The sequence below is a fragment of the Pectobacterium sp. IFB5596 genome (assembly GCF_021432585.1).
Classification (GTDB): Bacteria; Pseudomonadota; Gammaproteobacteria; order Enterobacterales; family Enterobacteriaceae; genus Pectobacterium; species Pectobacterium punjabense.
This window is the reverse complement of record NZ_LXFY01000029.1, coordinates 115343-173013: the sequence shown is the minus strand read 5'-3', so window position 1 is coordinate 173013 and position 57671 is coordinate 115343. Positions and strand designations below refer to the sequence as shown.

Here is a 57671-nt window from a genome sequence, read left to right as displayed (position 1 = left end):
CTACGCAAGCCGTGTCTGAACACGTGATTGCCATGATGTTCGCGCTGAAACATAGCCTTATGGCCTGGTATCGCGATCAACTGAGCGATCGCTGGGCCAGCCAGTCGCAATTTGCTTATTTTGATCATCCGGTCAAGGACATTGCGGGTTCCACGTTGGGCATCATTGGTGCAGGTACGATTGGGCAGGAAGTGGCTCGTCTGGCGCAGGCGCTGGGAATGAAGGTGATTTTTGCCGAACATAGAGGCGTCTCGCAGTGTCGAGCCGGGTATTTACCGTTTGAGGATGTCCTGCGTCTGGCGGATGTCATTTCACTCAACTGTCCGCTAAATGCGAGCACGCAGCATCTGATCAATTCGGAGACGCTTGCGCTGTGTAAGCCAACTGCGTTTATTATTAATACCGCCAGAGGTGGGCTGATTGATGAGAACGCATTAGCTGCTGCATTGCTCGAGCGCAGCATTGCCGGTGCCGCGTTGGACTGCCTGACACAAGAGCCGCCGGAAAAAGATAATCCCCTGATGGTGGCGGCCAAAACCCTGCCTAATCTTCTGATTACACCACATATTTCCTGGACGTCAGCCTCATCGCTGCAACTGTTGATGGAAAAGACGATTGAAAATATAGATGAGTATGTTCAGCAGAATGGGTACAAATAAGCGATAACTTGATTCAGCCGGGTATGAGGGAATATTGCCCGGCAGCGGGAATATGATATTCATCAACTTTAACTGTTTATCAAAATTTAATGTTTCATAGAGTGTCTCATTCGCGCTATACCCATAAAGAATGAAACTGTTACGTACAGGACGTAAAGTAAAACGTTATTATTCTCGTTCCACTGCAAGTGAGCTGCTCATTGGCGGCGTTCACTACCCGAATCACTTACTTACCTCGGTGGTTCGGGATTAAATGAAAAAGACTCAATCGCCTATCTCCGCTTTTCATCTTCCTTAAAATAGAATTATTCAGGCTATTTCTGTGATTATTCTTATTTTTAATGGGGATAGTTAATTATTAATAATAATGACCGTACATAACGTAATAGCATGAGTACGGTGATATGTTCTGTGGAAAAACTGAGTAGATCAAGGGCGGAGTGGATTGTGCATCCGCCCACATTCGGGTGAAAGGGGCGGATGCGAGCAGTATCAGCGTTTCTGGATATACGTCATTGCCAGAGCAAGCGCCAGAACCAGACCTTTGATGATATCCATGGCGTAATAAGGAACGGAGAGCATCACCAGTCCATTCTGTAAGACGCCAAGGATGACGGCTCCGAGTAGCGTACCCAGCGCATTCGGTTTGCCGGAACCGGCTAGCGAGAACCCGATGTAGGCTGCGGCAACCGCATCCATTAAATAGCCGCCGCCAGCATTGACCTGTGAAGAGCCGATGCGTGATGCGAGTAGAATACCGCCCAGCGCCGCGAGTAGTGAGGAGAACACATATGCCTGTGCTCGATAACGCGCAGTACGAATGCCCGCTAGTCGAGCGGCTTCCGGGTTGCCGCCAATCGCGTACATCCTGCGACCGTGCTTGGTAAGGGACAGATAGAGCTGCACCAGCACCGTCACTGCCAGCATGATGACAACAATGACTGGCACTTGGCCCAGTGTGGCAAAGAATTCGGGAATGATGCCTTCCGCCATTTCGCCGCTGGGCAACACCATGTTCTGCGTGATGGAGCCGCCATAACTATATGTCATCGCCACGCCTTGAATGACGAACAGGCTGGCGAGTGTCGCTAGCATATCGGGAATTTTTAGCACAACGATGAGAAAGGCGTTGAATAGCCCGACCAGCGTACATAGCAGGAGCGTCAGAATAATCGCGCCAGTGGTGCCGAATCCATGCCAGACAAAGAGTGAAATAACCAGTGCATTGGCCAGTGACGCTGTCGACCCCACGGAAAGATCGAATCCACCTACGGAGAGCGAGATAGAGACGCCAATCGCAATCACCGTAACAATGGCGATAGAACGCAGAATATTGATGATGTTATACGGATCGAGAAAGTTGTCCGATGCCAGCCCGAAGAGGGCAATCAACGCGACAACCGTGATCAGCATGCCCCACTTATAGAGAAACTCGAAAACGTGGTGACGGAAGGGGAGCGCCCCGTTAGATGAAAGTGGGTGACTCACGCGGGAGTTCCTCCAGTTGAATATAAAAGTAGAGTTTCTTCGTCAATGTCAGCAGCGTTCAACTCTGCGACAATTCTGCCATCCCATAGTACGCAGATGCGATCGCAGAGTCCGACAAGTTCGGAGAACTCGCCTGACGCATAAATAATGCCTTTGCCCTGACGGGCGAGGTTGTCAATCAGCGTGAACAGATCCTGTTTGGCCTTGATATCCACGCCTTTGGTGGGTTCATCAAAAATCAGAACCTGTGCTTCGCTCCGTAGCCATTTGCCGATGGCCACTTTTTGCTGGTTGCCACCCGATAGACGCGCCAGCTTTTGCGCCGGGCCTGTGGTGCGAACGGCAAGCTGTTCAACGATCTGTTTCGCCCAGCGCAACGCTTTGCCTCGGCTGAATAGACCCCAGCGAGAAAAGCTGTCGGTGGCGGTGATGCTGATATTCATGGTGACGGATTCGTCAATAAAAATGCCTTCTTTACGCCGTTCTTCCGGAACCAGCGCCAGACCTTGCTCGACGGACTGATGGGGAGAATGCGGCTTCCAGGGTTTACCGCGATATTCTCCCTGTACGATCTGGCAGGGTTCTGCGCCGAACAGCGCTTTACACAACTCGGTTTTACCCGCACCCGCCAGCCCGGCAATCCCCAGAATTTCCCCTTTGCGCAGCGTGAGTGAAATATTGTGCAGCCGTGTTTCGTCGTGCAAACCGGTGACCTGAAGCAGCGCGTCGCCTGAAGGTGTGGCGCGGCGCGGTGGGAAGATATCGTCAAGTCGATGCCCCAGCATTCTTTCTACAATTTCCTCACCGCTCAGCCCCTGCATCGTGCCGCTGCTGACAAACTCACCGTCCCGCAGAACGGTCAACGTATCGCAGATTTCACTCAACTCATGGATACGGTGGGAAATAAACACGATACCCATTCCCTCTGCCTGTAACCGGCGAACCACCTGAAAGAGGCGCGCGCTTTCAGCCTGATCCAATGGGGCGGTGGGTTCATCTAAAATCAGGAAGCGGCATTCGTGGGATAACGCACGGGCGAGCAGGATTTGCTGTTTTTCAGCCAGCGAGCAGGCATCCAGCCGTTGACGCACATTAAGGTGAACGCCAAGCTGATCGAGCAGCGCCTGTGCCTGACGGTATATCTGCGACCAGCTCAGCAGATGCCCGTCCTGCGCTAGCGTATCCAGCATAATGTTTTCCGCTACGGACAGCGTGGGAACCAGCGCGACATCGACTTCTTGCTGCACCAGATGAATACCGTACCGCTTGGCATCACGTGGCGAATGGACATCGACGGGTTTGCCGTTAATCAGAATATCGCCTTGATAGTGATTGTAAGCACCCGACAAAATCGTCATGAGCGTGGATTTACCCGCACCATTTGCACCAGTCAGGGCATGAATCGACCCCCCTTCCAGAGTGAAATTAACCTGTTTGAGGGCGTGGAAACCAGAAAAGGAGATGGAAATGTTGCGCATTTCCAGCCGGCTTTGGGGGGTAGGCATCATGGTCGGTAACGCTCTTGGCGATCAAGGTCATGAAATAACGGAAAAGAAAGGTAGCATATATCCCGGAGAATTTAATACAGCTTCATGTCTTTGAAAGACGTTGGCTATGAACGAAAAGGCATAAATTAAGCAAAAAAGTTCTTAATCTGCCTTAATTAAGTGAATAAGATGGCGTTATCAACAGGGTAGCGCAGAAGATTCATCTGCCAGACAAACATAAAATAGAGCCGTGCTCAAAAGAGAGCGCGGCGAGGAATAGTCAAACATGCACACAACAACCGTTCGCGTTCAGGTGGGGCCCGCCAACTACTTCTCTTTCTCTGGCGCGATCGATAAATTGCTGGAGTTTTATCCGCCAGAGGTATTGAAAAACGCACTGTGGATCTACGGTGAGCGGGCTATCGCCGCGGCGCGACCTTATTTACCCGCTGAGTTCGATGCGCCTTCGGCCCGACGCGTTCAGTTTGGTGCGCATTGCAGCGAGGGGGAAGTGGCAAAACTGGTCGCACAGGCAGGCGAGGCATGTCAGGTCGTCATTGGCGTCGGCGGCGGGGCGGTGCTGGATACCGCGAAGGTTGCTGCGCGCCATATCGGCGTACCGCTGGTGGCGATTCCTACCATTGCGGCAACCTGTGCGGCCTGGACGCCGCTGTCCGTTTGGTATAATGATGCCGGGCAGGCATTACGCTTTGAAATTTTCACCGATGCCAACCATCTGGTGCTGGTTGAACCGCGGATTATGCTAGCCGCTCCGGTAGAGTATCTTCTGGCTGGGGTCGGAGATACGCTGGCGAAGTGGTATGAGGCTGTCGTTCTCAGCCCCCAGCCTGAAACGCTACCGCTTTCTGTCCGTCTTGGTTTACAGACTGCGCTGGATATTCGCAATGTATTGTTGCAACAAAGTGCAGCGGCATTAGAAGCCGTCAAGCGTGGCGAGTTGACGCAGGATTTTCTGGATGTGGTGGATGCGATCATTGCCGGGGGCGGGATGGTTGGCGGATTGGGTGAGCGATATACCCGCGTAGCGGCGGCGCATGCGGTTCATAACGGCCTGACAGTGTTGCCGCAAACTGAACGTTTCCTGCATGGTACCAAAGTAGCCTATGGCATTCTGGTGCAGACTGCCTTGTTGGGCGATAGCGAAACGTTGCGCCAGTTGAAGGCGGCATTCCACGTTTTTGGTTTGCCGACATCGCTGGCTGAACTGGATGTAGATATTCACGACCGCGCTGCGCTTCAGGCCGTGATTGCCCGTACTTTGCAAACGGGGGAGTCTATCCACTATCTGCCATTGACGCTAAATGAAGAGGTCTTGCTGGCGGCGTTTACTACCGTTGATGCTACCGAAGCATAACCTAATGGGAAGAGAAGAGGCGGAGAGTCATCTCCGCTCTTAAAGACTATTCTGTATCTTTAAAAACTACTGTGTTTTCTCGTAGGCGAATGAATTTTTGATATAGCTGACGTAGTAGCGGTACTTCGTTTTGCTTGCCATTAACTCTTCATAAATCATGCGTGCTACGCCGCTGTAGAGATAGATGCTCCCATTGAGTAATTCGACTTCTAACTGACTTTTTTCTGCATCGTATCCGACTGAAAACAACTCTGTTGATGAAACTCGTTTTCTCTGCAAAATTAATCACTCCCAACGTATCAATACCGCGTCCTGACGATATACCATCTTTAGAACTTTATAACCACATTGTGTTATAGCTTGGAATATATCGGGGTTAAACAGCAGCATATCGTTATTAGATCATCAATAATCAGTAAACGCTCACAGAATTCTTGCTTCGCCGCTCATCGCGCGGTTTGTCATTCATCGCCAGTGAGACGATGTCTCGATCGCATCGTTAATCTTGAGCGAGTGCCTGCTGAAAACTTGGCTGGTTTTCTATTCGCTCAATGTACTGCTTGATATGTGGGTAACGGCTGAAATCCAAACGCGTCTTCGCCAAAACCAGCGGTACTGCCATTTGTATATCAGCACCGCTGAACGACTCACCGGCAAACCAGTCTTGTTTACTCAAATGTTGTTCGATGAACTGAAGTTGCGTGGTGAGACGTGGAACAATAAAGGCCTGCTCAATACTTTGTACAATTTTGCGTGCTATGGGCCGAATGAAGAACGGCATCGGTGCGGACTCTGTCTTCGCCAACACCAAACGCATCACCAGCAGTGGCATAAGCGAACCTTCAGCAAAATGCAGCCAGAAGTGATAATCCAGCAACGCTTGCCCGCTCTGTGGACGGAGCTTACCGTTGCCGTAAGTCTCAATCAGGTATTCCACAATGGCTCCAGATTCGGCAACCGTCAGTTCGCCATCGGTAATCACTGGCGATTTCCCTAGCGGGTGAACCTGTTTGAGAGCGGCCGGAGCGCTAAACGTTTTTGGGTCGCGCGTGTAGCGAACAATTTCATAGTCAACACCCAGCTCTTCTAGCAGCCAGGTGACACGAGTCGAACGGGATTTTTCGAGGTGATGAACGCGTATCATCCATTTCTCCTTTTTGTTTATCTTGGTTCCGTCATTCAGCACGGGGCAGGTGTGTGATCGTATTTTTTTGCGATTGCGTTCTAACAGAGAAGAGAAACCGCGCTCAGAGTGTACCTGAGCGCGGTTCTCAACGAGATAAGCATAGCACCATTATTCGCACAGCTATCGTGCGAACAACTATTCTTCAAACAGATACTGAGCGTGGAAGCGCAGGTGATCTTCGATGAAACTGGCGATGAAGAAATAGCTGTGATCATAGCCGGACTGTGTCCGCAGCGTGAGCGGCCATGCGTACTGGTTTGCCAATTCTTCCAGTTTCGCTGGTTGTAATTGGTCGGGCAGGAACTGATCGCAATCGCCCTGATCGACCAGTATTGGCAGCGTCTTCTGGCTATTTGCCAGCAAATGACAGCTGTCATACTGCAACCACTGCGTTTCATCCTCGCCGAGGTATGCGGTAAGCGCCTTGCGCCCCCAGGGAACCTGGCTTGGGTTAACGATCGGCGCGAACGCCGATGCCGAGCAAAATTGCTCAGGGTTGCGCAACGCCAGCATCAGTGCGCCGTGCCCGCCCATCGAATGTCCACTGATGGACTGGCGATTATTGACGTTAAAATGTTGCTGAACCAGCGCTGGCAATTCCGTACTGATGTAGTCATACATCCGATAATGGGCCGCCCAAGGTGCTTGCGTGGCATTCACATAGAATCCCGCACCTTGACCCAGATCGTACCCAGCATCGTCTGCTACGCCATCGCCGCGCGGGCTGGTGTCCGGCATCACCAGCACCAGACCCAGTTCGGCGGCAACGCGCTGCGCGCCAGCTTTCGTCGTAAAGTTCTCGTCGTTGCAGGTTAACCCAGACAGCCAGTAAAGTACGGGCGGCGGGGTGTCATCCTGTGTCGGTGGCAGATAAATGCTGAACGTCATTGCGGTGTTCAGCGTCTCTGACACATGGCGGTAGCGCTGTTGCCAGCCGCCAAACATACGGTGTTCTTCCAGCAGTTCCAGTGATGCGTTCATCGCTGTACAGCCTCCTTTTTATTCCTGACAGTGGCGCGATTAATCGAAATGAATCACGGTGCGAATCGATTTGCCTTCATGCATTAAATCGAATGCGGTGTTGATGTCGTCCAGCCCCATGGTGTGGGTGATGAAGTCATTCAGCGGGAATTCGCCTTTCAGGTAACGATCGACAATGCCCGGCAGTTGGCTGCGTCCTTTCACCCCACCAAAAGCAGAACCGCGCCATACACGACCCGTTACCAGTTGGAATGGACGGGTTGCGATCTCTTCGCCTGCGCCAGCGACACCGATGATGATGGATTCACCCCAGCCTTTATGACAGCACTCTAACGCGGAACGCATGACGTTAACGTTACCAATACATTCGAAGGAGAAGTCCACGCCGCCATCAGTCAGCTCAACAATGACATCCTGAATGGGCTTATCGTAATCTTTCGGGTTGATCAGGTCGGTAGCACCCAGTTTGCGTGCCAGATCGAATTTGCTGGTGTTGAGATCGATACCGATGATGCGTCCGGCACCCGCCATTTGCGCGCCGATAATGGCTGACAAACCAATGCCGCCGAGACCGAAAATCGCAACCGTATCGCCAGGTTTAACTTTGGCGGTATTCAGCACGGCACCCATACCGGTGGTTACGCCGCAGCCCAGTAGGCAAACTTCTTCCAACGGGGCTTCTTTATTCACTTTCGCCAGTGAAATTTCAGGCACGACGGTGTGCTCTGCGAAGGTGGAGGTTCCCATGTAGTGGAAGATCGGTTGGCCATTTTTGGAAAAACGCGTGGTGCCGTCTGGCATCAGGCCTTTACCCTGCGTAGAGCGGATAGCCTGACACAGGTTGGTTTTCCCTGAACGACAGAATTTACATTCGCCACATTCCGGGGTGTAAAGCGGAATAACGTGATCGCCAACGGCAACGCTGGTTACACCTTCACCAATGGCTTCTACAATCCCGCCGCCTTCATGGCCCAGGATGGCCGGGAATACGCCTTCAGGATCTTTGCCGGATAGCGTATAGGCATCAGTGTGGCATACGCCGGTTGCAACGATGCGCACCAACACTTCACCTTTCTGCGGCGGCATCAGATCCACTTCTTCAACCGACAGTGGTTGGTTTGGCCCCCAGGCGATGGCAGCGCGGGTTTTAATCATTTGCATGGTGATGACTCCTAATAGCATACGGTTATGGGTTGTAAGTTGCATGAGAGGACGCATGGGTTCATCGCTGCGTTGTTCTCTCGTGAAATGTGCTCTCGTGAAAAGGGTTGCTCAGGGAAAATAAGGCGTTATTCCTGCTGAGCGGGTGGTTCAATCATGCTGCACTGTTCAATGATAAGCTTTTTAAGCGCTTCAACATTGGGGCCGAAAGCGTCACGCCGCCATACCAGCCAGGTGGAAACAGCCGCGATGTCGGGTGGTAATTCATGTATCTGAACGCGTGCGACGGCGGGCAGTGATTCAAGGACGGCATAGGGGAGTATGGCCAATCCGGCTCCGCTGGCCACACAGGCAAGCATGGCATGGTATGAGTGAATTTCTATGATCGTACCGGGCACAACGCCATCTTGTTTGAACCAGTTTTCGAGGACCTTTCTGTAAGAACAGCTAGGACGAAAGGCAAACAGCGTATCCTGGCTGGCATCCCGTGCATGGGCAATCGGTGAGTGCGCAGGGTCGGATATCAGCACTAATCGCTCCGTAAAGCATGAACAGCCATTCAGCTCATCATAGACAACAGGGCCATCGACTAGCGCTGCTGCCAATGTTCCCGCCCGTACACGCTCGATAATCTCCCCTGATGTTCCAGTATTCAGAGATAAAGAGACATTGGGGTAACGTTGGTGGTAAGCCGCTAATAGTGTGGGTAAGCGGGTCGCCGCAGTGCTTTCTGTCGATCCTAACGCGAAATTACCCGCGGGCTCGCCAGTGCGCGTCATGCTAATCGCTTCCTCGCTGAGCGCGAGAATGCGTTGTGCATAACATAAAAAATTGTGACCAATCGGCGACAGACGCAAACGCTGTTTCTCACGGATAAACAGATCGGTGCCCAACTCCAGCTCTAACTGGCGTAGTCGCGTAGTCAGATTTGAAGGCACCCGATGAAGTTGCTCTGCGGCACGCGCGACGGAACCTGTTTCGGCAACAAGACAGAACATACGGAGCTGGGTCAAATCCATTTCTTTCTCTTTTTGTAATGAACTATTGTCTGATTATTCATTTTTTGTGAAGTGTAGCGGTAAGCTATGCATTTCGCAACTGGCTTACACCATGCTGATGTAAAACAACGCAGACCCTGCGGAAGGAAATGTGTCCTGAATGATGAAAATGACGGCCGTAATTATCATCAGGATTAATATCTGAGGGGAGAAAGGAAGAAAGCGATAAAATGATCGCGGCCTAAATTAATAGCACCGCAAGCAATGATTGCCGCGAAGAAGGACATATTTTCTAAGAAAGAGAGCAGAATGAGAAAATAAGAATAATCACAGAAAAATAAAATCATATTTCCCACTGATAAAACAGTTAGGGAGGGGAAATAAATAGATAATTAAAATAAACAGTTAAATGTATAAGTAAATGATTGTAACCAAGCAATAGCCAAAAACTATCATCATTCTTTTTTTTGATCGCATTTGTTGATGCGAAAGCGTAAAGTGCCCGCCCAAAGTGCCGATAATGATGATGAATGGTAGGAACATCTTATCGTTATTGTAAGGAAGAGTATCTTTTTGTCATTAAAGGAAAATAACTCTAACTAATGAGAGCCTCTGCTCTTCATTAAATGACGTAACACCCGGCGTATTTCCAATTAAAAATGTGCAGCCATGTTGCAGAAAGCGCAGAGGAAAATCGCCAGATAATTTATAGGAGTTTTCTGTGAACTTTTTAAAAAATATCACCATCAGGGCAATGCTTTTAACAATATTGGGGCTGTTTCTGATTGTATGGGGTGGAGCTTCTTTCTTTACTTCCACTTCATTAAGCAGCATGACCAAGTTATTGGAATCCGGTGAAACTCAACGTAAGAACGTAGAGATGCTGGTAAAAGGCAATGACCAGTATTTTCGTACGGTTACTCGTTTGTTGCGTTCGATGGATTTCCAGCAAACTGGCGAAACAGCGGAAGCAGAGAAAGTATTTACGTCCGCGACTGCGGCATTTAAAAATACGTCAGATCAACTGGCTGCGTTTAAAGCGGTTGGGCATGTCGGTGTTGATAAAGAAACGGCAGACAACATGATCGCCGCGTGGACTCGCCTGCTGGATAACGGGTTGACGCCGATGCTGAACGCCGCGCGTGAGAATCGTCAGGAGGAATTCCGTCAACTTTTCCGTACAGCATACCCGCCGTTGAGCGTGGCGTTTGGCAGTAACATGGATAAATATCAGACAGCGATTATTTCATCGTCAGAGACGTCAATGAGAGAGGTCTACGGTCTGGTTGACTGGAGTAACTATATCCTGCTGGGTGCTGCGATTCTTGGGTTGTTCATCCTGTTGTTGACGGATCGCTATCTGGTTCACTATCTGGTCAAGCCGTTGAATATGATCAAAGGGTATTTTCAGGTGCTGGCTGCCGGACAGCTTGGCCACCCGATTGACGAGTTTGGTCGCAACTGTGCGGGACAGCTGATTCCTTACCTGAAAGAGATGCAGGGAAGTCTGGTTAATACCGTTTCCATTATCCGCGACAGTTCAGCATCGATTCATCAGGGCTCAAGCGAAATTAAAAGCGGCAACAACGACCTGTCCGCTCGTACCGAACAGCAGGCGGCCGCTCTGGAGCAGACGGCGGCCAGTATGGAAGAATTGAGCGCGACGGTGAAACAGAATGCCGATAACGTCCATCAGGCGACGAAGCTGGCGCAGGAGGCCTCCGTTGCAGCGAAGAAGGGCGGAGACGTCACCGCAGATGTGATGGCGACGATGGCGAGTATTACAACAAGTTCGAAGAAAATAGCTGACATCACCAGCGTGATTAACGGCATCGCTTTCCAGACCAACATTCTGGCGCTGAATGCGGCGGTAGAAGCCGCCAGAGCCGGTGAACAAGGTCGTGGTTTTGCGGTGGTTGCGGGTGAAGTTCGTAATCTGGCACAGCGCAGTGCTCAGGCGGCGAAAGAAATTGAAAGCCTGATTACAGAATCAGTTCAACGCGTCAATATGGGATCAAATCAGGTCACACAAACGGGTGAAGCGATGGATTCCATCATTTCCGCAATTACTCGTGTGAACGATCTGATGGGGGAAATTGCCTCGGCGTCGGATGAACAGAGCCGCGGTATTACCCAGATTGGTCAGGCGGTTACCGAGATGGATGGCGTCACGCAGCAGAACTCCGCACTGGTACAGGAATCTGCGGCGGCCGCGGCGTCGCTGGAAGATCAGGCTCGTCAGTTGACCGAAGCCGTATCGGTGTTCCAACTGTCTGCAACAGATGGACATCGTCGTCCTCAGCAACGTTTGGCAGAGAAAGCGCCAACTGCGCAGAAGCCGATGTTACTCGCAGCCGCAGCCGCTGGCGGTAAGAAAGGCAACGCTAACGACAACTGGGAAACCTTCTGATCATGTCATGACAAACGGCGTCGGAAGCGTGACAGCCGCAAAAGTCAGGCGATTTATCGTTAAAAGCACTGAGCGTATTTTCTCAGTGCTTTTTTATTTATCGCTAAATAGTCGTTTTTCTGTACGTATTCTTTGACCCCCGTTACTGCGCACAGACACATCCGCCGTGTTTGATAACTTGAATCTATTTCAACAATCATGACATACAATCGCTGGATAATCGTTACTCTCTCAACTAGAGTGTTGACGGCACTAGGGTCTGACTAAGACCTCGATAGATAGAGTTACACCTGCAGGAGAATAATAATGTCATCACTAAGTAAAGAAGCCGTTATGGTGCACGAAGCGCTGCTGGCACGCGGTCTGGAAACGCCGCTGCGCGGGGCGTTGTTGGATCGGGATACGCGTAAGCAACGTATTGCCGAGCATATGACGGAAATTATGAATTTGTTGAGTCTCGATCTGAGCGATGACAGCCTGGCTGAAACACCGACGCGCATCGCCAAAATGTACGTTGATGAAATATTCTCCGGTTTGGATTACGCCAACTTCCCTAAAATCACCATCATTGAAAACAAAATGAAGGTCGATGAAATGGTTACCGTGCGGGATATCACGCTGACCAGCACCTGTGAACACCATTTCGTGACGATCGATGGGAAAGCGACGGTCGCCTATATTCCGAAAGAGGGCGTCATCGGGTTATCGAAGCTTAACCGCATCGTCCAATTTTTCTCGCAGCGCCCTCAGGTGCAGGAGCGTTTGACGCAGCAGATTTTGGTCGCGCTGCAAACGCTGTTGGGAACAAACAACGTTGCCGTCTCGATTGATGCTGTGCACTACTGCGTGAAGGCGCGTGGTATTCGAGATGCGACCAGTGCCACGACCACGACATCGCTCGGCGGGTTGTTTAAATCCAGTCAGAACACGCGTCAGGAATTTTTACGCGCGGTACGCCACCATAACTAAGCTCGCCCTTATTGGCGATGATGAAGCAAATAACATGCTGTCATCGCCAAATGGAGCGCTGCCAAATCAGCAAGTCTCTTCGCTTTTTCTCTATTTGTGCATACAATCGCTACTTCGATGATTTTAAAATGTAATTTGTATGCCTTCTCATTCACTATCGTCATCACATTCCGCTTCTTCACGGATCGTTACGCTGGATTTTGCACGCGGCGTCGCCATTTTAGGCATTTTACTGCTGAATATTACGGCGTTTGGTTTGCCCCATGCCGCATACCTAAATCCCGCCTGGCAGGGAAAGCCTGCGTTATCTGACGCTTTGGCATGGGCCGCGATGGATTTGCTTGCTCAGGTGAAATTTCTGACGCTGTTTTCTCTTCTTTTTGGTGCCGGGTTGCAACTGCTGTTATCTCGGGGATGCCGTTGGATACACGCACGGCTATTTTGGTTGCTAGTCATCGGTTTTATTCATGCCATTTTTCTGTGGGATGGCGATATTCTGTTTGACTATGCCCTGATCGGGCTGGTGTGTTACCACATCATTAGTCATGCGACGAGTAGTCGACAACTCATTATCATGGGCTCGCTTCTCTATATGGTGGAAATCGTCGTCCTGTTTGTGTTGAACCATATCTTGACGCTGCAACCGGGGCGATTCTGGTTGCCAAGCGTGGCGGATATCACCTATGAAACTTACTGGCGGACATTAGGTGGGCCCGAAGCATGGAAAAATCGTTTTGATCTCTTAACGGAAAGCCTTTTGTCGTTGGGGATGCAATATGCTTGGGTATTAGCGGGAACGATGTTGTTGGGGGCCGGATTGATGCGCAGCGGCTGGCTGAAAGGTGAGTTCAGTACCGCCCACTATCGCAAGGTTGCCCTATGGCTGATTCCGCTGGGCGTGGCAATTAACAGTATTGGCGTAGTGGGTCAGTGGCTGGTGGGTTGGGAATATCGCTGGAGCGGCTTGTTATTGCAGATTCCGCGTGAGCTGAGTTCACCAGTGCAGGCGGTAGGGTATCTTGCGCTGTGTTATGGTTTTTGGGCCACACTGTGTCAATGGCGAATCACGTATTGGATTACGGATATCGGGCGTATGGCGTTAACCAACTATTTGTTGCAGACGCTGATTTGCGTGGCGCTGTTTAACCAACTGGGCCTGTTTATGGCCTTTAGCCGCCTGCAACTGCTGGCACTGGTTCCTGCTATCTGGGCCGTCAATTTGGTCTTTTCCCACTACTGGTTACGTTATTTCCGTCAAGGGCCGCTTGAATGGTTATGGCGTAAACTCACCAATGCACTAGGGAAAACGGCGTAGGGAATACGTTACGGTGTGGTCTTCTCGTCCTGCTGCTTGGGGGCTGGTGCAGTTCTCATCAGTTGGTCAGGTTTAGCCTGACTCACTGGTGGAGTGAATACCTGTTCCGGCAGAACGGCAGGGTAGTCTGGCGCATCTTCTGGAATCTTATGCTCTGCTGGAATCGGTACCTGTGGTCCTAAAAAACGTGGCTCGCGTTTGAGAATATACAGATCGAACAGTGCGCCCAGACGCGCACCAAATTCACGAATTCGCACGGTCATCATATTTTTGGGGGAAGGCACGGCGTAACACTGTGCCTGAATGCCGAGGTGCAACGCGATGAATAATGCACGTTCACAGTGAAAACGCTGGGTGATGATGGTGAAATCGTTGGTATCAAATACTTTGCGCGTTCTGACGATGGAGTCCAGCGTGCGGAACCCCGCGTAGTCCAGCACAATATCTGAAGGCGGAACGCCAGCAGAGATCAAATCGCGGCGCATCGTCATCGGTTCATTATAACTTTGCAGCGCGTTATCACCACTTAATAACAGATAGCTGACCTTACCGCTGTTATAAGCGTTAATCGTTCCTTGCATGCGGAATAGGTAATACTGATTGAGCACGCCGGTACGGTAGTATTTTGCTGTTCCCAGCACCACGCCGACCTGGCGCTTCGGCAAGGTCTGAAGTTCATCATAAATAAAAGGCGCGGTTTTCCAACTGATCCAGCGATCGAGCGCAAAAGCAGAGAGCAGCAGTACGCCAATCAGGGCTAACAAACCGAATGTCAGGCGTTTCCACATGCTTATGCCTCGGGTAAGGCGAATAGACTCATCATGTCCCAAGGCTACTTTACCTGACAGGGGGACGCAAGACGCAGGCGAGAAACGGGCGGTTTATTGATTGAATTTTCAGCGTTCGGAGGGCGATGGTGTGAAAATAAAACGCCAGCCTTTCGGGCAGAAAAGCTGGCGTGATGGATAATACTGGTTACTTAGCCCGTTGTTAGGGGAAACACAGGGGGAGGTTCCCGCAGGGAGGCCTCACCCCTGTGGTCGCCCCGTGTATCTCGATCTTTAAACGATCAGTATAGGCGTAATGGACGCGTTAAACTCGGCTACCCCACAGATCGTATTCGTCTGCATGCTCGATTTTTACTTTGACGATGTCACCGACTTTCACGTCAGTTTCGCCGTTCAGGTAAACTGCGCCGTCAATTTCAGGGGCATCGGCCATGCTGCGGCCAATTGCACCTTCTTCATCGATTTCGTCGATCAGCACCAGCACTTCACGACCAATTTTGTCCTGCAAACGTTGGGTGGAGATCGCCTGCTGCAATTGCATGAAGCGGTGGAAACGTTCTTCTTTAACGTCTTCCGGCACCTGATCGGGCAATGCATTTGCCGACGCACCCTCGACTGGGCTGAATTTGAAACAGCCCACGCGGTCGAGTTTGGCTTCCTGTAGGAAATCGAGCAGCATCTGGAAATCTTCTTCCGTTTCGCCAGGGAAGCCGACAATAAAGGTCGAACGCAGCGTTAAGTCTGGGCAGATTTCACGCCAGCGCTTAATGCGTTCCAGCGTTCTTTCTACCGCTCCCGGGCGTTTCATCAGTTTTAGGATTTTCGGACTGGCGTGCTGGAGCGGGATGTCCAGATAAGGCAGGATTTTGCCTTCAGCCATTAATGGGATCACATCGTCTACGTGCGGGTAAGGGTAGACGTAGTGCAGACGCACCCACACGCCTAACGACGCCAGTTGTTCACACAGGCTGACCATGCTGGTTTTGACCGGTTGCCCGTTCCAAAAGCCAGTGCGTTGCTTCACATCTGCACCGTACGCCGACGTATCCTGAGAAATCACCAGCAGTTCTTTTACGCCGGCATCAACCAAACGTTTCGCCTCATCCAGCACCGAACCAATCGGACGGCTATCGAGATCGCCACGCATAGAAGGAATGATGCAGAACGTACAACGGTGGTTACAGCCTTCTGAAATTTTCAGGTACGCGTAATGACGCGGCGTGAGTTTTACGCCCTGCTCGGGAACTAAACTGGTAAACGGATTGTGCGTCGGTTTTGGGACATATTGATGTACGTGTGACAGCACTTGCTCATAGCTGTGCGGACCGGTAATTTCCAGAACCTTGGGGTGCACTTCGCGTATTTGATTTTCTTTGGCACCCAAACAGCCAGTTACGATGACTTTACCGTTCTCATTCAGCGCTTCGCCGATGGCTTCCAGCGACTCTTGTACGGCGCTGTCAATAAAACCACAGGTATTGACGATCACCAGTTCAGCGTCGTCATAACGTGGCACGACCTGATAACCTTCAGTACGCAGTTCGGTCAGAATCCTCTCGGAGTCGACGAGGTTTTTCGGGCAACCGAGGGAAACAAAGCCGATACGTGGTTGTTGCATATTATTCGCTCACAAAATAAACAGAAAATAAAAACCGGAGGATTCTACACCATAGTTGATTGTCCTTACAGTCAGTGGTGTAAAACTCAGCATTTTATCGCTATTAGGGTGGCGTTTTCGTGGAAGGCACTTCGCAAAGAGGCGCTAAATAACAAATGTGCGTAGAACGTTATGGTATACTTTTTCATCATTACCATGATTCAGGAGGCATGATGATGCAACGAATTAAAGTTGTGCGAAAGCACCAGCGCAAAAGCAAAATTGATGATAATCGAACCTTGATGCAGGTCGGCGTCCGTGCCTCAAAGCAGGCGATTAAAGAAGCGTTAGATTCCGGGGTATCAATCGCTTATATCAAGGATGGGCGACTGGTCAGCCAAGCCCCTGATGGCACGCTCTCGGAAATTAAACCTGTAAACGGTCAGCCGCCTCTCAAGCTTAGGGAACTACTTTGCCGAGTTTGAGATTGGTTGCAGGCCCGAATGGGTCGGGTAAAACGACACTGACAAAAGAACTGCGAGAAACGTATGCGGTTCCTCTGGGGCAATACCTTAACCCCGATGATATTGCAAAACACATTGATCTACCGGCATTACTGAGCGGAAAAATTGATAAGACGCTGTTGCCTGATGAATCTGCTGCCAGACTGGCGCAGAAGATTTCTTTAGGTCTGAGAGAGGACTGGATTCGCGATCGACTTTCTTTTACCTATGAATCAGTGATGAGTCACAAAAGTCATCTTGAGTTTGTAACGTTGGCGAGAAAAAACGGCTATAAACCCTACCTCTACTACGTTTGTACATCAGACCCAGCACTCAACGGGGAGCGAGTTACTCAGCGTGTTGCATTAGGTGGACACAGTGTGCCAGAGGAAAAAATTTTTAGTCGTTATCAGCGTAGCTTGGCAGTGCTTTCTGAGATGATTAAGCTCTGTCATCGTGCTTACTTTTTCGATAATTCAACGACGACGCTGACGTTTCTTGGTGAGGTGACGCCGGATGGCTTCCTTGATGTCGTCGAAGAGTCGTTTGATAACGTGCAGCCTATGTGGTTGTACAAGAATGTGATGTCGTCGTGGGATGAAAACAAAATCAGGATGATTCAGCCGAGATAATCTAACTTATTCATTTCCGCTGCTTTAGCGTCTGGCCCTTCTGAATTTCTTCAATAAATGTAAACCTTGCTCCGTTTTTTTGCACAAACATCGCCTGCCACCTAAATTTACAGGACTTTTGTTGGATGGAGACAACGCTATGCCCGCTTGCTTGATGCCCCGTAATTCTGCTTCACACACCGTGTTAAAACGATTTTCTGTGGCGCCGCACTGGCTGCTTAGCGCAACGCTGCTATTTTCCAGCCAGCTATTGGCAGCGGAACCAAAGGTGACGGAATTGCAGGATAAGTTGGATCACCCATGGTCATTAGCGTTTTTACCGGAAGAACAGGGGATTCTGATTACAGAACGTGCTGGGAATTTACGCTTATGGAAAGCGGGCAGCGCGCTGTCTGCACCGATAACGGGTGTACCGAAGGTTTTTGCGAAATCACAGGGTGGATTACTGGAAGTCGCGCTATCACCGGAATTTGCGCAGAATCGGCGCATCTACCTGAGTTTTGCCGAAGAAGGAAGTGATGGTAAAGCAGGCACCGCTGTCGGTTATGGCAAACTTTCCGCAGATAATAAGCGATTAGAAAATTTCACGGTCTTCTTCCGTCAGGAACCGAAGCTGTCGACGGGTAACCATTTCGGCGGCAAACTGGCCTTTGATCAACAAGGGCATCTGTTTATTGCACTGGGCGAAAACAACGAGCGCCCGACCGCACAGGATCTGGATAAGCTACAAGGCAAGATTGTTCGCCTGACGGCGGATGGCAAGGTGCCGTCCGATAACCCGTTTGTGAATACGCCTAACGCACGGCCGGAGATCTGGTCTTACGGGCACCGCAATCCACAGGGGTTAGCGATTAATCCGTGGTCTGGCGTACTGTGGGAAAATGAGCATGGTCCGAAAGGCGGCGATGAAATCAACATCCCTAAAGCGGGCGCCAATTACGGCTGGCCGATTGCGACACACGGCATTAACTATTCCGGGTTGAAAATTCCAGAAGCGAAAGGAAAAGAGATCGCAGGGATGGTTAACCCTGATTTTTACTGGGAAAAATCACCGGGCATCAGCGGAATGGCATTCTATAACAGCGATCGTTTTCCTCAATGGAAGAATTCGGTTTTCATCGGTGCTCTAGCGGAGAAGAACCTGATTCGCCTGACGCTTGATGGTAACAAGGTCGCCTCACAAGAGCGTTTGCTGGGCGATCGCGGTGAACGCATCCGCGATGTAAGGTTGGGGCCTGACGGCTATCTCTATTTGCTGACCGATCACGATAACGGCAAGTTGCTGAAAGTCGGATTGGAGTAAGCAATCAGGCACCTCACGGTGCCTGTTTCACTTAAGACAGCGGGATCATAACGTGTTTTTGATAAGCCGGGCGTTCGGTGAGTTGCTGATACCAGCGTTCCAGATGAGGATGTGCCTGCCGTTCAATTGGCATATTCAGCCAGCCGTAGACAACGCAGCCTAGCGGAATATCGCCAACGCCAAACCGATCGCCGGATAGCCACGGCTGATTAGCCAGAACGGCATCGACAATACCGAACAGCCGTTCGCACTCAACGATGCCTTTCTGTACCAACGCCATATCGCGTTTTTCTGGCGCGATGCGTACCATATTAATGAACACCGGACCGAAAGAAGACGCAAGCGAACTCGTCCAGTCCATCCATTTTTCGGCACTTGCTCGCTTGCCTGCATCGGCAAAGTACAGCGAATCTTGACCGTATTGCGCTGCTAAATAACGCACGATGGTATTAGATTCCCACAGTACTAGTTCGTCGTCCTGCAAGCAGGGGATAAGGCCATTAGGGTTCATCGCCAGATAATCAGCATCCTGGTTACGACCAAATTGTCCGCCAGCCGCAATATGTTGATAAGGCAGCGCAAGTTCTTCTGCACACCACAAGACTTTCTTTACGTTGGTCGAATTATCACGACCCCAAATCGTTACCATATCTACCTCTTTCTTCGTTAAGCCATGCACGGCTATCCGCGACCGCCGATGAGAATAATGATATGCCTTTTTAGTCTTTATGATTTAACTTGTCATTCTTAATAATGACAGCAAGTTACATTCAGACAGGAAAGTTACACAATGAAATTGACGCATTCTGTTCGTGCCGCTCTGGGGGTCACCCTGCTTGCCGCGGGCATGCAGTTGGCGATGGCTAACAGCGATCCGCAGACGATCACCTTTGGCGTGGCTCCGGGGCCGTATGGCGACATGGTGAATCTGGCGATCAAACCTGAGCTGGTGAAAAAAGGCTACAAGGTCGTGGTGCGTGAATTCAGTGATTACGTTCAGCCCAATTTGGCGTTGGCCAACGGTAGCATCGATGCCAACCTTTTCCAGCATACGCTCTATTTAGAAAAATTTGCCGCCGATAAAGGGTTAAAAATTTCGCCGCTGATCATCGTACCGACGGCCAGCATGGGCTTCTACTCGAAGAAAATCAAATCGCTGGATGAGCTGAAAAAAGGAGACGTGGTTACGCTCTCTAATGACGCCACCAATCTGGCGCGTGGTCTACGTTTCCTGCAATCGATGGGGCTGATTACGATTAAGGCTGATATCGATCCGACCAAAGCGTCTGAGAAAGATATTCTTGAGAACCCACGTGGGCTGGTTTTCAAACCGATGGAGGCGGCACAACTGCCGCGTACGCTGGATAGTGTGACGGCATCGCTGGTGAACGGTAATTTTGCGCTGGCATCCGGTATGAAACTGTCGTCGGCCATCAAGCTGGAAACGCTGGATGAGAACCTGAAAAATATTATTGCTGTGCGTACTGACGATCTCGATAAGCCATTTGTTAAAGATACCAAAGCGATTGTTGAATCACCTGCGTATGCTGCGGTGATCAACGATCCGGCATTGATGTATAGCCAGTTCCAAAAGCCTGAGTGGATGCAGGCGAAAACGCCAGCGCCTGCACAGTAAAGCTTCAGGTTGTACAACATACCATTTGGCCGGTCTATGACCGGCTTTCTTCTTTTCCGCTCTGGTCAGGAGTTTGCGGATAATGATCCAGTTAGAAGAGGTAAGCGTTGACTTCTCACACGGGAAGCAACCAGAAAATCGTGCGGTAGATAACGTATCGCTGCACATCCAGCGCGGAGACATTTACGGCATTGTCGGCACCAGCGGCGCGGGGAAAAGTACCCTGCTGAGAACCATTAATCTCTTGCAGCGTCCGACGTCAGGTCGTGTGCGCGTCAACGATGTGCTCATCAGCGAATTAGCGGGGCAGCCGTTGCGGGAGCAGCGGCAAAAAATCGGTATGATCTTTCAGCATTTTAATTTGATGCAGACGCGTACCGTGACAGAAAACGTCGCGTTCAGCCTGAAAGCCGCCGGGAAATCCAACGCGGAAATTACTGTGCGCGTGCCGGAAATTCTGAATCTGGTCGGACTGGCGGATAAAGCGTCATCGTATCCGGCTCAGCTCAGCGGTGGTCAGAAACAGCGTGTGGGCATCGCCAGAGCGATTGCCAACGATCCCGAAGTTTTGCTGTGTGATGAGCCAACCTCGGCGCTCGATTTAGAAACCTCCGCCGCGATTTTGGCGTTACTGAAAGAGATTAATGAGAAACTGGGTATTACCATCGTGCTGATTTCTCATGAGATGAGCGTGATTAAGGCCGTCTGCGATCGGGTAGCGGTGATGACGGGCGGTCGGGTTGTGGAAGAGGGCGATGTTTTCGATATCTTTGCTACGCCGCAGCACGCCTTTACGCGTCAACTGGTGTCCCATACGCTGGATCTCGCGTTGCCGCCACGTTTGCTGGTGGATTTGCAAGGCACATTATTGAAGATTCTGTTTGTTGGTGAATCGGCGGAGCAACCCGTGCTGTCGGACGTTGCGACGCGCTTCGGCGTATCCGTCAATATCCTGCACGGTAAGATCGAATACATCGGTAACCGTGCGTTAGGTATCCTCGTGGCACTATTGACCCATCCATCCGATCCTGGAAAAGTGGCGCAAGCGGTGGAGCATATTCAGATAAGAACGGCGAATGTGGAGGTGTTACATGGCTGATTTATGGATCGATCTGGTCGCAGCGTTCGGTGAAACGTTCCAGATGGTGGGGATCTCCACGCTGTTTGCCGTGATCGGTGGTTTACCGCTGGGGCTGCTGATTTACGTTACGGACAAGAATCTGTTCTGGCAAAACCGCGCCGTCTATCTGTTTGGCACGGTGTTGGTGAATATCATTCGTTCTATTCCCTTCGTTATTCTGCTGGTGCTACTGCTGCCGCTTACGCAGATTTTATTGGGTAATACCATTGGTCCAGTGGCTGCGGCAGTGCCGATGTCGGTCGCGGCGATCGCATTCTATGCTCGTCTGGTGGATAGCGCACTGCGTGAAATTGATCCCGGCATCGTGGAAGCGGCTGAAGCGTTCGGCGCTAGCCCAATGCGTATTATCGGCACTGTGCTGTTGCCAGAGGCAAAAGCGGGACTACTGCGTGGCCTGACAATTACGTTGGTAAGCCTCATCGGCTATTCAGCGATGGCGGGCATTGTCGGCGGTGGTGGCGTGGGTGACTTGGCGATCCGTTTCGGTTATTACCGATACGAAACTGAGGTCATGGTGATTACCGTGATTGCGCTGGTTATTTTGGTGCAGGTGGTACAGACCCTAGGCGATTGGTTATCAAAACGTGCAGATAAGCGCGAACGCCGCTGAGGGTATTTTCATGCGAGGCACGAGGCAATATTGAACGGCGATGGTTCCTCGTGCCAGTTACTATTTTTTTGATGGTCTCGCCGTCTGTATTTTCAGATATTCCTTACTCCTTCCTAAGTCCCTTTTTTATCTGCATTTTTTTAGAAGCTTTCATATCTTTGACTATCTTTACAGAATGAACGGTTTTCATCTCAGGGATGACGCGTTACCTTTATATGTTACTAAAGTTTTCAAAACATATTGAAAATTAAGAATTTTTAACGACTGATGGACATTGCGGCGAACTCATGAAAACAACCCCTTTCCTGACCAGACTCACGTCTTTCTCTGTAGGTACAGTATTGCTTGTTGGCTTGGCGCCATTTACCTATGCGGAACAGTTGCCTGCGGTGCCGCAGATTGACGCCAAAGCCTTTATCCTGATGGATCACGCCAGCGGTAAAGTGCTGGCGGAGAGCAACGCCGATGAACGCCTTGATCCTGCCAGCCTGACCAAAATCATGGCGAGTTATGTGATTGGGCAGGCGATAAAATCCGGTAAAATTCGCCCGACGGATGAAGTGACCGTCGGAAAAGATGCCTGGGCAACCGGTAATCCGGCACTGCGTGGATCGTCGCTGATGTTCCTTAAGCCGGGCGATCGCATCCCCGTTTCTGAGTTAAATAAAGGCATTGTCATTCAGTCAGGTAATGATGCCAGCATCGCACTAGCAGACTACGTTGCGGGCAGTCAGGATGCGTTTGTCAGCCTGATGAACAATTATGCGAAAGCACTTAACCTGACGAATACGCATTTCCTTACCGTGCATGGCCTCGATGCGGTAGGGCAGTACAGCACCGCTCGCGATATGGCGCTGTTAGGGCAGGCGCTGATCCGAGACGTGCCAGAAGAGTACGCGTTGCACAAGGAAAAAGAGTTCACCTTCAATAACATTCGTCAGCCTAACCGCAACCGCCTGTTATGGAGCACCAATCTGAATGTGGACGGCGTAAAAACAGGCCATACCAACGGGGCGGGACACAATCTGGTGGCCTCGGCAACGGAAGGCAATATGCGCCTGATTTCTGTGGTGCTAGGGGCGCAAACGGATGCCATTCGTTTTCGTGAAAGCGAAAAACTGCTCACATGGGGCTTCCGCTTTTTTGAAACGGTAACCCCAATCAAGGCGGATGCGCCTTTTACTACGCAACGGGTGTGGTTTGGCACGGAGAAAGAGGCACGGTTGGGCGTGGCGCAGGATGCCGCGCTGACCATCCCCAAAGGGCAGATGAAGAATCTAAAAGCCAGTTTCACGCTGAATCAACCGCAGCTTTCTGCACCGCTTACCAAGAATCAGGTGGTCGGTACCATCGATTTTCAACTGGACGGAAAAAGCATCGGGCAGCGCCAACTGGTCGCGATGGATGATATCCCCGAGGCCGGTTTCTTTAGCCGCCTCTGGGATTCGGTGATGATGAAGGTGCAGCAGTGGTTCGGTGGGTTATTCGGTTAATCCCCTGAGTGAATTAACTGAATGCCGTTGTTGGAGAAATAGCGTAGGTACTGTTCGTCCGGGGCGCTGTTGGAAATGACCGTATCAAACAGCGTCATCGGGCCAATGCAGGCGCGTTTTATCTGACCGAACTTGCTGCTATCTGCCACAATAATAATTCGCTGTGCGGTCGCCATCGCGCGCTGTTTCATGCCCAGTTCGGCAAAGTTAAAGCAGGTTGCTCCCGCGTTAAGCTCAATACCCGCCGCAGAAATAAACGCTTTATTCGGGCAGATGTTGTCCAGCTCGCTGCGTTGGTTGAGCGGGGTGAAGATCGCGTTATCTGGATGGTATTCCCCGCCACATAAAATCACTCTACACGCCTTTTTTTCCTGTAGTGCTAAAAAGGTGTTCAGAGAGTAGCAGATCGCAGTAAAAGGCAGCTCATCAGATATCGCATCAATGATGAAGGGAATGGTGGTGCCACAATCGAAAAAAACGGTATCGTTTACCTCGACCAGATGGGAGGCGGCGACACCGATAGCCTGCTTTTCTTTTACGTGTTTGGTCTGTTGGTCGGAAACAAAATAGTGAGTGGTGCCGTTATTCTTCAGGTCACTGACAACGTAACCACCGAGCAGCATGACGCTGGTGGAATCTGCATTCAGATCGCGGCGCACGGTCATCTCCGATACGCCGAGTAGCTGTGCGGCGTCTTTAAGATGGAGTTTATCGGTTTTCTTTAATGCCTGAGCCAGTCTGCCGATTCGTTCGTCGCGCCGTGTTTCCATAAAATTCCCTGCTAGTAAGCTATTTTTGTTGTTAGTAGTTTCCTGCTGCGGCAGCATCACCTGAAACGATAGCAACGCCTGAACTCGTGCCGATACGTGTGGCACCCGCTTCAATCATTCGTTGTGCCGTTTGGCGATCGCGAACCGCGCCGGATGCTTTTACACCCATCTCGCTGCCGACGGTGTTGCGCATTAGTCGAACGTGCTCTTCGCGCGCGCCGCCGGTACTGAAACCGGTAGATGTTTTGACGAACGCGACGTCCAACTGACGGCACATTTCACACACCAGCACAATTTGTTCGTCATCAAGCAGACAGGTTTCCAATATTACCTTCAACGGTATAGCGGCGCAAACCTCACGCACGGCCTGAATATCTGCTTTGACAGCGTCAATCTTGCCGCTTTTCAGCCAGCCGACGTTAATCACCATGTCGATTTCCTGAGCGCCGGCGTCGATGGCGGCCTTGGCTTCAAAAGCCTTGCTGGAAGTCAGACCTGCCCCCAGAGGAAAACCGATAACGGAGCAGACGTGCACCGCCGATCCTTTCAGTTTCTCAGCGACTAAGGGAACGTAACCGGAATTAACACAGACGGCATAAAAATGATGTGCTATCGCTTCATCGCACAGCGTAATGATTTGCTGTTCTGTGGCATTGGCTGCCAGCAATGTGTGGTCGATATAGCGTGCATAGTCAGTCATGGCGAATCCTTAGTGATGTCGATAAAAATAAGATGCGATGATTATGACACTCAATGATTTTAATGTCACAAAAATAACAATGTAATTAAATTTTGTTATTTAAATAACAAATAATGAAATAAACCTGATAACAGCGGCATGGGAACGGGAAGAGGAGGCGGCTTTGAATTGTGTATATAAGAAAATAAAACGCCCATCGTTCTTGAACCTCAAAGGCGGGAACGATGGGCTTCCTCAATAAGGGGAATCAAAGAAAAGCAGTGGCACATATTCAGACTGTAGGTCAAAGAAAAAGTTCTGACCTTTTCGGAAAAAATTCACGATTTCTTACCTGTTTTTAGCCGGGTAATTCAGGCCAGATAACCACGATGAGTGAACCTGCTAATGTGAGTAATACGTTAGCGATGGCATAGGTACCCGCATAGCCGAGTGCAGGAATATTACTTCGTGCCGTATCGCTGATGATCTCCATGGCTGGTGCGCAGGTGCGTGCGCCCATCATGGCACCAAACAGCAGCGCGCGGTTCATTTTTAGTACATACGCACCGAACAGAAAGCAAATCACCACAGGCACCAGGCTGACAATCAGCCCTGAAGCTAGCATCTGGATGCCGACTTCTCCCAGACTGCTGTTGATGGTGCTACCGGCACTCAGGCCGACACCCGCCATAAAGACCATCAGGCCAAATTCTTTGACCATATTGAGAGCGCCCTGCGGAATATAGCCAAAAGTAGGGTGATTGGCGCGCAGGAATCCCAGCATGATGCCCGCGAAAAGTAACCCGGCAGCATTACCAATGCCGAATGTGAAATTACTGAATTGGATTGTGATCAAACCGACCATGACGCCGATAACGAAAAAAGCGCAGAAAGCCAGTAGGTCGGTGACTTGGCTGTGGATAGAAATAAACCCGATTCTGTCAGCAATGCTTTTCACTCGACGGGCGTCGCCGCTGACCTGTAAGACATCACCTTTATTTAGCACTACGTTATCGTCAATCGGCATTTCAATCTGGCTGCGGACGATACGGTTAAGGAAACAGCCGTGATCGGTCAGCTTCAACTGGCTCAGTCGCTTGCCGACGGCATTGTGATTCTTGACGACGATCTCTTCCGTCACGATGCGCATGTCTAGCAAATCGCGGTCGAAAACTTCCTTACCATCACGGAAATTGGAGTTCAAACGAGAGTGTGCATCAGGGTAGCCGACCAGCGCGATCTCGTCGCCGATTTGCAAGACAGCATCGCCGTCGGGATTTGCCAAAATTCCGTTACGCCGAATGCGCTCAATATAGCAACCCGTCTGACGATAAATTCCCAACTCGCGTAAATTCTTGCCGTCCGCCCAGCCGACTAACTCAGGTCCGACGCGATAGGCGCGAATCACTGGCAGATATACTTTTCTTTGGCTATCCGCATCCAGCCCGCGTTCGCGAGCAATTTGCTGTGCGCTGGTGGGGAGATCCTGATGCTGGAGTTTAGGCAGATAGCGCGCACCAAAAATGAGGCTGACCAGCCCAACCAGATACGTCAGCGCATAGCCCAGGCTCAGGTGATCTTGCTCAATACCGAGTTGACTCCCCAAACTGGCGGTATTACGCAACGTGTCGCCCGCACCGACCAACACGGGTGTTGATGTCATGGAGCCGGCCAGCATTCCTGCGGTTAGGCCGATTCCCCAGCCAAAGAGTTTTCCTAAGCCTAACGCCAGTAACATGGCGCTACCGACCATCACCAGCGCGAGCATGAAATAATTTTTTCCGTCGCGGAAGAAAATAGAAAAGAAGTTCGGTCCGGCTTCCACTCCCACGCAAAAAATAAATAACATAAAACCGAGACTCAGCGCTTCGGTATTAATCGAGAAATGTTGTTGGCCGAGTAATAAAGAAACGACTAAAACGCCAATAGAATTACCAAGTTGTACTGGGCCGAAGCGCAACTTTCCCAGACAGAGTCCTAATGAAAGAACCACGAATAAAAGCAGGATGTAATTTCCGTTTAACAAATCAGCGACGTTTATATTCATGTAATGTAACTTGTTGTTTACCAGTAAGCTCTTGATATTATTCATTATAGCGGCTAGATTTAGCCATGAAATACATGAATTCCCGTGACGGCATGCAATACACGTCAGCTGAAAGGAATCAGCCTCATCAAGTATAATTTATCCGATAAAAATTGTTCAGTGTAATTATTGTTTAATTTAATGATTATGGTGGCGCTGTTGATAAAATACGGCGAGTTATTGTCTTTTTCTACGGACAACCCGTGCGTCGAATAAATCGTAGCGAAGCCTCATGTTTTTCATATCGGGGAAGAGATATACCCATCATTTTTACCCTACCGCATGTTTTCGGTATCGGGTTGATGCAGGTTGGGAGGCATATTGAGAGGGGCGGTTTATGGCACGGAATAAAGGTTGGGTCGGCGCGGTTTGTTGTTTTCTATTGTTCACTATTGTGTTTCTAAGTCAAAAAATTGAAGTGTCGGATGCCGCAGTGAACGACGGACTGCGCGGTAGCCCTGGTATGTTACTTTTTCTGCTGCCGGGTATGATTGCCTGTCTTCTTTCTGCACGCGGTCGCTTGCTTTACCCGCTGTTTGGTGCGCTGGCGGCGATGCCGGTATGTTTACTGATGCTCCATTTGTGGAATACGCCGATGCGTTCTTTCTGGCAAGAGCTGGCTTATGTGATGAGCGCGGCCTTTTGGTGCGTATTGGGTTCACTGGGTGTACTGTGCTTACGTAGCCTATATCGACGCTATCTTCGCTGAGTAAACGCTGAACATGCTGCTATAAAATAAAAAAGCGCGGACGTTCGCCGCGCTATTGTCTGACCTGTCTGATGATTATGACTGGAACAGGGACAAATGTTCTTTGGCATAGGCTTCAAAATCCGTGCAGCCGCCAATGTGTTTTTCATCCAGGAAAATCTGCGGTACGGTTTCAACGGGCTTTCCTACCGTTTTGGACAAATCTTCTTTTGAGATACCTTCTGCGTGGATGTCTACATAGCGGAAGCTGAAGTCATCACGCTGCTCGGCCAGTTTCTCTGCCAGTTCTTTCGCACGTACACAATAAGGGCAAGCTGGGCGCCCGAAAATTACAGCGAACATGTAAACTCCTTTGTAAAATTAGAAAAATACTCTCATTCTGAAAACGCATAGCGTGACGCTTGTTGTTGATAAGGTCACGGCCAAAAGTGTTACGGTTAATGAGGTTACTGTGAATGGCGCTACTATGCCCGCATTCATCGATGAAAAAAAGTAGTCATTACCTGTTACAACGATTTGTTCAATCTATTAGGTTACACCCGACGAACCAAATAGATGTACTTTACCGACTGAAGGATGCCAGTGTGACACCGACCATTGATTTGCTACAACGCCACCGTTCCATTCGTGCGTTTACGTCTCAGCCCGTAACGGATGAACAACGCCATGCCATCATCACCTCCGCACAAAGCGCATCCAGCTCCAGCTTTTTACAATGCAGTTCGATTATCCGTATTACCGATCCTGCCGTGCGCGAAACGCTGGTTCACTATACCGGCGAGCAAACCTATGTAGCGCAGGCAGCAGAGTTTTGGGTATTTTGTGCCGATTTTCATCGCCATGTGGAGATCTTCCCCCGGGCAGAAACTGGGCTGATAGAGCAATTGCTGATTGGCTGTGTCGATACCGCTATCATGGCGCAGAATGCCTTGGTTGCTGCCGAATCGTTAGGGCTCGGTGGGGTTTTTATCGGTGGGATTCGCAACCGCATTGCTGATGTGACGCAGTTACTGCAATTGCCGACGCAGGTGATACCGCTGTTTGGCCTGTGTCTGGGGCACCCAGACGCCGAACCGTTGCTGAAACCGCGTATGCCAACAGCCATGATGTTGCATGAAAATGTTTATCAGCCGCTCGATCGCGATGTGCTGGCACAATACGATAAGCAAATGGTGGAATATTACCTACAGCGCACCGGTCGTCGTCGTGAAAGCTGGAGTGAACACGTTGAACTGACGCTGAAAAAAGAGTTACGTCCATTCATGCTGGACTACTTACATCAACAAGGATGGGCGATACGCTAGTATCGGTAGGATATTTATGAAGATAGCCATTCTGTCTCGTGATGGAGCGTTATATTCCTGCAAACGCCTGCGTGAAGCTGCTGAGGCGCGTAAGCATAGCGTTGAAATTATCGATCCACTTTCCTGCTATATGAATATTAATCCGGCGGCGCCGTCGGTGCATTACCGTGGACGCCGGTTGGATAAATACGATGCGATTATTCCGCGTATTGGCTCACAGATTACATTTTATGGCACAGCGGTATTACGCCAGTTTGAAATGCTGGGGAGTTACCCGCTGAATAATTCTGTTGCGGTGATTCGCGCCCGTGACAAACTTCATTCGCTGCAACTGCTTGCCCGCGAAGGGATTGATCTGCCGATTACCGGATTTGCCCACTCGCCGGATGATACTGGCGATCTGATTGCGATGGTAGGCGGTGCGCCGCTGGTCGTGAAATTGGTGGAAGGTACGCAGGGAATTGGCGTGGTATTAGCGGAGACGCGGCAGGCGGCAGAAAGCGTGATTGATGCATTTCGTGGGCTGAATGCACACATTTTGGTGCAGGAATACGTACGTGAAGCGCAGGGTAAAGATATTCGCTGTCTTGTGATCGGTAATCGAGTGGTTGCGGCGATAGAACGGCAGGCGAAGGCGGGGGAATTTCGCTCAAATTTGCATCGCGGCGGGTCGGCGAATAACGTGAAAATTACGGCGCAGGAGCGTGCGATTGCCATCAAAGCGACGAAAACACTGGGGTTGAATGTGGCGGGGGTCGATATTTTGCGCGCCAAACGAGGGCCGCTGGTGATGGAAGTGAATGCTTCACCGGGGCTAGAGGGGATTGAAACGACCACCGGTTTCGATATTGCTGGCATGATGATTGAGTTTATTGAGCAAAATACTCAGAAGCGTGTCGCAACATCGACAACAATAAGTAAAAGTTAGCTTTCTGAAACAGAGGCTGCACCGTAAAATACGGCGTTTTCCGTTGGTGCGTAGCTGGTAGGCGGCGTTCGCGACGGTGTATCGTCGCGCAGTAGAACGAGGAAAACGAGCCGTGGTGCGCTTTTATCATGGCATCGTTGCACAATATTCCGTAAGCTATGTGCCGCTTTTAAGATGGTTTCTGTTTTAACATCGTTTCTACGTGAACGGTGTTCTCTTTTCAATAACGCTGTCTTTACGGTGGCAAGTATGAGGCAAACATGATGGATTCACTCATCGTTCCGGATTTGGCTATGCTACGGCGGTGGCTGGATCAACTGAACATTCTGTATTTCGAATGTGATTCCTGTCAGGCGCTCCATCTTCCTCATATGCAAAATTTCGATGGCGTGTTCGATGCAAAAGTTGATCTGGTGGATAACGTGATTTTGTTTTCCGCACTTGCCGAAGTGAAGCCTAGCGCCCTGATTCCTCTGGTCGGCGATCTGAGCCAAATCAATGCCAGTTCCTTGACCGTCAAGGCGTTTATCGACGTTCAGGACGATAACCTGCCGAAGCTGATTGTTTGCCAGTCGCTTAGTGTTGCCGCAGGGATGACGTTGGAACAATTCAGGCATTTCATGCAGCAATCCGAAGAGCAGATCTCAATGGTGATCCTTGAAGCGAGCGCTAACAATCTGCTGTTTATCGGCGAGGAAGAAGAGGGCTCTGCTACACGAGTCACGACCTCACATTTGCATTGATACGGTTGCTGCCAACGGCAGCAATTGGTTTTACTTATTTTCCTTTCACCGCCATTTATTCTGGTTATTTCGCCTTATTGCCAGATATTTCTCTTTGTTTGTCGCTAAACGCCTTCATCACATCGACAAAATGTGAATAAATAATCGTTAAAACCCATTTTTTACGTTCAAGTATGGTGTGCATGATGTTGTGGGGTTATGCTTTATTCCTGTAAGCGACAGACTGTCGAATCAGGGCTATGTCTGTGTATGAGCGAATAAAAATCGGTGCATATTCATTCACCGATTTGATAGCGCGGCAGGACATGTTTTGTATCGGAACGATACATACTCCCACGATCACCCCCTTGTATGGAGGAAGGAACGGATGTTCACCCAACGTAAAAAATGGCTATCGGGTGTTGTTACCGGCTTGCTGATGGCCGCGTCCGTCACCGCATCTGCGGAAGAGAAAACGCTGCATGTTTATAACTGGTCCGACTATATCGCACCAAACACGTTAGCCAATTTCCAGAAAGAAACCGGTATTAAGGTCGTCTATGACGTGTTTGACTCCAACGAAGTGTTGGAAGGCAAGCTCATGGCGGGCAGCACGGGTTTTGATCTGGTGGTGCCTTCTGCCAGCTTCCTTGAGCGTCAGCTCTCAGCGGGAGTTTTTCAGCCATTAGACAAGAGTAAGCTACCGAATTACAAAAATCTGGACCCCGAGCTGATGAAGTTGATTGCCCAGCACGATCCCGATAACAAATATGCCCTGCCTTATCTGTGGGCGACCACAGGTATTGGTTATAACGTCGAGAAAGTCAAAGCGGCGTTGGGTGCCGATGCACCTGTTGATAGCTGGGATCTGGTACTGAAGCCAGAGAATCTGGAAAAGTTGAAAAGCTGCGGGGTTTCTTTCCTGGATGCGCCTGAAGAGATCTTTGCCACGGTATTAAACTATCAGGGTAAAGATCCGAACAGCACCAAACCGGGTGATTACAGCACGTCAGCGACCGATCTGTTGCTGAAACTGCGCCCGAGCATTCGTTATTTCCATTCGTCGCAATATATCAACGATCTGGCGAACGGCGACATCTGCGTTGCTGTAGGCTGGGCGGGCGATATCATGCAGGCGGGGAATCGTGCGAAAGAAGCGAAGAACGGCGTCAATATCCAATATAGTATTCCGAAAGAAGGCGCATTGGCATTCTTTGATGTCCTCGCTATCCCGAAAGATGCTAAAAATCTGGATGAAGCCTACGCGTTTCTGGATTACCTGATGAAGCCGGAAGTGATGGCTGAGATCAGTAACCACACCTATTACGCCAGCGGTAACCTCGCATCCTTGCCTTTGGTGAACGAAGAGATTCGTAACAACCCGGGTGTCTACCCACCTGCGGATGTGCGTGCCAAAATGTTTACGCTCAAGGTGCAATCCCCTCAGATTGACCGTACACGTACTCGTGCATGGACTAAAGTTAAGAGCGGCAAATAGCCTTTTGGATCTGAATAGCTACCCAAGCGCTTGATGGTTGTTGGTTTCGGCAACCAGAGAGTGAATGGGTATAACATGTGGCAAAAAACAGGCGGAAATACCGCCTGTTTGCGCTCTATATTGTGTCACACCGCTGGATGCAAAAACGCCTAATCATGGCGGCAGCGGGGTGACTTGTTCTGCTTTTGCTGGAGAGCAATGCGAAGTGAATGACGCGATCCCACGCCCTCAATCAAAACCACAAAAAGCGGCCACGCCGCTGCTGGAAGTGCGTAACCTGACGAAGTCGTTTGATGGTCAGGCCGCGGTCGATGATGTCAGCCTGACGATTTATAAAGGCGAAATTTTTGCTCTGCTGGGCGCATCGGGCTGTGGGAAATCCACGCTGCTGCGTATGCTGGCAGGTTTTGAGCTCCCGACTCAGGGGCAGATTGTTCTTGATGGTCAGGATTTATCATTGGTACCGCCTTACCAGCGTCCTATCAATATGATGTTCCAGTCTTATGCGCTGTTCCCACATATGACGGTGGAAAAGAATATCGCCTTTGGTCTGAAACAGGACAAGCTGCCGCGTGCTGAAATCAAAGATCGTGTAGAAGAGATGCTGTCGTTGGTGCACATGCAGGAGTTCGCCAATCGTAAACCGCATCAACTTTCCGGCGGCCAGCGTCAGCGTGTTGCGCTGGCTCGTAGTCTGGCGAAACGTCCAAAACTGCTGTTGCTGGACGAACCGATGGGGGCGCTGGATAAGAAACTACGCGACCGCATGCAGCTTGAAGTGGTCGATATTCTGGAGCGTGTAGGTGCGACCTGTGTGATGGTGACACACGATCAGGAAGAAGCTATGACGATGGCAGGACGTATTGCCATTATGAACCGCGGTAAGTTCGTACAGATTGGCGAGCCGGAAGAGATCTATGAGCACCCGAATACACGCTTCAGCGCAGAATTCATCGGCTCGGTCAATATGTTTGAAGGGATATTGCAGGAGCGTCAGGACGAGGCACTGATCATCAAAAGCCCTGGGCTGGTGCATCCACTGAAAGTGGATTCGGATGTCTCGGTAGTGGATGGTGTACCGGTTTACATCGCATTACGTCCTGAAAAAATCATGTTGTGCGAAGACGTTCCGGCTGACGGCTGTAATTTCGCCGTGGGGGAAGTCGTGCATATCGCCTATCTGGGAGACTTGTCGATATATCACGTCAGGCTTAACAGCGGGCAGATCATCAGCGCGCAGCTACAAAATGCCTATCGCTATCGTAAAGGCACACCGACCTGGGGAGATGAGGTTAGGCTGTGTTGGGATGCGGATAGCTGTGTGGTTCTGACGGTGTAGCGAGGAAGAATGTCATGACTTTATTTCCCGAACGTCACACGGCGGAACCACCGGGCAAGGCCAGACTCTGGCTGCGTGTGCTGATGGCGCGCTGGCGTCAAAAACACGGGCGTAAGCTGGTTATCGCACTGCCGTATGTGTGGCTACTGCTGCTGTTTATGCTGCCGTTCCTGATCGTGTTCAAGATCAGTTTCGCTGAGATGGCACGTGCAATCCCGCCTTATACCGATCTGGTTTCCTGGATGGATGACAAGCTGGATATTTCCCTGAACCTTGGGAATTACCTGCACTTGTTGGACGATCCGCTGTATTTCGATGCTTATATGCAGTCGCTTCAGGTTGCGGCCGTATCGACGCTGTGCTGCTTATTTATTGGTTACCCATTGGCTTGGGCCGTTGCGCACAGTAAACCCTCAACGCGTAATATTCTGTTATTGCTGGTGATCCTCCCTTCATGGACGTCGTTTCTGATCCGCGTCTATGCCTGGATGGGGATTCTGAAAAATAACGGTATCTTGAATAACTTCCTGCTGTGGCTGGGCGTGATTGATGAACCCCTGATCATTTTGCACACCAATTTGGCGGTTTACATTGGCGTGGTGTATTCCTATCTGCCGTTTATGGTGTTGCCTATTTATACCGCGCTGACGCGGCTGGATTATTCGCTGGTGGAAGCGTCGTTGGATCTGGGCGCGCGGCCGCTAAGAACGTTCTTCAACGTGATCGTTCCGCTAACGAAAGGCGGTATTATTGCGGGTTCGATGCTGGTGTTCATTCCTGCTGTGGGGGAATACGTGATTCCAGAACTGCTTGGCGGGCCAGATAGCATTATGATTGGCCGTATCCTGTGGCAGGAATTCTTCAATAACCGAGATTGGCCGGTGGCATCTGCTGTCGCGATCGTCATGTTGTTGCTGTTGATTATACCGATTATCTGGTTCCATAAACATCAGAGCAAAACTGCGGAGGGTGAAGCGTGAATAATTTACCTGTTGTTCGCTCGCCGTGGCGTATTGTGATTTTGGTACTGTGTTTTACCTTCCTCTATGCGCCGATGCTGATGCTGGTGATCTATTCGTTCAACAGCTCCAAGCTGGTTACCGTATGGGCTGGATGGTCGACGCGCTGGTATATCGAGCTGTTTCATAATACGGCGATGATCAGCGCGGTGCTCTTGAGCCTGACGATTGCCGCCGCCTCGGCCACGATGGCTGTGATTCTTGGGACGATCGCCTCCGTAGTGATGGTGCGTTTTGGCCGTTTCCGTGGTGCCAATGGCTTTGCGTTTATGCTGACGGCACCGCTGGTGATGCCGGATGTGATTACCGGGCTGTCGCTGCTGTTGCTCTTTGTTGCCTTAGGTCATGCTATCGGGTGGCCAGCAGAAAGAGGAATGTTCACTATCTGGCTGGCGCACGTCACATTCTGCACCGCGTATGTCACCGTGGTGATCAGCGCGCGCCTGCGGGAACTGGATCGTTCGATTGAAGAAGCGGCAATGGATCTGGGGGCGAATCCGCTCAAAGTCTTCTTCATTATCACGGTGCCGATGATTGCCCCAGCGCTGCTTTCCGGCTGGCTGCTGGCGTTTACACTGTCTCTGGACGATCTGGTTATCGCCAGCTTCGTGGCGGGGCCTGGCTCGACGACGCTGCCTATGTTGGTGTTCTCCAGCGTTAGAATGGGGGTTAATCCACAAATTAACGCATTGGCTTCTCTGATATTGTTAGTCGTTGGTATTATTGGGTTTATCGCCTGGTGGTTTATGGCAAGGGCAGAGAAGCAGCGCTATCGTGATATGCAAAAAGCGAGACGTGGCTGATTCGATTTCACTCCGTAATTTGTTAGCCTAGCGAAGGTATCCAGCAACGCCGCCAGAGTATGGGGGCGTTGTTGTTTTATACGACTATCAAGTTTTATATCAGTACCACGTTTTATATTGGCATCGAATTTTATATTGATGCTGTATTTTTGGCCGATTATGGCTGCATGAAGGGAGAGCGTTGAAATTCTGTACACGAAGAAGGAAATGACGCAACGCAAAGTGTATGCCCCGGTGCCAGTGATGGTGGCGGGGATTGCGATTATTGCTACCCGTTTTTTGGGGATTGTGCTGCTGGTATGGGAGCTAGGGTTAAGCGATTTGAGCGGCTGGATTGGCAGTAACGCGGAAGCCTGGGATTCGACACTGGTATTATTGTTATCGCTTATTATTGTCGGCATTGAAATTCGTTGTGGTTTTGCCGTTTTAGCGGGTGTTAACTGGGGTCGATGGGGTTATGTGGCCTGCCAGGGGCTGGTGGTGTGTTACCTGCTTCTCGCATCCCTGAGCGAATTTATGCCAGCGATATTCCATATTTCAGGGGAAAATAACGCCGCCGTGCTGCATCAACTCCTGCTACAGAAGATCCCGGATCTTCTGGTGATGGTTTTACTGTTTCTGCCACGACGCAGTAAGCGCTTTTTTCTGCGCCAGAAATAGATATGTCTACCTCCTGAGCCATCTGGCTACTGGCGTCGCCCATGAGTAAGCGAAAAGGTCGCGGGGTGATGCCGTCAGGATGGTATAATCCTTTCATTCTGTATTTCTTCTTATAGTTAGATTGTTTATGCATTGTGCCCGCTACAGCACGGGAACCTGTCGTTCCTGCCAATGGTTGGAAAAAGCCTACCCACAGCAATTGTCTGATAAGCAGCAGCACCTTGAAAGCCTGCTGCAAGCGCACGCTGTGCAGCGTTGGTTGCCCGTGCAACCTTCTGCGCAGTCTGCATTTCGTAATAAAGCCAAAATGGTGGTGAGCGGCAGCGTGGAACGCCCGCTGTTGGGAATGTTACACCGTGATGGAACGGCGGTAGATCTCTGTGATTGCCCGCTTTATCCGTCCAGCTTCGCACCAGTTTTCGACGTGCTTAAAGTTTTCATCGCTCGTGCGGGATTGACGCCGTATAACGTGGAACGCCGTCGTGGAGAGCTGAAATACCTGCTGCTGACGGAAAGTACGCAGCGCGGGACGTTCATGCTGCGCTTTGTCTTACGCTCGGAAACCAAGCTGACGCAGTTGCGTGCAGCATTGCCTTGGCTACAGCAGCAGTTGCCGCAGCTTGAGGTGATATCCGCCAATATCCAGCCGGTCCATCAGGCGATAATGGAAGGAAAAATGGAAATCATCCTGAGTGAGGCTGCGGCGCTGGCCGAACAGTTCAATCAGGTGCCGCTGTATATCCGGCCACAAAGTTTTTTTCAGACGAACCCGCAGGTGGCGGCCGCGCTGTATGCGACAGCACGCGATTGGGTTGCAGAGCTGAATATCACCAGCATGTGGGATCTGTTTTGCGGAGTAGGGGGTTTTGGCCTGCACTGTGCCTCCCCCGAGATGCGTTTGACGGGCATTGAAATCAGCGCTGAGGCGATAGCCTGCGCGCGTCGCTCTGCGGAGCAGTTAGGGTTGAAGCAGGTAGAGTTTCAGGCGCTGGATTCCACGCAGTTTGCGACAGGTAAAGCAGAAATTCCCGAGCTGGTGCTAGTCAACCCGCCACGCCGCGGTATCGGCAGCGAACTGTGCGCTTACCTGAGCCGTATGGCACCGGACTACATTCTCTACTCCAGCTGTAACGCTGAAAGCATGGCCAAGGACATGACGGAACTGGCGAATTACCGTGCGCTGCGCGTGCAGCTATTCGACATGTTCCCACATACGGCGCACTATGAAGTGCTAACGTTATTGAAGCGTGAGGATGGCTAAGGGAAAGTCAGGACATCGGAATGCTTTGCGGTGTTTGCCTTATCTGGCGTAAAAAGTAGAACCGTATTGATAAAACCATTTGCGGAACGGGAACGGTGATAATGGAATAGAAGAGTAAAGCGTTTGCGCTATGGATGGCGCAAGCCGAGCGTACAGGGACGTATTTACAGCGTCTTTACGATCTATCCATTATCACCGCTCTACGCGCTTTATCGACATCTTAACGCGGTGCATTCACACCGCGCTACGCGGAACCTTATTGCGGGAACCATTTGTCGTTAATAGTTTTGTAGGTGCCGTCGGCTTTGATGGCATCCAACGCTTTATTCAGTTTTTCCAACAGCGCCTTGTCATCGGGACGGACGGCGATGCCTAATCCGGTGCCGAAGTATTCAGCGTCAGTTACATGCTCGCCAACTGTTGCTAACTCAGGGTTGGTCTTAATCCACTCGTTGACGACAGCGGTATCACCGAATACACCGTCGATACGGCCATTTTTCAGATCCAGTACTGCGTTCTGGTAGCTGTCATAAGAGACGGTTTGGACTTCCGGGTGCTTATCGTGCATGTATTTCTGGTGCGTCGTGCCGTTTTCCATACCAATACGTTTGCCTTTCATCGCGGCAAAGTCGCTGAATTTCCCTTTTTGCGCGATAACGACAGCGGAGTTGGCGTAGTAGGGCTGGGTGAACGCCACCTGTTTACTGCGCTCTGGCGTGATGTCCATACCGGAAATCACCGCGTCATAGCGGCGGAATTTCAGCGCAGGGATCAGGCTGTCAAACGCCTGATTGGTGAACGTACAGGTCGCTTGCATTTGTTTGCACAGCGCTTTCGCCAGATCCATATCAAAACCGACGATTTCGTTGCTGGCATCCAGTGATTCAAAAGGCGGGTAGGTGGCTGATGAGGCAAAACGGATGGTGTCTGCGGCGGTGGCGCTGAAGGCGATTCCTGCCAGTAAGGTGGCGAGCACTAATTTTTTCATTACCTACTCCTGTCTGTTTTTCTTATAAAATAGTTACGCGGAAACATTCCGACGTCATGGCGATTACCATGCCATTAATTGAATTTGTATGCAATTAAAATGATTAATAAGTCGATTTTTTGCATGTTTCTACAGCAGCAGGCAATAAAAATTTCCGGGAGAAATTTTTAACGTTGCGTCAGCAACGGCCCGTGAGGGGGCGGACAGGGATGGCACGCCATAAAAAAAGCAGGCTATCAAAGCCTGCTTTCTAAGGGGAGAAGTGCGGTAAGTATCAGTTACGGCGTTCGAATACCAGCGAACGGCGTTCAACCCAGCGCATCAATAATGTCAGTAAACCGTTGACACACAGATAGATAATTCCGGCTGCGCCAAACACCATCACATCATATGTCCGGCCGTACATCAGTTGACTGTAACCCATGACTTCCATCAGCGTGATGGTATAAGCCAGCGACGTACTCTTAAATACCAGCACCACTTCGTTTGAATAAGAAGACAGCGCGCGTTTAAATGCGAACGGCAGCAAAATGCGTAATGTCTGCTTCTGATTCATTCCCAGAGCGGCGCAAGATTGCCACTGTCCGGCAGGAATAGCTTTTACTGCTCCGTAGAACAACTGTGTGGTATACGCCGCGCTATTGAGTGCCAGCGCCACCATCGCACACAGCCACGGTTGTGACAGCAAGCTCCACAGCCAGGGGATTTGCTGGATAGAGGTAAATTGCCCGGGGCCGTAGTAAATCAGGAAGATCTGCACCAGCAGCGGCGTGCCGGTAAATAGCGTAATGTAGCCTTTCGCCAACAGCGATACGACAGGCGTTTTGAGCGTCAGCACGACAGTCAGCAGCAGTGACAGCACCAGCGCCACGACAATCGAGACGGCAGTTAATGTCAGGCTGGTATGCAGACCTTTTAATAGCTCAGGTAAATAAGCGAGCATCAGGATGGTCTCCGCTCAAAACGCGTGGTATGTAGGTCAATGCGTTTCAGCACATACTGACTTAACAGCGTAATCACCAGATAGATAGCCGCTGCGACGACGTACCAGGTGAAGGGTTCCTGTGTCCGTGTAGCAATGCTTTTGGTTTGCAGCATCAGATCGTTAACGCTAATCAGCGAAACCAGCGCAGTATCTTTCAGCAATACCAACCACTGATTACCTAATCCCGGGAGGGCATGACGCCACATCTGCGGCATGATCAGACGGAAAAATATCGCGGATTTACTGAGCCCCAGCGCCTGACCTGATTCCCATTGTCCCTGTGGTACCGCTTTTAGCGCGCCACGCAGCGTTTGGGATGCATAAGCGGCATACAGCAGCGCCAGCGCAATCACGCCACACAGGAACGGGCTGACTTCGAACATGCCGATATCCAGTTTTACCGGAATCTGCACAATGAAAAGGTTCAGGGTAAAGCCATCTGCTAACATCATCAGCAGTTGGGAAGACCCGAAATAGATAAACAGCACCACCAGAATTTCTGGTAGCCCGCGCAATAATGTGACTACCGCTGTACCCGTCCAGCTAACGGCTTTCCAACGGACGGTTTCCCAAACGGCAAACAGCATCGCTAGCACAAGGCCGAGCACCAGTGCACAAACGGCAAGGCCGACGGTCATCCCGGCGGCGCTTGCAAGAGGTTGAAATTCAATCATTGAGCGTCAGATTACTGCTGGAACCATTTTTTATAGATGGTTTCGTAAGTACCATCCTGTTTGATTTTGTTGAGGGCGTCGTTGAATTTCTTCAGCAGCTCATCGTTATTCTGACGTACCGCGATGCCCAGACCGATACCGAAGTAACCTTTATCCGTCACTTTCTGACCCACGGTTGCCAGCGCATCGTTCTGCTTCAGCCATTCGTTAACCACAGCGGTGTCACCGAACACGGCATCCAGACGACCATTTTTCAGATCCAGCACGGCATTCTGGTAGCTATCGTAAGGCACGGTTTTGATATCGCTGTGCTTTTCCATCAGGTATTTCTGATGGGTGGTGCCATTCTGTACACCAACGCGTTTGCCCGTCAGCGCGGCGATATCAGCAACTTTCCCTTTCTGAGCAATAAACTGAGCGGAGTTGTCATAGTAAGGCTGAGTGAATGACACCTGCTGCTGACGCTCAGGAGTGATATCCATTCCTGCGATGATGGCTTCGAAACGACGGAATTTCAGACCAGGAATCAAACTGTCGAACGCCTGATTGCTGAACGTGCAGTTTGCCTGCATTTCTTTGCACAGTGCATTAGCCAGATCGATATCAAAACCCTGAATCTGGTTATTGGCATCGACAAATTCGAACGGAGGATAGGACGCTTCGGTCGCAAAACGAATGGTGTCTGCGGCGTTGGCGGATACAGCGCCAGCGGCGAATAAGGCTGCAATAATCAATTTTTTCATTATCATTTTCCTGATAGTAATCAATGTGACAAATAACCAGCGAATTCAGGCGTCTGCGGCTGCGTAAAGTGCGTCGCATCCCCTTGTTCGACGATGCGGCCATTTTCCATATAAACGACTCGGCTGGCCGTTTTACGGGCAAATTCGACTTCGTGGGTCACGATCACCTGCGTAATTCCAGTCTGCGCCAATTCACGGATGATGTTGACGACCTGAGCGGTAATCTCTGGGTCCAGCGCGGCAGTGGGTTCATCAAATAACAGAACCTGAGGTTCCATCATCAGTGCACGTGCAATCGCGACACGCTGCTGCTGCCCGCCAGAAAGATGAAGAGGAAAGCGATCGGCAAAATCATTGAGGCGCAGACGTGTCAGCAGCTTGTCCGCACGCGCTCTGGCTTCTTCTTTACTCAGCCCCAGCACGCGGCAGGGCGCTTCAATCAGATTCTGCGCCACGGTCAGATGCGGCCATAAATTGTATTGCTGGAACACCATCCCGACGTTCTGACGCAATTCACGGATTGCGCTGTCGGACGGCGTACGCTGAAAATCAAACTGATTACCGGCGATGGAAAGCGTGCCAGAGCGTGGCATTTCCAACAGATTAAGAACGCGTATCAACGAGCTTTTGCCCGCTCCGCTAGGACCGAGAAGAACCAGCGTTTCACCCGCAGGACACTCTAAGGTGATATCAAATAGCGCCTGGTATGTGCCGTAGAAACAGTTAATGCCGTTTAGTTGAATACTCATGCGTAAGAATTGAATAGACATTGATGCGGCGAATGTTAACGTTGGCAGAATAGTTATGCAATCACCGTGGGTTAAAATTTGCCAATAAGCGATTTGTTGGTTAAATAATAGCACAAAATAATGGCTTACGGCTTAGGGACACGGTTTCCCATTGCAGGTATTCGCTGAGCCGTACTGATATGCAGTAATAAGGAGACAACATGCAATTATCCACCACCCCGAATCTGGAAGGTTTCACCATTACTGAATACTGCGGCGTCGTGACGGGCGAAGCCATTCTGGGGGCGAACATCTTCCGTGACTTTTTCGCCAGTATTCGTGATGTCGTCGGTGGCCGTTCCGGTGCCTATGAGAAAGAGCTGCGTAAGGCACGGCAGATTGCGTTCAAAGAGTTGCAGGAACAAGCTGAAGATTTAGGCGCGAACGCCATTGTGGGTATTGATCTCGACTATGAAACCGTTGGGAAGGATGGCAGCATGCTGATGGTGACCGTCAGCGGTACGGCGGTAAAGGTTCGCCGCTAGCCGGTGAAAGGATAACGATAGGTGGCGGAAAATCAGCACAATAGCGGAATAACAATGTTGAAATGGGCGAGTTGCATTGCGTTGGGGCTGTTGGCGGGGTGCCAATCTGTCTCTTCCTCGTTGCAGGAACAGAATAATTATGTGCTGGAGACCGCATTGCAGTCGCGTGCTCAGGAATCTCGTATCCGTTTTTTGGTGATTCACTACACGGCAGAAGACTTTGCCACCTCGCTGAATATTCTAACGGACGAGCACGTCAGCGCTCATTATCTTATTCCTGCACACCCTCCATTACAGCACGGCAAGCCGCTCGCGTGGCAATTGGTACCCGAATCTCAGGCTGCCTGGCATGCGGGAGCCAGTAGCTGGCGCGGGTTTAGCCGATTGAATCATTCCTCGATCGGTATTGAGATCGAAAACGCGGGTTATCAGCGCACCTTGACGGGCTATACGTGGGCGCCGTTCACCGGCTCGCAGATTCAGCTCGTGACCGCGCTCGCCCGCGATATTGTCGAACGTTACCAAATTGCGCCGCAGAACGTGGTGGCGCACAGCGATATTGCTCCACAGCGGAAACAAGATCCCGGGCCACTTTTTCCCTGGCAGGCGTTAGCTCAGGCGGGCGTTGGTGCCTGGCCGGACGCACAGCGCGTGGCGTTTTATTTGAATGGACGGCAGCCGATGCAGCCAGTAGATGAAGCCGCGCTATTGGAAAAGCTGGCGCGTTATGGTTATTCGGTGCCGGAAACGATGACGGCGCGTGAAAAGCGGCAGGTGATTGCCGCTTTTCAGATGCATTTTCGACCTGATAACTATCAAGGTCAGCCAGACGCGCAGAGTGAAGCGATTGTCGACGCGCTGCTGGAAAAATACGGCAGCCGCTAAACCGTTTCCTTCTCTGCTAATGTCGCAATACGCGCCGCCATGCCACGGAAGATAAACAGGTGAGCGGGCATCATCAAAAACCAGTAGACCAGTCCGTTAAATCCAGAAGGATGCCAGCGGGCGCGGACATCCACGGTTCGATGAGTGCCTTTGTCCGTGATAGTAAAGTTGAGTTTCCCCAGCCCCGGTGCTTTCATGCCGAATAGTAGCACCAACTGACGCTGCGGTTTGATCGAAATAACCTTCCAGCCGTCAATCTTGTCGCCCACTTCCAGCGTCGGGCGATCGGGGCGTCCATAAGTCACGCCGTTGCCGCAAAGATCGTCCAGCCGGGCGCGGATGTTCCACAGTGTATTCGCGTAAAAATAGCCTTCCTTCCCGCCGACCTGCTGGATGACTTGCCAGAGCGACTGACTGGAGGCTGACGTCTCCATCGTATGGCCCGCCTGTTTAGGGTAAAAGCCGTAATTTGGCTTCCAGCGCGCGCGGACTTCGGTGTCATCTCCCCAGTCGGCCTGCTGTACGCTCTCCATTTCGCTTTGCAGCGTGAGGCGTACGGCGTCATCAAAGCTCATCAATTGTTGTGGAATCAACGTCTGTAGTGCGTGCCCATCGGCCTGTAAATCGTGCTTTAACCCTTGAATCAAGGCGCGGGCGATGGACGGGGGAACCGAGGTCACCAGATGCAGGAACCAGACAGACACCAGATGCGTTGGCATAGGAACGGGGATCAGCAATCTGCGTTTGCCGCTGATCTGAATGAAGCGTTCGAACATGGTTTGATAGCTGATGTATTCGGGGCCTGCGGCATCCATGATGCGATTTTCTGTCGCCGGGTGATGCACGATGTCGATGAGATAAACCAGCAGGTTTTCCAGCGCAATCGGCGACGATTTAGAGCGCACCCAGCGCGGCGGCGTCAGTATGGGCAGGTTATAGACCATATCGCGCATGATTTCGAACGCTGCCGACCCGGCGCCGATAATAATGCCCGCGCGTAGCTCCGTGACGGGAATGCCGCTACTGCGTAATACATCACCCGTGATCTGGCGCGCCAACATGTGCGGTGAGGTGTCATCTTTCGCCTGAAGCGAGCCCAGATAGATAATCTGTTTTACGCGGCTGGAGGCCAGCGCCAGCAGAAGATTCATGGCAGCCATGCGCTCTCTGGCGACGAAATCTGCGCCGTCGCCCATGCTGTGCACCAGATAATAGAGCGTCTCTGCGCCCCACAGGCCATCAGGCAGGCTTTCTGGCTTGGTGAGGTCAACCTGCTGGCAGTCAACGCCTGGCCAGTTACGTGATGCAAGGGATTCGGTATTCCGACCAGCAGCGATCACTCGGTTGCCCTGCTTGCTCAATCGCTCGGTTAAATGGCGGCCAATGTAGCCAGTTGCGCCCAGAATCAGGATCGGGGCTGAAGGAGATGTCATGCGCCAGCGGCTCCACAGCAAAATATAACCATGGCTTACTATAACGGGGAAAAAGAAGAAAGTGAGGAAAAGTGTGCGGCAACAGGGGGATATTTAACACGACCTACCTGCCCGATAGCCGTCGCTATCAGGCAGAAGGGGGTAAAACGGGAGGGGATCAAGCCAGAACGGTATCGCCTTGCAACTGGCAGCTACAGGCCAGAACATAACCTTGCTCAATCTCGGCAGGCGTCAGCGTCATGGTACTGCTGGTGGTGTAATTGCCAGACAGCACACGGGTTTTACAGCTCCCACAAACACCGGCGCGACAGGCGGCAAGAACCTGCACCTTATTCGCTTCGAGTGCGGCCAGCAGGCTGATACCCACCGGTACACGTAGGTTCTTCAGCGGACGGCTGATGGTTAGCGTGAGTTGGTCGGCATCTTCATCCACGACGTCATCCGTCGGGCGGAACTGCTCTTTAAAGATACGGTTGGAAGCCACGCCAAGCTGCTGACTCAGGGTTTCAATCTGGTTCATGTATGGCGCTGGGCCGCAGGTCATCACGGTGCGGTTGGTGATATCCGGCACACGTTCGACCAGTAGGTCACCGCTGATACGTCCGGCAAGGAAACCGGGCGCAGCGTCAAATTCTGCCATCAGCGTAAGATGCAGTTGCTGCGAATAACGCTGCACCAGATCTTGCCATTCGTTGGCGAAAATCACCTGCTGCGGGTTGCGTACGTTGAAGATAACGTGGATATCGGTTTGCGGTTTGTTTGCCAGCAGCCAGCGGCACATCGACATAATCGGCGTGACGCCACAGCCTGCTGCGGCCATCAGGTAGCGATCGCTGACTGCGTTGGTACAGGTAAATTCGCCCTGAGCATCGGACAGCCACAGATAATCACCGACTTTTAGCGTTTGAGTCAGCCAGCGGGAACCGACGCCGTCATCCAGCCTTCTCACCGTCAAGGTAATGAAACGGCTGAGGCCCGGAGAAGATGAGATCGTATAAGCCCGTAGCGTCTCCTCGCTGTTAGCAATGCTGACAAGTGCATATTGACCCGGCTGATACGGATAAAAATCATGATTAACCAGTGATATCGTCCAGACATCCGGCGTTTCCTGGGTAATCGAGTGCACCTGCATGCGGTTAGAACAAAGCGGTGTCGGCCCAGCGTGTGGTACTGGCATCGTCATAGTCAATCTCCATAACAAACGGATACGGTGAAGCGTGTAAAGATAGCGGCCCATAAAAAAGGGGCTTAGCGTGAGGCATCAATGCTGATACCTCACGCTGCGTGACGAGGAACGCGCTCCTCCGTCCGCATTGATTTATCAAGCGGCCAGAATGGTGTTCATGTCTTGTTCAACGGTGGTAATCGCCCGCATACCGAATTTGTCGTTCAGAATGGCAAGCAGATTGTCCGTCAGGAAGCCCGGTGCAGTTGGCCCGGTGTAGATGTTCTTCACGCCGAGAGACAGCAGGGTAAGCAGGATGACAATCGCTTTCTGTTCAAACCATGACAGCACCAGACTCAGTGGCAGGTCGTTGACGCCACAGCCTAATTTTTCCGCCAGTTTGACGGCCAGAATAATGGCCGCGTAGGCATCGTTACATTGGCCGACATCCAGCAGACGTGGCAAGCCTTCCAGCGTACCGAAGTCCAGTTTGTTGAAACGGTATTTACCGCATGCCAGCGTCATGATCAGGCAATCTTGTGGAACGTTCAGCGTGAAGTCGGTGAAGTAGCTACGTTCTTCACGGCTGCCATCACATCCGCCAACGAGGAAGACGTGGCGCAGTTTTTTCTGTGCAACCAGGTCGATCACCGTATCGGCTGCGCTCAGCAGCGTTTCACGCCCAAATCCGACGGTGATCATGTGCTCGATTTCGCTGTACGGGAAGCCAGCCAGACCCTGAGCCTGTTTGATAACCGGGCTGAAATCGTCACCTTCCAGATGGTTCACGCCCGGCCAGCCGACGATGCTGCGCGTCCAGATACGATCGCCGTAGTTACCTACGTTAGGATCGATAATGCAGTTAGACGTCATGACGATCGCGCCAGGGAATTTGGCAAACTCAGTCTGTTGGTTCTGCCAGCCGCTGCCGTAGTTACCTGCCAGATGCTTGAATTTTTTCAGCTCTGGGTAACCGTGTGCCGGCAGCATCTCGCCGTGTGTATAAATATTCACGCCGGTGCCGTCGGTTTGCTCCAGCAGCATGCGCAGGTCTTTCAGATCGTGACCAGAAATCAGAATGGCTTTACCGGCAATCGGACGCACGTTAACAGAAGTCGGCTGTGGGTGGCCGTAAGCATCGGTTTCGCCCCGATCGAGGATTGCCATGACGTTGAAGTTCATTTTACCGATGCCCATCGCGTTGTTCAGCAGGGTATCGACATCGGCTGGCTGCGTGCCCAGCCACGCCATGAAAGCATGATATTCGGCATAGAGTGCGTTGTCATACTGACCGAGAACGTGGGCGTGCTCCATGTAGGCTGCTGCACCTTTCAGGCCGTAGAGGTTAAGCATACGTAAGCCGTGAACGTCATCACCGATGATGGCTTTATCGCTATCCAGCGCAAATTCTTCCGCCTGTTGCAGTAAGGTCGGAATATCGTTGCCAGCGAGTTGCAGTGCCGCCATTGGGTGATCGACGGTTGCCGTGGCATCGTGCAGACGGCAGCGAACCGCCAGCGATTCGCGCAGAGTGATGGCTTCCTGTGCGTAGCCAATAATACGTTGGGAATCGAAGTTAACGTTGGTCAACGTAGAGAAGAAGGCGCGTGGCGCAAAACTGTCGACATCATGATCGATAATACCCAGCTCGCGTGCTTTCAGCGCCCAGGCAGAAAGCCCTTGCAACACAGCGACCAGCAGGTCTTGCAGATCGGAGGTTTCTGCGGTTTTACCGCACATGCCCTGCGCGTAAGAGCAGCCGTTTCCAACAGGGGTACGAATCGTTTGTTCACATTGCACACAAAACATAATGACTTCCTTTTTTTAAGTTGCATTTAAAATGCTTGTTTAAAGCATAGTGTCAGCCGAGGCAGGTAAAAAGGCTTTTTTACTGCAACTTTAGGTAAATTTGATTTAGCGCAATTTTGATGATGGGCAATGAAAATCACTCTCAATCACGGCCCATAAACGAGAGTGAAAACGGTAAAGCGTAGGCTCTTATGAGGTAAAGAACGCCATCAATATGGGGGCGGCGAGGCTTAATAAAAAACCGTGTACGATAGCAGCTGGAACGATATCGACCCCCGCGCCGCGCTGTAAAACGGGCAGGGTGAAATCCATCGATGTTGCGCCGCAAAGACCCAATGCACATGAGCGATTGCGCTGCGCCAAGGTCGGAATCAGCATAATTGCCAACAGCTCGCGGGCCAGATCGTTGAAAAATGCCGTACTGCCGATGACGGGCCCGAGGGCGTCGGTCAGCAGAATGCCAGATAACGAATACCACCCGTAGCCGGATGCCATCGCCAGACCCGTTTTCAGCGGCAGTCCCAGAAGCCACGCGGCAAGCAGGCCGCCACCGAGTGCGCTGATACCGACGATGAGCGCAATGACCAGCCCGCGACGGTTTAACACGATTTGGCGCAGCGTCATTCCGCTGTTACGCAGTTGAATACCGACCAGAAATAGCAGAAAAATCAGCGCGTACTCACTGCCTTTGCTGGCGTAGGCGAATCCTGACCATTGTGTTAATCCCAGTAAAAATCCACCGCAGACGACGCCGCAGAGCGTGAACGATTCAAGAATCATACGCAGGCGGGAAAATGGGGCGGCGTTTTTAAATTTACTGTGCCATACGCTACGTTTTCCCCACAGCCACAGTGCAATGCCGTTTGCGGCGAGAATGCAAAATGCGAAGACGGCCGTGTAGCGAAAAATCAGTAACAAATTGCTGCTGAGATCTTCCAGAAAAGCCAGGCTCATTCCCATCAAAAACAGAATAACGTACACCATCCAACCCAGTAGTTGGTTAACCCACTGTAATGCTTTTTTGGCATGTAGCGGCACCAGATAGCCAATGATGAGCGGCAGTAAAATAATTAACAATCCTGAATACATCACAGAATCGGCGTCCTTACGCGAGAAAAATGGTGTTAACCCGTATGTTAGCGTTACCGGGGTTGTTGTTATCAGACCATGGGGCTTTCTTCTTCATTTCTACCCCGACAAATGCTGGCTCGGAGGAAACGTAAACCGTGAGTGGGCAACCGTCGTGGGATTCATCGGCTACACTTGGCGGGAAGAAACACGATAATCTATTAAAATTAAACAAATTATCGGGGTGAGTAAAGCGTTGTTTGGCAGGATATTCTGCATGATGGCTATCCTGACAGCAGAAAACCGTAGGCAGTCGCTACAGGAGATATGGATGCATCTGGAAAGTATTGAAATCCTGGGATTTCGGGGAATCAATCGTCTGTCGCTGGTACTGGACGAAAATAATGTGCTGATTGGTGAGAACGCCTGGGGGAAATCCAGCCTGCTGGATGCCCTTTCGCTGCTGCTGGCACCCACATTACCGCTTTATCATTTTGATATGCAGGACTTTCACTTCACGCCGGGGGATGAAAACAGTCGGGAAAAGCATCTTCAGGTTATTTTCACCTTTTGTGAGACAGCCCCTGGTCATCATCTCTCTCCTCGTTATCGCTCGCTGGGCCCTGTTTGGGTTGAGGGCGATGCGTCGCTACACCGCGTTTTTTATCGGCTTGAAGGGGAAGTAGACGAAAGTCAGTCAGTTTTCACGTGGCGCAGCTTTCTGGACGCCGACGGGCACCCGATACCGCTGGATGATATTGACGAACTGGCCAGAGAAATCATCCGCCTGCATCCGGTGTTGCGGCTACGCGATGCGCGCTTTATGCGGCGTCTGCGTTCTGGGACGTTGGCGGCGACGTTAGATAACAGTAATGAAAAACTGGCTCAGCAGTTTGAGCAACTGATGCGAGAGCTGGCGCAAAATCCGCAGAAATTGACGGATAAAGAGTTGCGTCAAGGCTTAGTGGCGATGCGGCAACTGTTGGAACACTATTTTTCCGAGCAGAATGCCACGGGTAACGACCGCCGTCATCATCGTCATGCGCGAACACACAATGGTAAATCGTGGCGATCGCTGGACAATATCAACCGCCTGATTGCCGACCCCAATAGCCGTAGTCGCCGGATTATTCTGTTGGAGCTATTCTCCACGCTGTTACAGGCAAAAGGGTCCGTAGCGTTGCATCCTCATGCTCGTCCGCTTTTGCTAATTGAAGACCCGGAAACCCGCCTGCACCCGATCATGCTGTCAGTCGCCTGGGGGCTCCTGATGCAACTGCCACTCCAGAAAGTGACGACGACCAACTCTGGGGAGTTGCTGTCTCTGGTGCCGATGGAGCAGGTGTGTCGTTTGGTGCGGGAATCTTCACGCGTTGCAACCTATCGGATTGGTCGTCAGGGAATGAGTGCTGAGGACAGTCGACGTATCGCTTTTCACATTCGTCTGAATCGACCGGCTTCGCTTTTTGCCCGTTGTTGGCTGCTGGTGGAAGGGGAGACAGAAGTCTGGATGTTGAATGAGCTGGCACGCCAGTGTGGTCATCATTTTGAGGCGGAAGGGGTGAAAGTGATTGAGTTTGCCCAGTCAGGCATCCGGCCATTGTTGAGATTCGCACACCGTATGGGAATCGAATGGCATGTGCTGGTCGATGGCGATGATGCAGGGAAAAAATATGCGGCGACGGCGAGAAGCCTGCTATCTGCACAGAATGAGAGCGAACGCGATCATCTGACCGTCTTGCCTGCATCAGATATGGAGCACTATATGTACCGCGAGGGATTCAGTCAGGTTTATCACCGTATTGCGCAATTGCCGGAGAAAGTACCGCTGTCGATGCATAAAATCATCATCAAGGCGATCCATCGTTCATCCAAGCCTGATTTGGCGATTGAAGTCGCGCTGGAGGCGGCGGCAATGGGCAGCGATGCAATCCCTCCGCTCATTCGTAGCATGTTCTCTCGTGTGCTGTGGCTGGCGCGTGGGCGGGCCGATTAATATTATGCCAAGATAAAAATGCCGTTCAGTATAGTGAACGGCATTTGTCGCATTATATTTTTTACTGTTTAGCGTCGTGTATTCTGAGTAGAAGTGTAGGGTGTGGAAGGAATCAGGATATGGCCTCGACGATTTGTGGGACGATCAGGCAAGCATGATTGCCTTTCGGCCCCTGATGTACGTCAAACCTGACAACCTGTCCGGCTTTTAGCGTTCGGTAGCCATCCATCTGAATAGTTGAGTAGTGTGCGAAGATATCGTCACCGCCCCCTTCTGGACAGATAAAACCAAACCCTTTGGCATTATTGAACCATTTAACAGTACCTGTCTCCATGCATTGACATCCTTCGCAAGAGTATTCTTTTTCAGTAAGGTGTGGTTATTTGGTTACTACGGATACGAATTGATTAAAACCCCATCAATTCATCCGTACACTTTAGTGAAATCGATCTCGACGTCAAGCAATCTACCGTGGGGTAGGTGAGGGAGTTTGTCAAAGTTTGATGCAGATAACGCTATTGCCTTACCCGCGAGCGCGGGGTGTAATCAAGATATTGAGTGTTGGCCTTGAATTTTACTTTCTGGGAACCATTTATTCCCTCAGGTGGTAAAATAAAAAGTAGACGTGCTACTGTGAATGTAGAGATACCTGTAATGTCGATCGTTTAAGGATCGAGATACCGGGGCTACCACGGAGCGAGGCATCCCTACGGGAGCCTCATCCCCGTGTTTCCCCCTAAAACCAGACTTAAATGGCCAACATTAAGAGATACCCGTCATCTTTCAAGTCGCAGGTGCGCCTTTCCTGCTTCTCTGATTTATTGGTAATAAACAGACCAATGTCGTGAGTCACGATATTCGTTACATGATGTGGATAGAGAATGGGAAACAACAGCACGTGGTCACAATCTGAGAACCTGACCGCTGATAAACAGAAAGAGAAATTGCAGCCGCCATCCATGTATAACGTGGTGTTGAATAACGATGATTACACCCCGATGGAATTTGTTATTGACGTTCTGCAAAAGTTCTTTTCTTATGATATTGAACGTGCCACACAGCTTATGTTAACTGTGCATTATCAGGGTAAAGCAATTTGTGGCGTATTCAGCGCTGAAGTGGCTGAGACCAAGGTCGTACAAGTCAATCGTTATGCCAGAGAAAATGAGCACCCGCTGCTCTGTACGCTGGAAAAAGCCTGAAGTCAGGCGATTTATTGGGAGAGGTGCCTATGCTCAATCAAGAACTGGAACTCAGTCTCAACATGGCTTTCGCCAGAGCGCGTGAGCACCGACACGAGTTTATGACCGTGGAGCACCTGTTGCTGGCTCTGCTCAGTAATCCTGCCGCGCGTGAAGCGTTGGAAGCCTGTACGGTAGATTTAGCCGCACTGCGCCAGGAGCTGGAAGCCTTCATTGAACAGACCACACCAACATTACCGCAGAGTGACGATGAGCGCGAAACTCAGCCGACGCTTAGCTTCCAGCGCGTATTGCAACGCGCCGTCTTTCATGTGCAGTCTTCTGGCCGCAGTGAAGTGTCAGGTGCCAACGTTTTGGTCGCCATTTTTAGCGAACAGGAATCTCAGGCCGCCTACCTGCTGCGCAAGCATGACGTTAGCCGCCTGGATATTGTGAACTTTATTTCTCACGGCACGCGTAAAGAAGAAACCGATCAGGCGCCAAACCCTGAAAGTCCCGTCAATGAAGAACAGGCAGGAGGGGAAGATCGTATGGAAAACTTCACCACCAATCTGAATCAACTGGCTCGCGTTGGCGGTATCGATCCGCTCATTGGCCGGGATAAAGAACTGGAGCGCACGATTCAGGTGTTATGCCGCCGCCGTAAGAATAACCCGCTGCTGGTTGGCGAGTCCGGTGTTGGCAAAACCGCCATTGCTGAAGGGCTGGCCTGGCGTATTGTGCAAGGTGATGTACCTGAAGTGATGGCGGAGTGCACCCTGTATTCACTGGACATCGGTGCGCTGCTGGCCGGCACCAAATATCGCGGTGACTTTGAAAAACGATTCAAGGCGCTGTTGAAACAGCTGGAGCAGGATAAAAATAGCATCCTGTTCATTGATGAAATCCACACGATTATCGGTGCGGGTGCTGCATCCGGTGGTCAGGTTGATGCCGCAAATCTGATTAAACCGCTGCTTTCCAGCGGCAGAATTCGCGTCATTGGATCTACCACCTATCAGGAGTTCAGCAATATCTTTGAAAAGGATCGGGCGCTGGCGCGTCGTTTCCAGAAAATCGATATCACTGAACCTAGCGTGGAAGAAACGATCCAAATCATCAATGGTCTGAAGCCGAAATATGAGGCTCACCATGATGTTCGTTATACCTCGAAAGCCGTTCGTGCGGCGGTAGAACTGGCGGTGAAATATATCAATGACCGCCACCTGCCGGATAAAGCCATCGATGTGATTGATGAAGCGGGCGCGCGCAGCCGTCTGATGCCAGCCAGCAAACGTAAGAAAACGGTCAACGTGAGTGATATCGAATCCGTTGTCGCGCGTATCGCCAGAATTCCAGAAAAAACGGTTTCTGCCAGTGATCGTGATGTGCTGAAGAACCTCAGCGATCGCCTGAAAATGCTGGTGTTTGGACAGGATAAAGCCATTGAAGCGCTGTCTGAGTCTATCAAAATGAGCCGTGCAGGATTGGGCCAGGAGCGTAAACCGGTAGGTTCCTTCCTGTTCGCTGGCCCTACGGGCGTCGGTAAGACGGAAGTGACGCTGCAATTGGCGAAAGCGCTGGATATCGAGCTATTGCGCTTTGATATGTCCGAATACATGGAGCGTCATACGGTCAGCCGCTTGATTGGTGCGCCTCCAGGCTATGTCGGCTACGATCAGGGCGGTTTGCTGACGGATGCGGTGATCAAACATCCTCATGCGGTGCTGTTGTTGGATGAGATCGAAAAAGCGCATCCCGACGTCTTTAACCTGCTGCTACAGGTGATGGATAACGGTACGCTGACGGACAATAATGGCCGTAAAGCGGATTTCCGTAATGTCATCGTCGTTATGACCACTAACGCGGGCGTGCGCGAAACACAGCGTAAGTCCATCGGTATCATCCATCAGGACAACAGTTCGGATGCGATGGAAGAGATCAAGAAAGTGTTTACGCCGGAATTCCGTAACCGCCTGGATGGTATTATCTGGTTTAACCATTTGTCGACCGACGTTATCCAGCAGGTTGTTGATAAATTTATCGTTGAACTTCAGGCGCAGCTGGATGCGAAAGGCGTATCGCTGGAAGTCAGTGATGAAGCGCGTAACTGGTTGGCGGAGAAAGGCTACGATAAAGCGATGGGTGCCCGACCTATGGCGCGCGTGATGCAGGAAAGCCTCAAGAAACCGCTGGCCAACGAGCTGCTATTTGGTTCGCTGGTGGATGGGGGCTCTGTCACGGTGGAACTGGATAAAGAGGCGCAACAGCTGACGTATGGCTTCCAAAGTGCGCAGAAGCGTAAAGCGGAAAGCGTTAATTAATCGATACTGCGTGTTGTCTAAGAGGGATGCTGATGCATCCCTTTTTTATTGGGTGCGCCGACGACAATTGATATCTATTGTTATAGAACATCGGGAGCAATGAACCCAGCTACAGGTCTCCTCTGGTTAGGAAATATTGCTTGTATCCGTCGCGCAGACTCTCAATCGGTGCCCATCGGGATCTATGGCAACAAAGGTATAACCGAACTCAAGATTGATTGGTTCGAGTGCAAACTTTACGCCTAATTCTTTCCATTCCTGATATATCGTGTCTACATCATCGGGGGTGACATCGGACAGGCAAATTTCAAACCCACCAAATTGGGCTTGAGGTTTTGGATCAATTCCTGATTTAGACTGAATGCCTAAAATAAACTCGGGGGAGAGGGGGAAAACAGAGAATTCTTCGTAGGTTTCTAACGGTTCTGATTTTAATATTTTCTTGTAAAATTCAGTGCTTAATGAAACATCTTCAACATAAATGATTAAGCTATTTGGTTTAAACATGTCACGTCCTTATATGAGCATTTCATCAATCGTATCGTTAATTTATATCCATACTAACTATATGCCAATTATTTTTGAAAAATAGAGGGTTTTATTTGGCGCGATCGTTTGATCAGGATTGAAAGGCGATGGGCAAGATGACGTTAGCGTGAAGGTAGGGACGGAAAATATCCCAAAAAACAAAAGCCCTTGCCATGAAGGAAAGGGCTGGAGAAGGAGTCACATCCTCATTTATCGCTGTTATCAGCGATGAGCGAACCGGTTAACGGCTGCGGAAGACAATGCGGCCTTTACTCAGGTCGTACGGGGTTAACTCTACAGTGACTTTGTCACCCGTCAGGATGCGGATATAGTTTTTACGCATTTTACCGGAGATATGAGCGGTAACCACGTGCCCGTTTTCCAATTCAACGCGGAACATGGTGTTGGGCAGCGTATCAAGCACGGTGCCTTGCATTTCAATATTGTCTTCTTTGGCCATCGAATCCTCTAGGTCTAACTACCTTTATTTTTTAACCGCAAGATAATGCCGAAAAACCGACATTATGTAAAGAAGCGTTCACGTTTGGAGCGTTATTTACCCGGTTTCCTTTGTCACTCTGCCGGTTCTGCAAGCTGTTGTGGTAACCAGCAGCCCTCATCGACAGCGATATCCTGCCACTGGGAAAGCAGTTGCAGAAAGCGATCTCGGGGAATTTCACTCACGCCCAGTGAGGCGGTGTGGGAATTTAACACCTGACAGTCAATCAACTGACCGCCATGGCGAATAAAATGCTGCTGAAACACCAGCAGCGCGTATTTTGAGGCGTTATCCATGCGGCTAAACATTGACTCGCCGCAAAATAATCGACCTTGTTCAATACCATATAACCCACCAACCAGTGCGCCATTGTGCCACACTTCGACGGAATGTGCTTTCCCAACCTGATGAAGCTGGCGATAAGCTGAAATGATATCCGGCGTAATCCAGGTGCCATCATGATGTTCGTGTGCACAAGCGTGAATGACATCATCAAATGCCTGATTTAGCGTGGCGATAAAAGCGTGGCGCTTCAGAAATTTTTTCATACTACGGCTGAGGTGAAATTCGCCGGGAAACAGGACTGCACGCGGGTTCGGAGACCACCATAAGATCGGTTCTCCGGGGGAGAACCAGGGAAAAATTCCCTGTCGGTAGGCCGCTTTTAGCCGGGGAACAGAGAGATCGCCGCCAATGGCCAGCAGGCCATTGGGGTTATCTAGCGCATGGTTCGGGTCAGGAAACTGAAGCGAGTGAGACGATAGCTGATATAGGCGCATGCTTTTCAAACGTTGTGTTGCAACGACGCTTGCCTTAAACGTGTTGGCGGAATTGCCAATAACGACCTTGTTGTGCCATCAAAGCCTGATGGCTGCCCTGTTCGATCACGTTACCATCGTCCAGAATACAGATGCGATCCATTGATTCTAAACCGTATAAGCGGTGGGTAATAACGATCAGCGTCTTATTGGCACAGTGCTCACGGAGCAACTGTAGAATACGTTTTTCTGTTTCTGCGTCTAGCCCCTCGGTAGGTTCATCCAGCAGAACTAATGGTGCGTCGTGTAGTAATGCACGAGCTAAAGCAATGCGACGCTGCTCACCCCCGGAAAGCTGACGACCGCCTTCTCCCAGCCAGGCATTCAGCCCCTCGTTTTCTAGCAATTTTTCTAACCCAACTTGTTGTAACACCTCTGCCAGTTTTTCGTCCCGTGCAGTCGGTGCTGCCAGTAACAGGTTCTCACGCAGCGTTGCGCTGAAAATATGTACGCGCTGTGGTACGACACTCATCATGGCGCGAAGATCGCCTTCCTGCCAATTAGCAAGCGGGTGCCCATTGAGCGTAATGTCCCCGTATTCACAATTCCATGCCCGAGTCAGCAATTGTAATAGCGTCGATTTTCCGCATCCGGTGCGCCCAAGCAATGCCAGGTGTTCGCCTGCTTGAATCGAGAGCGTGATATTCCGCAGCACGGGCTGTGGCTGGCCGGGATAAGTGAAGCCGACATGTGAGAGTTCGAGTGAGGCCGTGCGCGATGTCTCTGGTCCACGGTCAGGGAACGTGACGTCGATGGGCTGGTGAATAATTTGATCGACCCTAGCGGCGGAAGCAATAACTTGTCCCATATGCTGGAAGGCTACTGTGACGGGAGCCAGCGCTTCGAAGGCGGCAAGTGACGCGAACACGAACAGGGCGATGAGTGCACCGGGTTGTGGGTTGCCGCCAACACCATCGGCGGCGAGCCACAGAATCAGCGTAACGGTTAGCCCACTGCATAAAATCATCACCGCCTGAGACAATCCAGTAAGATTGGCCTGCTGACGCTGGCGACGCAGCCAGTTAATTTCCACCAGTGCCAGCTGTTGACGGACACGATCGAGTGCGCCAAAAACGGTTAACTCCGCCTGACCTTGCAGCCAGGTGGTTAACTGAAGACGGTATTGTGCACGCAGTGCGGTCAAATCCTGCCCGATGCCGTTACCTGCGCGGTAAAACAGAATAGGTAGACAGAGTAAGAGCACCAGCATGATAGCCCCAAGCGTCAGAGCTAATGCAGCATCAATGAAACTCAGACCGTAACAGACGATGAGAATGACGACAAAGGCGCTGACAATAGGCGAAATAACACGAAGGTAGAGGTGGTCAAGTGTATCAACGTCCGCCACGAGTCGGTTTAGCAGCTCAGCCTGACGAAACTGTGCCAGCCCGCCGGGAGAGAGCGGCAGAATGCGAGAAAAGGTGAAAACGCGCAGACGCAGCAGAACACGGAAGGTTGCATCATGGCTGACGACTCTTTCGCCATAACGTCCGGCGGTACGCGCGATAGCGGCACCCCGCACGCCTGCGGCAGGGAGCATATAGTTAAACGTGAGTAACCCGACAATACCTGCCAGTGCGGCTCCCGCGAGAAACCAGCCGGATAGGGCGAGCAAACCGATGCTGGCCAGCAAAGTGGCGATTGCCAGCACCACGCCCAAACTTAAGCGCCAAATATGCTGACGATAAAGTGCCAGAAAGGGTTTTAATACTCGCATCGTTTTTATCTGAGCCATTACAGCGCCCCCTGTCGTTGTGCCAGCAGTGCCGCGAAGGGGCCTGCCTCGGCGCGA

General features: G+C 50.9%; 57 protein-coding genes (2 of these 57 running past the window's edge). 27 read left to right on the top strand and 30 right to left on the bottom strand.

Translation table 11 applies throughout. From position 1 onward, the window contains the following. Window positions 1–659, top strand: the 3' portion of a protein-coding gene (locus tag A6301_RS16960) for a 2-hydroxyacid dehydrogenase (protein WP_205542125.1). 331 nt of this gene lie to the left of the window's left edge; 659 of the gene's 990 nt are visible here — the last part of the coding sequence; its start codon lies off the left edge, out of view; the stop codon is at window positions 657–659. Window positions 660–1151: 492 nt separating this feature from the next. On the opposite strand, the gene A6301_RS16955 is transcribed toward A6301_RS16960, so the two are convergent. Next, entirely contained in the window at window positions 1152–2072 is a 921-nt protein-coding gene (locus tag A6301_RS16955) for an ABC transporter permease (RefSeq protein ID WP_234258393.1), read from the bottom strand. Window positions 2073–2143: 71 nt separating this feature from the next. Continuing rightward, window positions 2144–3655, bottom strand: a complete 1512-nt coding sequence (locus A6301_RS16950; RefSeq protein WP_234258310.1) for a sugar ABC transporter ATP-binding protein — start codon at window positions 3653–3655, stop codon at window positions 2144–2146. A gap of 265 nt (window positions 3656–3920) precedes the next feature. Between A6301_RS16950 and A6301_RS16945 the strand changes: the two genes are divergently transcribed. Continuing rightward, a complete protein-coding gene (locus tag A6301_RS16945; RefSeq protein ID WP_234258309.1) occupies window positions 3921–5009 on the top strand; it encodes an oxidoreductase in 1089 nt (362 codons plus the stop codon). A gap of 66 nt (window positions 5010–5075) precedes the next feature. On the opposite strand, the gene A6301_RS16940 is transcribed toward A6301_RS16945, so the two are convergent. The 6 genes from A6301_RS16940 to A6301_RS16915 all read right to left on the bottom strand — a co-directional run bounded on the left by A6301_RS16940 (window position 5076) and on the right by A6301_RS16915 (window position 10169). Continuing rightward, window positions 5076–5288, bottom strand: coding sequence for a KTSC domain-containing protein (locus tag A6301_RS16940; RefSeq protein WP_107169801.1), 213 nt, complete (start codon window positions 5286–5288; stop codon window positions 5076–5078). Between the two features lie 220 nt (window positions 5289–5508). Then, window positions 5509–6153 carry a glutathione S-transferase family protein gene (locus tag A6301_RS16935; protein WP_234258308.1) on the bottom strand — a complete coding sequence of 215 codons (645 nt, stop codon included), beginning with the start codon at window positions 6151–6153 and terminating at the stop codon, window positions 5509–5511. Window positions 6154–6330: 177 nt separating this feature from the next. Then, window positions 6331–7176, bottom strand: coding sequence for an S-formylglutathione hydrolase (gene fghA / locus A6301_RS16930; RefSeq protein WP_304622725.1), 846 nt, complete (start codon window positions 7174–7176; stop codon window positions 6331–6333). Window positions 7177–7215: 39 nt separating this feature from the next. Beyond that, entirely contained in the window at window positions 7216–8337 is a 1122-nt protein-coding gene (locus A6301_RS16925) for an S-(hydroxymethyl)glutathione dehydrogenase/class III alcohol dehydrogenase (protein WP_165800656.1), read from the bottom strand. A gap of 128 nt (window positions 8338–8465) precedes the next feature. Beyond that, on the bottom strand, window positions 8466–9356 hold the full coding sequence (locus A6301_RS16920) for a LysR family transcriptional regulator (protein WP_234258307.1): 891 nt from the start codon (window positions 9354–9356) through the stop codon (window positions 8466–8468). Between the two features lie 558 nt (window positions 9357–9914). Next, on the bottom strand, window positions 9915–10169 hold the full coding sequence (locus A6301_RS16915) for a hypothetical protein (RefSeq protein WP_168444494.1): 255 nt from the start codon (window positions 10167–10169) through the stop codon (window positions 9915–9917). On the opposite strand from A6301_RS16915, the gene A6301_RS16910 reads away from it, so the two are divergent. The 3 genes from A6301_RS16910 to yeiB all read left to right on the top strand — a co-directional run bounded on the left by A6301_RS16910 (window position 10057) and on the right by yeiB (window position 14029). Continuing rightward, window positions 10057–11745 carry a methyl-accepting chemotaxis protein gene (locus tag A6301_RS16910; protein ID WP_215482500.1) on the top strand — a complete coding sequence of 563 codons (1689 nt, stop codon included), beginning with the start codon at window positions 10057–10059 and terminating at the stop codon, window positions 11743–11745. The genes A6301_RS16915 and A6301_RS16910 overlap by 113 nt on opposite strands. 306 nt (window positions 11746–12051) lie before the next feature. Then, window positions 12052–12714 carry a GTP cyclohydrolase I FolE gene (folE, locus tag A6301_RS16905; protein ID WP_102118834.1) on the top strand — a complete coding sequence of 221 codons (663 nt, stop codon included), beginning with the start codon at window positions 12052–12054 and terminating at the stop codon, window positions 12712–12714. Between the two features lie 139 nt (window positions 12715–12853). After that, window positions 12854–14029 (top strand): DUF418 domain-containing protein YeiB, encoded by a 1176-nt coding sequence (yeiB, locus tag A6301_RS16900; RefSeq protein ID WP_107169795.1) that lies wholly within the window; start codon window positions 12854–12856, stop codon window positions 14027–14029. An 8-nt stretch (window positions 14030–14037) separates the two neighbouring features. Here the strand turns inward: yeiB and sanA are convergent, their stop codons facing one another. Together sanA and rimO are read right to left on the bottom strand one after the other, a co-directional pair. Beyond that, window positions 14038–14817 (bottom strand): outer membrane permeability protein SanA, encoded by a 780-nt coding sequence (gene sanA / locus A6301_RS16895; RefSeq protein ID WP_107169794.1) that lies wholly within the window; start codon window positions 14815–14817, stop codon window positions 14038–14040. Window positions 14818–15121: 304 nt separating this feature from the next. After that, window positions 15122–16435, bottom strand: a complete 1314-nt coding sequence (gene rimO / locus A6301_RS16890) for a 30S ribosomal protein S12 methylthiotransferase RimO (RefSeq protein ID WP_107169793.1) — start codon at window positions 16433–16435, stop codon at window positions 15122–15124. A 209-nt stretch (window positions 16436–16644) separates the two neighbouring features. Between rimO and A6301_RS16885 the strand changes: the two genes are divergently transcribed. From A6301_RS16885 to A6301_RS16875, 3 genes are all read left to right on the top strand, one after another. Next, window positions 16645–16899, top strand: coding sequence for a hypothetical protein (locus tag A6301_RS16885; RefSeq protein WP_234258306.1), 255 nt, complete (start codon window positions 16645–16647; stop codon window positions 16897–16899). Further along, complete coding sequence (locus tag A6301_RS16880; protein ID WP_234258305.1) at window positions 16887–17549, top strand: zeta toxin family protein; 663 nt, start codon at window positions 16887–16889, stop codon at window positions 17547–17549. The genes A6301_RS16885 and A6301_RS16880 overlap by 13 nt, the downstream gene beginning before the upstream one ends. A gap of 139 nt (window positions 17550–17688) precedes the next feature. Continuing rightward, the gene (locus A6301_RS16875; RefSeq protein WP_234258304.1) at window positions 17689–18852 is read left to right on the top strand and encodes a PQQ-dependent sugar dehydrogenase; all 1164 of its coding nucleotides are present in this window, start codon (window positions 17689–17691) and stop codon (window positions 18850–18852) included. A gap of 31 nt (window positions 18853–18883) precedes the next feature. Here A6301_RS16875 and A6301_RS16870 read toward each other — a convergent pair whose 3' ends face one another. Then, on the bottom strand, window positions 18884–19501 hold the full coding sequence (locus tag A6301_RS16870) for a glutathione S-transferase family protein (protein WP_234258303.1): 618 nt from the start codon (window positions 19499–19501) through the stop codon (window positions 18884–18886). 141 nt (window positions 19502–19642) lie between these two features. On the opposite strand from A6301_RS16870, the gene A6301_RS16865 reads away from it, so the two are divergent. The 4 genes from A6301_RS16865 (at window position 19643) to A6301_RS16850 (ending at window position 23732) form a co-directional block, all read left to right on the top strand. After that, window positions 19643–20488, top strand: coding sequence for a MetQ/NlpA family ABC transporter substrate-binding protein (locus A6301_RS16865; RefSeq protein ID WP_234258302.1), 846 nt, complete (start codon window positions 19643–19645; stop codon window positions 20486–20488). Between the two features lie 82 nt (window positions 20489–20570). Next, entirely contained in the window at window positions 20571–21587 is a 1017-nt protein-coding gene (locus A6301_RS16860; RefSeq protein WP_215482496.1) for a methionine ABC transporter ATP-binding protein, read from the top strand. Continuing rightward, window positions 21580–22239 carry a methionine ABC transporter permease gene (locus A6301_RS16855; RefSeq protein WP_107169787.1) on the top strand — a complete coding sequence of 220 codons (660 nt, stop codon included), beginning with the start codon at window positions 21580–21582 and terminating at the stop codon, window positions 22237–22239. Before A6301_RS16860 ends, A6301_RS16855 begins: the two co-directional genes overlap by 8 nt. A 287-nt stretch (window positions 22240–22526) precedes the next feature. Further along, on the top strand, window positions 22527–23732 hold the full coding sequence (locus A6301_RS16850; protein WP_215482495.1) for a serine hydrolase: 1206 nt from the start codon (window positions 22527–22529) through the stop codon (window positions 23730–23732). Here A6301_RS16850 and deoR read toward each other — a convergent pair. From deoR to A6301_RS16835, 3 genes are all read right to left on the bottom strand, one after another. Further along, the gene (deoR, locus tag A6301_RS16845) at window positions 23729–24502 is read right to left on the bottom strand and encodes a DNA-binding transcriptional repressor DeoR (RefSeq protein ID WP_107169785.1); all 774 of its coding nucleotides are present in this window, start codon (window positions 24500–24502) and stop codon (window positions 23729–23731) included. The genes A6301_RS16850 and deoR overlap by 4 nt on opposite strands. Window positions 24503–24533: 31 nt before the next feature. Next, the gene (gene deoC, locus A6301_RS16840; RefSeq protein WP_215482494.1) at window positions 24534–25202 is read right to left on the bottom strand and encodes a deoxyribose-phosphate aldolase; all 669 of its coding nucleotides are present in this window, start codon (window positions 25200–25202) and stop codon (window positions 24534–24536) included. Between the two features lie 337 nt (window positions 25203–25539). Next, window positions 25540–27228: an aspartate:alanine antiporter gene (locus tag A6301_RS16835; protein ID WP_205542152.1), complete on the bottom strand. Its 1689-nt coding sequence runs from the start codon at window positions 27226–27228 to the stop codon at window positions 25540–25542. Window positions 27229–27604: 376 nt separating this feature from the next. On the opposite strand from A6301_RS16835, the gene A6301_RS16830 reads away from it, so the two are divergent. After that, complete coding sequence (locus tag A6301_RS16830) at window positions 27605–27976, top strand: inner membrane protein YbjM (RefSeq protein WP_107169783.1); 372 nt, start codon at window positions 27605–27607, stop codon at window positions 27974–27976. Window positions 27977–28051: 75 nt separating this feature from the next. On the opposite strand, the gene A6301_RS16825 is transcribed toward A6301_RS16830, so the two are convergent. Continuing rightward, window positions 28052–28318 carry a GrxA family glutaredoxin gene (locus A6301_RS16825; RefSeq protein ID WP_107169782.1) on the bottom strand — a complete coding sequence of 89 codons (267 nt, stop codon included), beginning with the start codon at window positions 28316–28318 and terminating at the stop codon, window positions 28052–28054. Between the two features lie 242 nt (window positions 28319–28560). Between A6301_RS16825 and nfsA the strand changes: the two genes are divergently transcribed. The 9 genes from nfsA (at window position 28561) to rlmC (ending at window position 37510) form a co-directional block, all read left to right on the top strand. Next, window positions 28561–29280, top strand: a complete 720-nt coding sequence (nfsA, locus tag A6301_RS16820) for an oxygen-insensitive NADPH nitroreductase (RefSeq protein ID WP_234258301.1) — start codon at window positions 28561–28563, stop codon at window positions 29278–29280. 16 nt (window positions 29281–29296) lie between these two features. Further along, the gene (gene rimK / locus A6301_RS16815) at window positions 29297–30208 is read left to right on the top strand and encodes a 30S ribosomal protein S6--L-glutamate ligase (RefSeq protein WP_107169780.1); all 912 of its coding nucleotides are present in this window, start codon (window positions 29297–29299) and stop codon (window positions 30206–30208) included. A gap of 263 nt (window positions 30209–30471) precedes the next feature. Further along, window positions 30472–30951 (top strand): YbjN domain-containing protein, encoded by a 480-nt coding sequence (locus A6301_RS16810; RefSeq protein ID WP_107169818.1) that lies wholly within the window; start codon window positions 30472–30474, stop codon window positions 30949–30951. A gap of 367 nt (window positions 30952–31318) precedes the next feature. Then, the gene (gene potF, locus A6301_RS16805) at window positions 31319–32428 is read left to right on the top strand and encodes a spermidine/putrescine ABC transporter substrate-binding protein PotF (protein ID WP_014699624.1); all 1110 of its coding nucleotides are present in this window, start codon (window positions 31319–31321) and stop codon (window positions 32426–32428) included. A 205-nt stretch (window positions 32429–32633) separates the two neighbouring features. After that, window positions 32634–33767 carry a putrescine ABC transporter ATP-binding subunit PotG gene (gene potG / locus A6301_RS16800; protein WP_107169778.1) on the top strand — a complete coding sequence of 378 codons (1134 nt, stop codon included), beginning with the start codon at window positions 32634–32636 and terminating at the stop codon, window positions 33765–33767. A 14-nt stretch (window positions 33768–33781) separates the two neighbouring features. Then, the gene (potH, locus tag A6301_RS16795; RefSeq protein WP_234258300.1) at window positions 33782–34747 is read left to right on the top strand and encodes a putrescine ABC transporter permease PotH; all 966 of its coding nucleotides are present in this window, start codon (window positions 33782–33784) and stop codon (window positions 34745–34747) included. After that, the gene (gene potI / locus A6301_RS16790; protein WP_107169776.1) at window positions 34744–35589 is read left to right on the top strand and encodes a putrescine ABC transporter permease PotI; all 846 of its coding nucleotides are present in this window, start codon (window positions 34744–34746) and stop codon (window positions 35587–35589) included. The genes potH and potI overlap by 4 nt, the downstream gene beginning before the upstream one ends. A gap of 207 nt (window positions 35590–35796) precedes the next feature. Then, window positions 35797–36249, top strand: a complete 453-nt coding sequence (locus A6301_RS16785; protein ID WP_107169775.1) for a YbjO family protein — start codon at window positions 35797–35799, stop codon at window positions 36247–36249. Between the two features lie 127 nt (window positions 36250–36376). Continuing rightward, a complete protein-coding gene (rlmC, locus tag A6301_RS16780; protein WP_234258299.1) occupies window positions 36377–37510 on the top strand; it encodes a 23S rRNA (uracil(747)-C(5))-methyltransferase RlmC in 1134 nt (377 codons plus the stop codon). 256 nt (window positions 37511–37766) lie between these two features. Here the strand turns inward: rlmC and artJ (A6301_RS16775) are convergent, their stop codons facing one another. The 5 genes from artJ (A6301_RS16775) to artP form a co-directional block, all read right to left on the bottom strand. After that, on the bottom strand, window positions 37767–38498 hold the full coding sequence (gene artJ / locus A6301_RS16775) for an arginine ABC transporter substrate-binding protein (protein ID WP_010306608.1): 732 nt from the start codon (window positions 38496–38498) through the stop codon (window positions 37767–37769). 274 nt (window positions 38499–38772) lie between these two features. Then, window positions 38773–39441, bottom strand: a complete 669-nt coding sequence (artM, locus tag A6301_RS16770) for an arginine ABC transporter permease ArtM (protein WP_048260655.1) — start codon at window positions 39439–39441, stop codon at window positions 38773–38775. Beyond that, window positions 39441–40157, bottom strand: a complete 717-nt coding sequence (artQ, locus tag A6301_RS16765; protein ID WP_205542161.1) for an arginine ABC transporter permease ArtQ — start codon at window positions 40155–40157, stop codon at window positions 39441–39443. Before artQ ends, artM begins: the two co-directional genes overlap by 1 nt. An 11-nt stretch (window positions 40158–40168) precedes the next feature. Beyond that, window positions 40169–40900: an arginine ABC transporter substrate-binding protein gene (artJ, locus tag A6301_RS16760; RefSeq protein WP_205542162.1), complete on the bottom strand. Its 732-nt coding sequence runs from the start codon at window positions 40898–40900 to the stop codon at window positions 40169–40171. Between the two features lie 20 nt (window positions 40901–40920). Then, on the bottom strand, window positions 40921–41649 hold the full coding sequence (gene artP, locus A6301_RS16755; protein ID WP_280527918.1) for an arginine ABC transporter ATP-binding protein ArtP: 729 nt from the start codon (window positions 41647–41649) through the stop codon (window positions 40921–40923). Window positions 41650–41849: 200 nt separating this feature from the next. Here artP and A6301_RS16750 point away from each other — a divergent pair, with 200 nt between their 5' ends. Together A6301_RS16750 and A6301_RS16745 are read left to right on the top strand one after the other, a co-directional pair. Further along, window positions 41850–42173 (top strand): heavy metal-binding domain-containing protein, encoded by a 324-nt coding sequence (locus A6301_RS16750; protein ID WP_005967367.1) that lies wholly within the window; start codon window positions 41850–41852, stop codon window positions 42171–42173. Window positions 42174–42227: 54 nt separating this feature from the next. Then, a complete protein-coding gene (locus tag A6301_RS16745; RefSeq protein WP_234258298.1) occupies window positions 42228–43058 on the top strand; it encodes an N-acetylmuramoyl-L-alanine amidase in 831 nt (276 codons plus the stop codon). Here the strand turns inward: A6301_RS16745 and A6301_RS16740 are convergent. The 4 genes from A6301_RS16740 to A6301_RS16725 form a co-directional block, all read right to left on the bottom strand. Continuing rightward, window positions 43055–44491 carry a DUF2867 domain-containing protein gene (locus tag A6301_RS16740; RefSeq protein WP_234258297.1) on the bottom strand — a complete coding sequence of 479 codons (1437 nt, stop codon included), beginning with the start codon at window positions 44489–44491 and terminating at the stop codon, window positions 43055–43057. The two genes, A6301_RS16745 and A6301_RS16740, sit on opposite strands and share 4 nt — an antisense overlap. A 157-nt stretch (window positions 44492–44648) precedes the next feature. Continuing rightward, a complete protein-coding gene (gene hcr, locus A6301_RS16735) occupies window positions 44649–45674 on the bottom strand; it encodes an NADH oxidoreductase (RefSeq protein ID WP_234258296.1) in 1026 nt (341 codons plus the stop codon). 138 nt (window positions 45675–45812) lie between these two features. Continuing rightward, window positions 45813–47465, bottom strand: a complete 1653-nt coding sequence (hcp, locus tag A6301_RS16730) for a hydroxylamine reductase (protein WP_234258295.1) — start codon at window positions 47463–47465, stop codon at window positions 45813–45815. Between the two features lie 189 nt (window positions 47466–47654). Then, window positions 47655–48554 carry a lysine exporter LysO family protein gene (locus A6301_RS16725; RefSeq protein WP_234258391.1) on the bottom strand — a complete coding sequence of 300 codons (900 nt, stop codon included), beginning with the start codon at window positions 48552–48554 and terminating at the stop codon, window positions 47655–47657. Window positions 48555–48864: 310 nt separating this feature from the next. On the opposite strand from A6301_RS16725, the gene A6301_RS16720 reads away from it, so the two are divergent. After that, complete coding sequence (locus A6301_RS16720; RefSeq protein WP_215482512.1) at window positions 48865–50529, top strand: ATP-dependent endonuclease; 1665 nt, start codon at window positions 48865–48867, stop codon at window positions 50527–50529. Between the two features lie 112 nt (window positions 50530–50641). Here A6301_RS16720 and cspD read toward each other — a convergent pair whose 3' ends face one another. Then, complete coding sequence (cspD, locus tag A6301_RS16715; RefSeq protein WP_005967383.1) at window positions 50642–50863, bottom strand: cold shock-like protein CspD; 222 nt, start codon at window positions 50861–50863, stop codon at window positions 50642–50644. A gap of 547 nt (window positions 50864–51410) precedes the next feature. On the opposite strand from cspD, the gene clpS reads away from it, so the two are divergent. Both clpS and clpA read left to right on the top strand, forming a co-directional pair. Continuing rightward, on the top strand, window positions 51411–51731 hold the full coding sequence (gene clpS / locus A6301_RS16710; protein WP_005967385.1) for an ATP-dependent Clp protease adapter ClpS: 321 nt from the start codon (window positions 51411–51413) through the stop codon (window positions 51729–51731). Between the two features lie 29 nt (window positions 51732–51760). Continuing rightward, window positions 51761–54034, top strand: a complete 2274-nt coding sequence (gene clpA / locus A6301_RS16705; protein ID WP_107169762.1) for an ATP-dependent Clp protease ATP-binding subunit ClpA — start codon at window positions 51761–51763, stop codon at window positions 54032–54034. A gap of 126 nt (window positions 54035–54160) precedes the next feature. Here the strand turns inward: clpA and A6301_RS16700 are convergent, their stop codons facing one another. From A6301_RS16700 to cydD, 5 genes are all read right to left on the bottom strand, one after another. Next, the gene (locus A6301_RS16700; RefSeq protein ID WP_205542174.1) at window positions 54161–54541 is read right to left on the bottom strand and encodes a VOC family protein; all 381 of its coding nucleotides are present in this window, start codon (window positions 54539–54541) and stop codon (window positions 54161–54163) included. Between the two features lie 262 nt (window positions 54542–54803). Continuing rightward, on the bottom strand, window positions 54804–55022 hold the full coding sequence (infA, locus tag A6301_RS16695) for a translation initiation factor IF-1 (protein WP_002211347.1): 219 nt from the start codon (window positions 55020–55022) through the stop codon (window positions 54804–54806). A 113-nt stretch (window positions 55023–55135) separates the two neighbouring features. Continuing rightward, window positions 55136–55840, bottom strand: coding sequence for a leucyl/phenylalanyl-tRNA--protein transferase (gene aat / locus A6301_RS16690; protein WP_215482486.1), 705 nt, complete (start codon window positions 55838–55840; stop codon window positions 55136–55138). Window positions 55841–55874: 34 nt separating this feature from the next. Beyond that, window positions 55875–57596, bottom strand: coding sequence for a cysteine/glutathione ABC transporter ATP-binding protein/permease CydC (gene cydC / locus A6301_RS16685; RefSeq protein ID WP_370642255.1), 1722 nt, complete (start codon window positions 57594–57596; stop codon window positions 55875–55877). Window positions 57597–57613: 17 nt separating this feature from the next. Then, window positions 57614–57671, bottom strand: partial view of a cysteine/glutathione ABC transporter permease/ATP-binding protein CydD gene (cydD, locus tag A6301_RS16680; protein WP_234258293.1) — the final stretch only. The gene runs 1709 nt beyond the window's last position; 58 of the gene's 1767 nt are visible here — the last part of the coding sequence; the start codon falls outside the window, past its right edge — the gene reads right to left on this strand; its stop codon occupies window positions 57614–57616.

Bases quoted from the DNA above. Each gene is read 5' to 3' on its own strand.
- potF (WP_014699624.1), top strand. From the start codon at position 31,319: ATGTTCACCCAACGTAAAAAATGGCTATCGGGTGTTGTTACCGGCTTG.
- sanA (WP_107169794.1), bottom strand. From the start codon at position 14,817: ATGTGGAAACGCCTGACATTCGGTTTGTTAGCCCTGATTGGCGTACTG.
- artM (WP_048260655.1), bottom strand. From the start codon at position 39,441: ATGCTCGCTTATTTACCTGAGCTATTAAAAGGTCTGCATACCAGCCTG.
- A6301_RS16720 (WP_215482512.1), top strand. From the start codon at position 48,865: ATGCATCTGGAAAGTATTGAAATCCTGGGATTTCGGGGAATCAATCGT.
- folE (WP_102118834.1), top strand. From the start codon at position 12,052: ATGTCATCACTAAGTAAAGAAGCCGTTATGGTGCACGAAGCGCTGCTG.
- A6301_RS16725 (WP_234258391.1), bottom strand. From the start codon at position 48,554: ATGTATTCAGGATTGTTAATTATTTTACTGCCGCTCATCATTGGCTAT.
- A6301_RS16945 (WP_234258309.1), top strand. From the start codon at position 3,921: ATGCACACAACAACCGTTCGCGTTCAGGTGGGGCCCGCCAACTACTTC.
- A6301_RS16865 (WP_234258302.1), top strand. From the start codon at position 19,643: ATGAAATTGACGCATTCTGTTCGTGCCGCTCTGGGGGTCACCCTGCTT.
- cydC (WP_370642255.1), bottom strand. From the start codon at position 57,596: ATGCGAGTATTAAAACCCTTTCTGGCACTTTATCGTCAGCATATTTGG.
- artJ (WP_205542162.1), bottom strand. From the start codon at position 40,900: ATGAAAAAATTGATTATTGCAGCCTTATTCGCCGCTGGCGCTGTATCC.
- A6301_RS16825 (WP_107169782.1), bottom strand. From the start codon at position 28,318: ATGTTCGCTGTAATTTTCGGGCGCCCAGCTTGCCCTTATTGTGTACGT.
- A6301_RS16785 (WP_107169775.1), top strand. From the start codon at position 35,797: ATGACGCAACGCAAAGTGTATGCCCCGGTGCCAGTGATGGTGGCGGGG.
- A6301_RS16955 (WP_234258393.1), bottom strand. From the start codon at position 2,072: ATGCTGATCACGGTTGTCGCGTTGATTGCCCTCTTCGGGCTGGCATCG.
- A6301_RS16950 (WP_234258310.1), bottom strand. From the start codon at position 3,655: ATGATGCCTACCCCCCAAAGCCGGCTGGAAATGCGCAACATTTCCATC.
- rimK (WP_107169780.1), top strand. From the start codon at position 29,297: ATGAAGATAGCCATTCTGTCTCGTGATGGAGCGTTATATTCCTGCAAA.
- A6301_RS16850 (WP_215482495.1), top strand. From the start codon at position 22,527: ATGAAAACAACCCCTTTCCTGACCAGACTCACGTCTTTCTCTGTAGGT.
- potH (WP_234258300.1), top strand. From the start codon at position 33,782: ATGACTTTATTTCCCGAACGTCACACGGCGGAACCACCGGGCAAGGCC.
- A6301_RS16925 (WP_165800656.1), bottom strand. From the start codon at position 8,337: ATGCAAATGATTAAAACCCGCGCTGCCATCGCCTGGGGGCCAAACCAA.
- A6301_RS16860 (WP_215482496.1), top strand. From the start codon at position 20,571: ATGATCCAGTTAGAAGAGGTAAGCGTTGACTTCTCACACGGGAAGCAA.
- hcr (WP_234258296.1), bottom strand. From the start codon at position 45,674: ATGACGATGCCAGTACCACACGCTGGGCCGACACCGCTTTGTTCTAAC.
- aat (WP_215482486.1), bottom strand. From the start codon at position 55,840: ATGCGCCTATATCAGCTATCGTCTCACTCGCTTCAGTTTCCTGACCCG.
- A6301_RS16740 (WP_234258297.1), bottom strand. From the start codon at position 44,491: ATGACATCTCCTTCAGCCCCGATCCTGATTCTGGGCGCAACTGGCTAC.
- A6301_RS16885 (WP_234258306.1), top strand. From the start codon at position 16,645: ATGATGATGCAACGAATTAAAGTTGTGCGAAAGCACCAGCGCAAAAGC.
- A6301_RS16745 (WP_234258298.1), top strand. From the start codon at position 42,228: ATGTTGAAATGGGCGAGTTGCATTGCGTTGGGGCTGTTGGCGGGGTGC.
- clpS (WP_005967385.1), top strand. From the start codon at position 51,411: ATGGGAAACAACAGCACGTGGTCACAATCTGAGAACCTGACCGCTGAT.
- infA (WP_002211347.1), bottom strand. From the start codon at position 55,022: ATGGCCAAAGAAGACAATATTGAAATGCAAGGCACCGTGCTTGATACG.
- A6301_RS16935 (WP_234258308.1), bottom strand. From the start codon at position 6,153: ATGATACGCGTTCATCACCTCGAAAAATCCCGTTCGACTCGTGTCACC.
- yeiB (WP_107169795.1), top strand. From the start codon at position 12,854: ATGCCTTCTCATTCACTATCGTCATCACATTCCGCTTCTTCACGGATC.
- artP (WP_280527918.1), bottom strand. From the start codon at position 41,649: ATGAGTATTCAACTAAACGGCATTAACTGTTTCTACGGCACATACCAG.
- artJ (WP_010306608.1), bottom strand. From the start codon at position 38,498: ATGAAAAAATTAGTGCTCGCCACCTTACTGGCAGGAATCGCCTTCAGC.
- A6301_RS16875 (WP_234258304.1), top strand. From the start codon at position 17,689: ATGCCCGCTTGCTTGATGCCCCGTAATTCTGCTTCACACACCGTGTTA.
- A6301_RS16750 (WP_005967367.1), top strand. From the start codon at position 41,850: ATGCAATTATCCACCACCCCGAATCTGGAAGGTTTCACCATTACTGAA.
- A6301_RS16870 (WP_234258303.1), bottom strand. From the start codon at position 19,501: ATGGTAACGATTTGGGGTCGTGATAATTCGACCAACGTAAAGAAAGTC.
- A6301_RS16915 (WP_168444494.1), bottom strand. From the start codon at position 10,169: ATGCTGCTTAATGAAGTGGAAGTAAAGAAAGAAGCTCCACCCCATACA.
- A6301_RS16920 (WP_234258307.1), bottom strand. From the start codon at position 9,356: ATGGATTTGACCCAGCTCCGTATGTTCTGTCTTGTTGCCGAAACAGGT.
- A6301_RS16835 (WP_205542152.1), bottom strand. From the start codon at position 27,228: ATGAATATAAACGTCGCTGATTTGTTAAACGGAAATTACATCCTGCTT.
- A6301_RS16855 (WP_107169787.1), top strand. From the start codon at position 21,580: ATGGCTGATTTATGGATCGATCTGGTCGCAGCGTTCGGTGAAACGTTC.
- hcp (WP_234258295.1), bottom strand. From the start codon at position 47,465: ATGTTTTGTGTGCAATGTGAACAAACGATTCGTACCCCTGTTGGAAAC.
- fghA (WP_304622725.1), bottom strand. From the start codon at position 7,176: ATGAACGCATCACTGGAACTGCTGGAAGAACACCGTATGTTTGGCGGC.
- rimO (WP_107169793.1), bottom strand. From the start codon at position 16,435: ATGCAACAACCACGTATCGGCTTTGTTTCCCTCGGTTGCCCGAAAAAC.
- deoR (WP_107169785.1), bottom strand. From the start codon at position 24,502: ATGGAAACACGGCGCGACGAACGAATCGGCAGACTGGCTCAGGCATTA.
- clpA (WP_107169762.1), top strand. From the start codon at position 51,761: ATGCTCAATCAAGAACTGGAACTCAGTCTCAACATGGCTTTCGCCAGA.
- artQ (WP_205542161.1), bottom strand. From the start codon at position 40,157: ATGATTGAATTTCAACCTCTTGCAAGCGCCGCCGGGATGACCGTCGGC.
- cspD (WP_005967383.1), bottom strand. From the start codon at position 50,863: ATGGAGACAGGTACTGTTAAATGGTTCAATAATGCCAAAGGGTTTGGT.
- deoC (WP_215482494.1), bottom strand. From the start codon at position 25,202: ATGACTGACTATGCACGCTATATCGACCACACATTGCTGGCAGCCAAT.
- A6301_RS16830 (WP_107169783.1), top strand. From the start codon at position 27,605: ATGGCACGGAATAAAGGTTGGGTCGGCGCGGTTTGTTGTTTTCTATTG.
- rlmC (WP_234258299.1), top strand. From the start codon at position 36,377: ATGCATTGTGCCCGCTACAGCACGGGAACCTGTCGTTCCTGCCAATGG.
- A6301_RS16810 (WP_107169818.1), top strand. From the start codon at position 30,472: ATGGATTCACTCATCGTTCCGGATTTGGCTATGCTACGGCGGTGGCTG.
- A6301_RS16700 (WP_205542174.1), bottom strand. From the start codon at position 54,541: ATGTTTAAACCAAATAGCTTAATCATTTATGTTGAAGATGTTTCATTA.